This is a genomic window from Streptomyces sp. NPDC055287, assembly GCF_053646035.1.
The window spans coordinates 1-42,779 of the sequence record NZ_JBSHNE010000043.1 but is presented as its reverse complement, the minus strand read 5'-3'; the positions used below and the strand labels follow the sequence as shown (position 1 = coordinate 42,779).

Genomic DNA, 42,779 nt, shown 5'->3' with positions numbered 1-42,779 from the left:
CGCGGCTGCCTCGCGCAGTGCTTCGACGGGATCGGCGTTCTCGGTGATCGACGAAATATCAACTCCAGTCATGAGTCAACCTTAGTTGACCTCCCATTCAATCGTCAACCTAAGTTGACCGCACCGGTGAGTAGGGGCGAACTTGCGACAGGTGGCCAGTTCGCCGCCCCAGCCGGTGAACAGTGTCCCGGCCTCCGGCTCTCCGCAGGTCCCTGACCTGGCCCTTGAGCACGGTCAGCCTGCGGTCCCAGCCGATCCGCTCGGCGTTCACCGTCGCCGGCATCTCATGACATTGCTCCAGCAGTTCACGTATCTGCGGCTTAACCGCGTCCACGATCGAGCCCTTCGGCGGCGCGTCGTCCGCGATCGCCCTGCGGACGGTGTTTTTCGCGATCCCCAGCCTCCTCGCGATCGCCCGAACCGGCATCTGCTCGGCCCGGTGAAGCCGACGGATTTCCGCCCAGTCCTCCACGCTGATCAGCACTCCTCCCGGCCTGACTCAACGAGCCAGACCCCTGGATAGGGTCAACTTTCAAGCGTCGCCACTGGTCCGCTTTTCAGGCGTCGTCGACACATGCTGTTCCAAAGTGCCGATTGTGGAGGCTGGGCCAGTGCAGTTCTTCCGTTTCGGGCGGTAATTGCAGAACAACGGACGGAGGCGTGTTTGCGCCGGTACGTTGCCTGGGAGACGGGGAGTGGCGTACCGGATCCGTATGCACGGGGACGAGTGACGCCACTGTGCGACTGGGGGGTACATGTCAGAAGTATCGATGCTCATCGACGCCCTGCTGCGGGCCAGGCTGCGGCAGTTACCCGAGGTGGAGCGCGAGAGTGCGCGCTGGCGCACGCTCGGCGAGCGCCTGGAGGAGCTGGAGGGCGCACTCGCCGATCTGCGGGTGCACAGCACCATGGACGCCGAACTGACAGCGGCCCTGACACTTCCTCATCTTCCAGAGACCCGGCTGGCTGTGGCGGAAGCAGCGGACTCATTCAGAGTGATCGCTTCCCGCTTCACCCGGACAACAGTCAACATCGGTGTGAGCGGCGCGGCGCGCATGGGCAAGAGCACCCTGCTGCAGTCAGTCTCAGGCCTCGACGACAACCAGATTCCGACCGGTCACGGCATCCCGGTCACCGCGGTCCGCAGCCGCATCTTCCACTCACCTGCAGTACGACGGGCTGAGTTGGAGATGCACAGCCCGGAGAGTTTCCTCACCGAGGTGGTCTCTCCGCTGCATGTGGCGCTCGGTCTCGCCTCTGCGCCGCGTACGATCGCCGAATTCGGCCGCTGGGTCTACCCGGAAGCCTTGCCGGAAACCCGGGATCGTCTGTTGCTGACCCGGCTGCGTGAACTGCATGGTGCGTTGGAGTCTTACGAGCCGCTGCTGACCGGCGGGGTCAAGACGGTGCCGCTGGAACAGGTGCGGCGGTTCGTGGCCTATCCGACCCATGAGGAGATTACCGAGGGGGCTGGGCGGGTGGGGCGTGCCTATGCCGCCGTGCGCGAGGCCCGCATCGAGTGCGCCTTTCCGCACGAGGACGTGGCCGGGATCGGCATCGTGGACCTGCCGGGCCTGGGCGAGGTGGCCGCCGATGCCGACCGGCGGCATGTGGCGGGGCTGCGCAACGAGGTCGACGCGGTGCTGGTGGTCAAGCGTTCCTCCGACACCTCCTCGTTCTTCGACGAGACGGACACCGCCGGGCTCAGCCTTCTGGACGAGGTACGAGGGTTCGTGCGTAGCACCGGAGAATTCACCTACCTCGTGCACAACGTCGATCCGGACAAGCCCCATCTCGCAGAGAACCTCCGCGGCGACCTGCTGCGCAATGTCAACGGCGGTGAGCCGGACCGCTTCTTCACCGTGTTCGAGACCGATGTACGTGACCCGGAGCGGGTCGGCAGGGAGCTGCTCAGTCCTCTACTGAAGCGGATGGCGGAGGGGCTTCCGGTTATGGATTCCGAGGTGCTCGCCGGCACCCGGACCCAAGCCGCGGCTGTGCGTGACCGTACGCGCCTGCAGCTCACCGATCTGCGCCGGGCGCTCGACCAGGTGGCACGGCGGGCTGGAGTGCCGGAGGAAGTCAACGACGCCAAGGCTGCGCAGCTGCGCAGCGGTATCGCCGGGCGACTGCGCAGGCTGGCGGCGGAGCTGGCGGCGGAGGCGCACGGTTCCATGGTGGATTCGGGCTTCGGGGAGGCCGTTGGGAAGGCCTATGAGGGCGTACTCACATGGATCGAGGACGGCTTCGGAAAGGGCGCGGACGCATGGCGGGAGGAGGCGCTGACCTGCATGGTCACCGAAGGTCACTCGGCGGCGTTCGCGGGGCCGGAGTTCAGCAGGATCCGGGTCGAGATCAGCCGCCGGTTCTCGGCGCTGGACGACTTCTTCACGGCGCGGCTCACCTCTGCCTGGGACCGTACGGCCGCGGTATTCGAGGCCGAGTGCGGGGCGCTGTTCCAGCTTGACAAGGGCAGGCAGGCGGACGGTGTCTCCGGCTCCGATGGCACCACCGCCTGCCCTGTCGCGGGTCCCGGCCGCGAGGTTCTCGCCGAGCTGGCCGAACTGTTCGCCCGCTCTTCCCAGCCCTGCCCGGGTCTGGCTTCCGCGGTCAACAGCCTGCTGGATGTACGGCTGGAGTACCGCACTCTGCTCTACCCCCGGGTACGCCCCGATCTTGCCCCGCTGAATCTCCAGGTCAGCCACCCGGAAACCGGTGAGCAGATGCAGCAGGTGGCGGTCGCTTTGACCGAAGAGGGCGCCGAGGACCTGTACGAGCTGTTCGGCGGTCTCGCCGAGCAGGCGGCTTTTCGGATCCAGAAGTCGCTGTCGCAGGAAGCCGCGGTTCCTGCAGCCGTCATTCACGCGCTGGTAGAGCAGTTCGAAGACACCCTGATCCGATCCGGCACCTCGGTCCAGGAATTCCGGCGGTTCGTCCGTTCGTACCGCAACGACCTGTGGCCGGAGGAGTTCCAGGGGATCGACGAGGCCAATAGCCGCTTCGCGCGCGTGGTTCGCGTTGCGCAGGACATCTCCAGCATCGTCGAGGAGGAGCAGCTGTGACGGACGACCGCTCGGTCTTCGAGTACAAGATCGGGCTGCTGGCCCCCAGCCGTGTGGGCAAGAGCACACTGATCGCCAGTCTGCTTACCGAGGGCCAGCAACTGCTGGCCCGGGACTCCTCGGTACACCTGCTCACCGCGGACCGGCCCACCGCTCATCGGCTGGCCGCCGCCTACAACCTGGTCTCCGGAGCGCTCAAGGCCCGTGTGTTCCAGCCCGGCCTGGTTCCCAGTACCAGCGATCCCTCCTGGTTCCGGCTGTTGCTCGAAGCGCGGGGACAAGGCCTGCAGATCCGGTTCAACATCCTCGACTATCCGGGCGCATGGCTGGAAGGGGCCGGCGAAGGCACCGAGGACGAGCAGAAGTGGTCCGAGTGCGAAGCGTTCCTCGCCGACAGTTCCGTGCTTATCCTCCCGATCGACTCAGTGCTGCTCATGGACGCCGGTGACGACCACGCGCATCTGCTCACCTCTCACCTGTCAGTATTCCAGATCAACCAGGCCGTTCTCAGATGGGCGAAGAACCGGCGGGAGCTGGCGGGTGAGCCGGCCATGATCGTGTTCTGCCCGGTCAAGTGCGAGACGTACCTGTCGGACAGCGGCAGTCTCCAGGATCAAGCGGGCGCGCTGCGGGAGAAGGTGGTCGATCAGTTCAGCGAAGTGCTCAAGACGGTCCGTGAGGCGGCCCCGCACGCGGCGATCCGCTACCTCCCGATCGACACCTTCGGCTGTGTGGAGCTGGTCTCGGCACGCTGGCTCCACGCCCAGGCATCTCCCGGCGGCGAGATCCTCGTGCCCAAGTACCGGGTCCGGCCGCCGGGCCAGATTGTCCGGAAGGGACTGGACGACCTCATCACCCTGCTGTGCCGGCAACTGGTCGACACCGCGCGGACGCAGAGCGAGCGGACGACGGCAACACGGCAGACCGTTGCCCTGCACTCCCGAAGCTATGCGGAGGTGAGGGAGGGCTTCTTCCGTGACCTGTGGCTGAGCTTCAACGGCGAACGCGACCGTCGCAAGCGCGCCGCCGACAGCGACGCCCTGCTGTTCACCGAGTCGCAGCGCACCACCCAGTCGCTCTTCGACGTGCTCACCGCCCTGGCCACTCGGGAGAGCGGGCCCCGTCTGCACCATCTGAGCTGACCGCCGAAGGGACTACCGTGCAGATTTGTCTTCGAACCCGGGGCGTGCCCCGCAGGCTGGACTACGGCTTCCTCGGCCCCGCACCCGAAAGCCGCTGGTGGGACCCATACTCGGAGTACACCGCCACCGAGCGACCCTGCCTGCTCGCCATCTCGTCGAACGGTCGCTGGCGAGTGCTGATCAGTGGGGTCCCCTCCACCCGGACCGACTCCGTGGGAACCCTCATTTTCTACACCCTGGTCCTCGAGGGCTCCTCCCCCGGCCCGGGGGGTGCAGTGGAGGCCGGGCAGGACCGAGCCGCGGTGCTGGCGCTCGCGTCCCGCTGGCTGGACGACATCGCCGGTCACCCGGAGGGCCGCGGGGCGCTGTCCGAGCTCCTGGACGGTATCTGTTCCAGCACTGAGGTGGACCGGCTGCTGGCCGCCCGCCCCTCGGAGCTCGCCGCCGAGCGCAAGGAGCTCACCGGCAGGCTCGCGACCGCGCTGGCATCCCTGAATCCCGTCCCGCCCGTGCAGGACACCGACGTCCCCGCCCGTCTGGGGGAGCGCTGGATCGCCGGCCGAACGGCGCCTGGCGCCGACGCTGCCTTCTTGGTTCGGCTGGCCTCGCTGCTGTCCGGCAAGAACGGGGAGGCGCATCTGCTCAATCTGGTCTCCTGCGCGGAGGACATCACCACGTTGCCGCCGGGAGGTGGGCCGCTGGCCGTACTCGTCGAAGGCGGCATGGTCGGCGACTCCGCGATGCGGGCCGAGGCGCTTCCGGAGCTGCGTCCGGAGGTCGTGAACAGCGTCCCAAAAGCCCGGTGGCGGGCAGCGACAGTTCCCACAGCGGTGACCGCCGTCATCCTGCTGCTTCTGGGTCTGTCCCTGCTCGCCAGCGGCTGGATCTGACCAACCCGTTCCTGCTCAAGGGGAAATCATTCGGTTCTAGGTTTCCGTTGCGGTTGTCCGTCGGCCTTGGGGCGCTGCAGCGTCTGCATTTCGACTCAAGAGCCTCGTACCAGGGCGAGTGGCTGGAGCCTGGTGTCCTGTTGGCCTTCCGCGCCGAATTCTTGGCGTCCGAGCCGTGGAGTGGCCGCCCCATCCGGGCCCTTCTGTTCGCCCGACTGGCCGTGAGACGGGCCCGGTTTTTGGTGGAAACAGCCCGTTACGAATTCGCCAAGGTGGTGGACCTGGACTTCGCCGTGTCGTTGAACGGCGAGACGGTGTACGAGGCGTACGGGGTCAAGCCGATGAGGGAAGACAACCGACTCGTTTTCACCGACGAGCCCGGCTGCACCACGAGCTACACCACGATCGAACAGATAGTGCCCGGCTTGAAGCAGGCAGTTCGGAACGAGAACCACTGACCGTGCGTCAGCTAGCCGACCGCTGGGCTTCGCGTCGAGAGCCTCACCGCTTCCGGCCACGGCGTTGGCCCCTCTCGCCGGTTTGCGCGTCGTGTGGGGTCTGGGCTCATCCTGGCCGCTGCCTGGCCGAGAAGTTTTCTCAGTCGCAGTGGCCGGCCACCCGGATCCGCCCGGCCTGGTGGCTTGCTTCGCCGTGCCGGGAGCACTGCGGGTCGCGGCATCCCTGGTAGCGGAGCAGCGCTGGGCGCGCCAGCGCAGCTGTTGCGCATACGGCAGGGAGCTGAGGTTGTGGATGGCCATGTCGGCTGCGGGCAGGGCGAGCTGTCCGCGGGCCGCGGTGGCGGGCACCTGTGTCCAGCGGCCGGCTGAAGGCCCCGCGCGAGGACGAGGTGGGGCAGCGCTCCCACCGTCGGGGCTGGGCGATGCTCCGGACGTCCTCGACGGGCTGGGCGGTAAGGTAGCGGCCGTAGAGGATCTGCACCACGGGCCGGGCCGGTCTGCCAGGCCGCCGAGTCCGGCGGGGGCGGCGGGTCGGCGGCGGGGTGAACGTGCCGGAGTCGAGCAGGCGCCGCGTGCGCAGGGCGAGGCCGCGGCGCAGTTCGGTAGCGGAGGGTGAGTTCATTCCGGAGTCTCGCCGCGCGGGCAGAGCGCGAGGTGCGTGATGCGGCACCAGCGGTGCCGTCGCTGCCGGGTGGGCGATGCCGGCTTCCACGTGCCGGCAGTAGCCGGCGGGGGACGGTGGCCGTGTGGAGTTCTGCCGGCGGAGGCTGATGGAGCGGTGGTCGTGCGGGTGTACCAGTCGATGCGGTTGCCGCAGGCCCGGCAGGGGCCGGGCTAGGCGGTGCGCCAGGAGCCGGGACGGGCTGTCCGCAGCGATCCGCAGCCGGCGCAGTCCGTGAGGCGGCGGAGCGATATATGTGTCCGCAACACCGGGCCGTCTGAGCGCATTGGCGCTGCGGTAGCACACGCTGGAAACGACCTCTTCGGGCGAGGGGACCCCGACATTTGCGTCGCACAGTCGCTTTACAGTCGACTGTGGAGGCTTCCGAGGCGAGGAGTCCGACCCCGTTGGGGATTAGTCCGTGAGGACTTTTCGGGCGGAATCTACGCTCCACAGCCATGCGGTGGCTTGGTAGCCCTTGGCCACGGCGAGGACTTGCGTGAAGGCTCTTTCGTCGAAGGGGCCTTCAACAGGGGTGCCGTCGCGGAGGGCGCGGTCGTCGAGGGGACTGCGGTCGGCGGTTGCATATCCGGGGCGGAAGACGTTGTCGTACAGCCAGTCGGAAATGGCCACGACGAGGTCGGCTTTCTCGTCGTTCTCCAGAGCATCCCGTAGCTGTCGGCTGTCTACCAGGCGACAGAACCTCACCACCGTGGGGCCGGAGAAGCCAAGCGCCGAACGAACGACGGGCCCGATGTCGCACGCCATACGGCATCGGATTCTGTCCGAGTGACCGCTGTTGTCCCTGGCCAGATGCCCGGCCACGCCAGTCATCAGCCGGGGAAGGAGATCGACGCAGTCCATTTCGGCAGGCAGGACCACGTTCATGCCGTCACCTGTGGGCTGGACGTCTGTCCGCTCATCGGAAACGCCGGCCTCGTGCAGCACTTGGCGGACGAGTTGGGCCACCCGGTCCTGTACCTCGTTCTGCAGAGGGCCGGAGCGAGTGCTGTAGCCCTCGACGTCGAGGGCGAAGCCGAGCCTGATCTGACGCCGGCCAGTGAAGTCAGCCGAGGCCGGACGGGGTTCGGGGGGCTTGCCGAGGGGAAGTTGGACGACGAACGCTGCGGGTCTGCCCTTCGGCGAGAACCCCATGTCTTGGAACGGTGTCAGTGCGTAGGCGGCATCGGACCGTACTTTCAGTTCACGCAGGCCGGACGGGACCAGCAGTAGGAGCCAGCCGCTGCGCGAGCCAACGGGGACGCCGTGGGTGTCTCCTGTGTGGCGCCACCGCACTGAGGTGCTGCCGATTCCGAGCGCCTCGATGGTCGGTGTGAGCGCCGGAACGACAAGGTCGTTCATCACCATGTCCCCAGAGCAGCCGGTCCGGGAGATGGCGTCGGGATTGGCGATGAAGGCGAGATGTCTGGTCACTGCGTAACTGCGGGCGGGCTCGGGCAGGCCGACGGCCCTCGGCACCATGTCGGTTACGTACACTCCGCTGTCCTCGAATGTGAACCCGAACTCCATCCACTGTGGCGGTGAGGCGAAGGGACGTAGGACCAGGTCGGTGTTCACTTTGATGACGTAGACGTCATGGTCGCGGAAATCCGCGGGCACCGGCGTGACGGCATGGATCTGCCAGCCCTGAAACTTGACGGCGCCGATGTCGACCTCTTGGGGAGCCGTGTCGAAGGAACGGCTGCTGTCGTCGACGAGGACAAGGTTCACCTCAGCCACGTGGTCCACGCAACCCCCTCCGGCGTCTGGCCACTCCACGGCAGTGACGGTGCTGGGACGGTACAAGGGCGAAGGGGCGAAGTGTGTGCGCAGGAACACCGAGACAGACGAACGCGGCCCAGTGCCGAGGGTGTAGTCCTTCCGACCAAGCCTTCCTCTGCGCTTGCTGAAGCGCGTGCGCTGGCGAGGCGCCGGCAGCGAGACGGCGGTAGAACTCCTGGATCACCGTCCGGGTTGTTCCGTCCGGAACGCGCCACAGGCTCATGACGACGACTCTGGCTCCGGCCTGGCGGAAGGCATGACCAGCCGACCAGGGCACATCGCCCGCCCGGACCTCGCCGAGACCGGTCTCGCATGCGCTGAGTACGACCAGAGCCGTATCTTTCAGGGAGAGTCCGGCGATGTCGGATCCTAGGAGCAGGCCGTCACCCGGTTTCGGCAGGCCCTCACCCCCGGATTCCCAAAGCGCCGCGTTGGCCAACGCCACTCCGCAGCGATGCCACGGCTTTTCCGAGTGCGTGAGGAGCTCGAATCCGCGGAATCGGCCGAGGTGGTTGACCTCGAGGCCCCTACTGGAGACTTCCCGATGGCGGACGGCGAAGGCGTGGGTGGCCAGATGCAGAACCCGCGGCGATCGGACATTGCGCAGCAACAGGTCGGTGGCGTCGAGGCCCGTCGTGACGCCGACTCCGAGGAGTGATGCCACGATCTTCCCCTCCTCGCGGGCGTGAGGAAGCGGCGCGAAGACTGTCCGTTTCCGTTTGCCGTCCGGTGCGCCAAAGTCCGGGTCCGCGACGACCAGGGGATCCCCGGTGCCGACCGTCAGCGAGTCGTCCGTAGTCGGTTCCAGACCGTGGTTGACGAAGGTGAGGGTGGCATCGGTCAGCCATGGGCTGCCGTCGGCATTGGGCAGAGCGGCGAACGGTGCCAGCCACAGTTCGGAATCGGGAGCGATGATGACTCGGCGAGCCCGGGACACGAGGGGGCGCAGAGGCTCGAGTACGGCTGCGGCCAGAGCACGTGATGCCCGACCCCTCACGTTGGAGGGCGGTTCCGGGGGATGGGAAGGGTCGCAGTCTTCGGCCTTGCCGACCGATGCCTGCAGTCCGTACAGGCGATGCAACTGCTCCTGCGGAAACGTACTCGTGCCGTTGCTGAGGTCCCACATCAGCTGCCGGAACGAGACGGCGTCGATGGCGACCGTGTGCTCGATGAGCTGATGCGAGCGGCTGTAGGTCACCTGCATCTGTGCGGTCACGGGTGGCCCGTCGGACCCGTCGTCCTCGGCTTCGAACAGGCGACGCATCTCCGCGACGGGCATGGAGACGCAACCGCCGTGATAGGAGGCCAGACCGGACATTTCCTCCCGCACGTCTGCAACGCAGTCGTCGATCTCTTTGGCGGGCCCGACGTCGACGAGGGTGACCCGCCGGTCGTAGGCCCCGCCTCCGAGGGCGAAGCAGGCGTACCTGTCGGGCAGTTGCCCCGCCGATTCCAGCGGAGCGGTGAAGTCGTGAGGCGCGTAGCGCAAGAACTCGAGAAGGACGCCATCGGCCGGCAGCCGGCTCCAGGTCTCCGACAGACGGGGAAACAGCGGGCCAGCTCGCGGCGGTTCGACTTTGGTGAGTGCAGCCGTGATCGCTTTCCAGGTCATGACCTGCCGCATGGCCGAAGCGGTGATCTTCGGGTTGGACGCCATCAGCGCCAAGGACACAGACAGGCTTACCGCTTCGCCGAGCCAGGACGCGGCAATACGCCGCACCTCCAGCGAGCCCGTGTAATCGCGATACGCGTTGGCGGCCACCACGAGGAAGGAAGATCGGAAGGAGGCGGCGGCTTGTTCGAGCTTGCCGCGGGCAACGCGGACCTTGCCCAGCTTCTCCAGACAGGTGGACCGTCGGAGGTCCTCCACGGGAAACAGGCCGGCAGCTTTGCGAAGCGCGATCTCCGCCTCGATCAGCACATCCCGGCCCATCAGTTCGGCGCCGTGCTGCAGGAGTCGAGAGGCACGGTCGGCCACACCGTCGTCCACAATCCCTCCCCTGGCGGCTGGACGATCTGCAGTACGGCAGAAGTGTCCGATTGTACCGAAGTCCTGTCATAGCGTAGTCGAAGGGATGCAGCCTACGGGCGGTAACGAGAGGGGGCGTTGGCCTTGTCGAGCTCCAGCACATCTAGCCGGCGTGGACCGTGGCCATCTAACAGTCTGATGTACGCACTTCCCGCCAGAACCGGAGATGCTCTGCTCACCCTCGGCTCCCGGCGCCGCTATGCGGACGGGCAGCAATTGCTGGCGGAAGGGGACAGCACCACACATGCGATCCTGCTCGTCGACGCGTCCGTCAAGGTCAGTGCCACGACCGCGGACGGCCGGTCGGCGCTGCTGGCAGTACGCCACAGCGGCGATCTGGTCGGAGAGATGGCGGCACTCGACGGGCGGCCTCGCGTGGCCACGGTGACGGCTGTCGGTGCTGCAAAAGTCCAGGCCATTTCCCAGCAGGAGTTCCGGGATTTCCTGCACCGGCACCCACTGGCATTGGCCGCCGTCAGTCGGCAGGTCGTCGAGCGGCTGCGGGCCGCCACACGGCGGCGGGTCGACTTCGCAGGCGTACCCGTACAGGTGAGGCTGTGCCGGGTACTGGCGGAGTGGTGCGAGGAGAACGGCAGCCGCACTCCCTGCCGTGTCGCGCTCACGCAGTACGAGTTGGCCACGCTGATAGGAGCCGCCGAGGTGAGTGTCAGCCGTGCCCTGCGCACGCTCGCCCAGGACGGTGTGATCCGGACGGGATACCGGTGGGTGGAGATTCCCGACTGCATCGCGATCCGGCAGCTGGGGAGCAGGAGGCCGTAGTCGCCACCGCACCGGGTCGCCGCGATTCCGTCTTTTGATGGAGACGGCGAGCCCAAGGAACCGGCAACCTCATGGCAGCGATCAGAAAACCTGCGAATGCCGCTGCCAGGGAGGGCTGATGGGCGCAGAAGATTTCGGACCACTGGGTAGCTCCTTCGAGTTCATCCATCGAAACCTCGACTCCTTCAAGATCAAGCAGGAGGTCGACAAGCGGGGCATCCATGGGTACATCGACCACTGTGCCCGCCTGGCGGCGGCCACGGGTGTCGCTGCCGGGTCCGGCGGAGGTCTGACCCTGGCACTGGGCATTCCGGCGGACATCGCCAACACCGTGGCCCAGCAGTTCAAGGTCACCCTGGCGGTGATCTACCACCGCACCGGCCGGTACGCGGTCAGCTTCGAGGAGTTCATGAAGATCGTCGCGTTGTCGGTCGGCGTGGAAGCCAGTGCCAAGGGCCTGGAGTACCTGGTCATCAAGGTGGCGCAGGAGGTGCTGAAGCGGCTGAGCGCCCGCGTGGTGGGCCGGCTCATTCCCCTCGTGGGGGCTGTCGTGGGGGGAACGCTGAACTACGCCTTCATCAAGGGGATCGGATCGTCCCTGCTCGTCTTCGCCGACGACATCTTCGACGACCGCACGGAGGGCGGATCGGGGTCGCTGACGGCCGCATAGACCCGGCCAAGGCAACCCGGCTGCACCTCCGACGGGGTCAGCCGCTATCCGGCTCCGTTCGCACCACATCGGCACAACTCGGGATCAAAAGGAAAGAGAGGCAGCCATATGAACGCCGATCGACTCGATGACGCACCCGTGACCGGGGAGCGGCAGCTCCCCCCGAGTCTCTACGACACGATGGCCGAGGCCGTCGACTTTGCCGACGTTCCGGGCAGGACGACGACCATGTCGGTCGAGACAACGGACAATGACCCGTTCACCTTCAGCTGACGGGGCATGCGCTGTGGCACGGGCAGTAAACGAATCCTGCGGCGCTGCGGGCCACGGTCACGCCGGCCCACGCACCCCAGTGGTGATCATCGGTGAGGAATCCGATCCCCACGTACGTGAGGTGGCGGATCGCATCTCCTCGCTCCGCCCGTTGGTCGTCCTCGACGCGGCCGGTGTCCAGCGCATCCCGTTCGTGGTCTCCGCAACTCGGCTCGGCGTGGAGACCACGAACGGTCACGGAGCCGCCCACCTCGAGGACGCCCACCGCGGCTGGATCCGACGGCCCGCGCCGGCCGACTGGGACGTTGGGATGAGATGGGGAAGCAAGCAGGCCGCGGTGCAGGGCGCGTGGCGCACGCTGCTGGTGTCGCTACTGCGCAACCCCGCCTGCGAGTGGCTGACGTCCCTGGACGCGTTGCTCGCCGCCGAGAACAAAATCGTGCAATGCCGGACCGCCACTGGGGCAGGTATCGACGTGCCGCCGCTGATGGTCACCAACGACGCGTCCGAGATGTCGTCTCTGCCGGGACATCTCATCGCCAAACCCCTCGGGCCCCCGCAGTACTGGCTTGAGCAGGGCGATCCGCGGATCGTCTTCGCGGCCCCCGTGGACGCGCAGGACCCGTCGGTCGCAGGACTCCTGGCGGGCGCACCATTCATTTTGCAAGAACGCGTCAGGGCCGTACGGCATCTGCGGGTCGTGACGGTGCGTGATGAAGCCTGGGCCTTCCAGATCCCGGCAGAAAACATCCCCCTGGACTGGCGCAGGAGCGCCGCCGCGCACACCTCGTGGCGGCCGTTGAAGGCACCGGACATCGAACAACGGGCAGTCGATCTGTCAGCGGCAATGTCCGTCAGGTACACCAGCCAAGACTGGATCGAGACAGCGAGCGGCACGTACTTCATTGATCTCAATCCTGGCGGGCAGTGGCTCTTTCTGCCCGATCCCGAGGCGTCGCAGATATCCGCGGCGATCGCCCACTGGCTGCAGGGCTGAAATACCCCGCGCCGGTCGGTCGCTCAGTCGGCTGACCGGCGGCACGGGCGCTTGATCGTGCCCGGCGCCCGAAGCAGTGCCTGCTCGCCAGCAAACCCGCGTTGAGACAGACGGTGTTGACCCTGCTGAAGGAGGAGTGGTCGCCCGAACAGATCGTCGGACACCTGCGTCTGCATCACGGGGACGACCCGCAGATGCAGATCACCCACGAGACGATCTACCGGTCGATCTACACCACCCGCTGGAAGGTGGTTCCCCGCGAGCTGTGCAAGCGCCTTCGAACTGGGCGCCCGATACGGAAGAACAAGCGCCACACGGTGAAAGGCCAGTGGCGTTCACAGATCACCGATGCCCGACCGATCGAGGAGCGGCCCCGGGCGGCGGAGGACCGCAGCGAATCCGGGCACCTGGAAGGCGATCTGGTGATCGGCTCGAACAATAGCCAGGTCGCCACATTGGTCGACCGGCAGTCGCGCGTCCTCACCGTCGTGAAACTCGCCAGCCGTCACACCACCGTGGTCGTTCCTGCTCTCGCCGAGACCTACGCGCGCATGGACTCCCGACTACACGGCACGCTGCCCTGGGATCGCGGTATGGAACTGGCAGCTCACAAGCGACTCACCGCCGATACCGGTGTCGACGTGTTCTTCGCGGCCCCGCGTAGCCCCTGGCAACGTGGCACCAACGAGAACACCAACAAGCTGCTCCGCCAGTACCTGCCCAAGGGGACAAACCTGTCGACGTTCAGCCAGGACGATCTTGACGCTATCGCGGCGAAGCTCAACAACCGTCCGCGCAAGTGCTTGGGATTCCGCACACCAGCCGAGAGCGTTGCCTTGACCTGTTGAATCTAAGGTCGCTTTTTTCAGGATCTCGATCGTCTGCTGCTGTTCGCGGTTCTGCCTGCGCAGCTGCTGCAGTTCCTCACGCTCCGCGCTGGTCAGCTCGCCCGGGGTGCCTTCGCCGCGGTCGGCCTGCTCGCGCCGGACCCAGTTGCGCAGACTCTCCGGGCTGACGCCGAGCTCCCTGGCGACCTCGGTCACGGTCCTGCCGGAGGAGTTGACGAGCGCGATGGCGTCCCGCTTGTACTCCTCCGAGTACCGCTTCGTGTACTTGCTTCCCACCTGGCACTACTTCCTCTGGAACCTCACGTCCCAGTCTCCAGGTGTCCAAGATCAAGGGGAAGCTTCAGAAGTGCCTCGTGACCTGCGATGATGGGAGTTCTTCAGGCTTCCAGCACGCTGGATCAGCAAGGCACTTCCGAGATGCAAGTTTCCCATACGCCGGCGGCGGTCTCCGCTGTGTTCGATGACCGAACTCGCCGGTCTTCTGGAAGTACGTCGACGAGGGCTGAACCCTGAGAGGACACCGCCACCGGGGGCATCAGCGTGCAGTCCACCGGTGGCGGCGACGCCGCCCGTGGAACCGCCCGGGGAACGTCGACGACCAAGTAGTGGGGCTGCGCGAGCCCCAGGAACATCAAGCCGCCGCTGGCGGACCAAGGAGCCACGATTTTGCGGTGCCCAGCCCAGGAGCAGAGGTGAGACATGCGTTGCGTTAGCTGTGGACAAGAGACTGAGTATGAACACGCGCCCCCCATGGGGGGCTCACCGGAGATAGGGTTGGTACACGTCAGCAGCGGTATGCTGGCCTGTTTCCCGGAGCGTGGTCCGGCAAGCCCGATTGTCAAAGCTCCGGTGCCACCGCACCTCCGCCGCCTTCTGGAGCAGGGACCGCGGTTGCCTCCGCCGCCACCACCCGGATTCCTGATCGAGGAGGACGAGCCCGGTTCGGGGGCGTGCAGTCCAACGGCACTGTGACGTCCGTGTCACGCGGGCTGCCCCAGCCGTCGGAGCCCTGTCCGACCCGGACCGTAGCCTGACCGCTGTCCGCACGACACAGGAGGTACGCCCCGTGGATCCCACGACCGCCCGCCACATCAGGTCCGCCACGGCCCTGCCGCCGGACGTGCTCGCTATATTGAACCAGGCTTTCCTCCGCCGGTGGCACCAGGGCGGCCCGGGTGCCCGCCTCGGAGCATTCCGCGATCGACCACGCCGTCTCATCGGCATTGCTCCTGCGCGTCGATGAGCTGAACGAGGTCCGCGAGGGCCTTCTCACACAGAGCAAGTCCGCCTGCGCCATCGCCGCACGGGCCGTGCACAAGCGCGGATAACTGACTGAGGATCAGCATCGCGCGGTCCTTGACCCGTTTACCGCCGCCGGCGTCGCCGAGCTCGTGGAGTGCCCCCTCCTCGGGGTACATCGGGATGATCCGCGACGGCGCACTGACTGTGCATGCTGGATCCTGAGCTGCCGACTGCCCGTAGCCTTCCTCCATGCAGGCAACTTTGATGATCTACGACGGCACGGCCGCGCCCGATGCAGACGTGCCACGTACCGGGGGTGTGCCGCTGGCCCCCGAGGGGTTCACCTGGCCGGTGTGCAGCGATTACTGCGGAGGGCCGATGCAGTTCTTCGCGCATCTGCCGGTCGAGTACGGCGTCCTGTCGGTGTTCGTGTGCCAGAACGATCCGGGCGCCTGCGAGCTGTGGGACGCGACCTCCGGGGCGAATCGGGTCCTTCTTTTCCCGCCCGCGGGACTGGTACCGGTGGCCGTACCCGAGAAGGGCGTGACGCGGCTGCCCGCAGTGTCGGCGATCACGACCCGGGTCGTGACGCTCGAACCCGAGGAGGATGACGGCGACGATCTCCCGCGCGACGCATACGACCTCGCCCGTTCAGGGTGGAAGCGGGAGCCCGGCGAGCGGTTCGGGAAGCAACGCGAGGTGCTCGGATCGCTCGGCGGCAGCCCCTCCTACCTGGACGACGACCGGTTGCCCGGGTGCCCCTCCTGCTCCGGCACGACGGAATTCGCGGCACACTTGGAGGAGGGGATCGACCGGCAGACCGCGATGAACCTCGGCGGCCAGTTGGGCTACGTCTTCGTCTGCCGCCCCTGCTCCGAGGGCGCCTTCCTCACGGGCTGAGCGCGCCTGTGGCTGCAGGCCCCGCCGCCTACGCGGACGGGCCGCCCCCCGCTCTCCTCCTCCGCCACAGTCTCCTCCGGGGTGGCCGTGAGTGTTCGGTTTATTCCTGATCCAGGAAGATTCATCGGTGTCCAGTGAGCACGTGACGGAGGCCGAGACCGCCGAGACGCCTGAGCCGAAGCAGCCGAAGACGGTTGACGGTTGACGGTTGACGGTCAGTTGATCCACGAGTTGGTGGTGCGGGCTGCAGGCCGAGAACCTTCGGCTGACAGATGAGGGGGCATCCTTCAGCGGCTGACGAAGTGGCTGCCGCTGTCCGATCGGTGGTCGGGATCACCGACCACCTCGGCTCCGACAAGCACAACCCGTGTTCAGTGTCAAGGGGGGCGGAGCGCGGGTAAGGGCGGCGGCGTCACCCTTGTGTGCCGCTGCCGTTGTTGTCGAACTTCTCGAGCGGCGTGCGGGCGCCGTCGCGGAACGCGTCGAGGCCCGTCTCGAAGTCGACCGCTGACTGCGCGAACAGCGCCGATTCGTCGGGTGCAACGTAGATCTTGCCTCCGCCGCGTACGGCGTGCACGAGGCAGACGCCGAGCCCGTCGGGCAGCTCGATGACGTTCAGCACCGGGTCGGTCCTGAGCTGAGTCAAGTGCGCTCTGCCCACCACTATGAGCCGGTCGACGCCCTCGGATGCCGCGTCGCTGCCGCCTGCGGCAGGTGGCAATGGTGCCGTGCGGTCCTCGACCGCCTCGACCGCGTAGCCGGAACGCTCGGCAGCGTCGAGGAATGCATGGAGATCGGATGCCTCGCGCAGGAGCGCTCCGAGCTCGCCCTCGCATTCGGCCACGTGGAACGTCGCGGTGGCGAACGGATGCGTGACCGGTGCAGCCCCTGGCAGCGGCGGCAGGGTTGAGGTGCTTACGAGCACCCCCGGTTCGCCCCTGAGTCCCATCGCGAGCCGCTTGCCGTGGAAGAGGCGGTATGTGCGCACCGACCCGGTTGCATCACTCACGACGTCTGCTCCGTTTCCTATAATTGCCCGTAGGGCTCCGCGTATGCACCGCCGGGCAGTAGAACGGCCCGCGGCCCCGCTGCCCGCAACCGCAGGCGTCCTCAACTTTCGAAACGCCGGTTGCTGGCCAGCACCGCGAAGTGAGCCCGGCGCGGCCGCCTACTCGGATCCGACCTCGACGATCCGGACGTCCTCGGCAATCGAGTCCTCCGCCACCCTGGCCCGGTAGAGCGCCAGGTCGTAGGCGTCGTACGAAGGGTTAGCCGATGGGGACGGTGATCTCGGGGAGGGGTATGTCGGAAAGGTTCAGCTGGAGCCCGGTCAGGGTCAGGTAAGTCTGCGAGTCGGTCAAGGCGGAGGTGGTGGACGGCGCCTGGGTCTTCCCGCGCGTGCTCACCAGCAGGTACCAGCCCCCGCGCTTGTAGCTGCGGGAGGCGTCGGGGCGGTCGCCGTTCGGGTTCAGCGTCCAGCCCTGGCGCTCCAGGTCGGCGCAGATCGCGTTCATCTCCGACTGTGCGGAGGTCTTCTCGCGGACGGCCATCCAGCCCGTCCTGTTCGAGTTGGCGTCGGCCGCGACGGTCGGGCGGCCCTGCGCCGGGTCGAGGCCCGCCGCGCTGACCGCTGTCCGGATCACTCCGTCCACGGCGTCCCGTGTGAGGGGCGGTGACGTGGACTCCGGTGTGGGCGCCGCCGTGGACGGGGACGGCGCGGGCGCGGGCGCGCCCAGGTGGATGCGCCCGTCGTCGTCTATCTGGATGTGGTCCGGCAGGACCACGGCGGCCAGACTCACGATCAAGGTCGCGGCCAGCCCGATCCACACCCTCTTCAACAGCGCGTTCAACGCGAAACTCCCCCCGAGTGATCAATCAGAGAGAGTCTCACACATACTGCTCGGCGCCCGACAGCCCTTACCCGTCCTGCTGGGTCAGGAGCAGGACCAGGGCCTTGGAGCGGGTGGTGCCGAGCGCGGTGGCCACCGCTTCGGCGGACATGGCGTCGTCGCGCAGCGCACCGACGGCCTCCCGGCCGACCCGGGCGGCGATCCGCTCCAGCACCCCGGCGGCGCGCAGCGCGGCCAACAGCGCGTCCGCGGCCGTGGCGGTCAGCTGCCCGGCCAGCTCGACCAGGAGCGCGGCCAACGGCTCGGGCAGCGGCACGGCAGCATCGCGGACAACGGACAGGTGCGCGGTCCAGTCCGAGAGACGACAACGGCCTCCACCAGCAAAACAACACCCCCATGCCGCCACACCCCAGCCCAGCGCCTGTGAGAACCGATGACGCACACCCAGTACACATCACACGACGCCCATCAATGCGGCCGAGCACCCCGGCGCCGCATCGCCCGGAGGCCCGGTGTCGACGCTGACCACTAGCTCACGTGCGATGGCGACGTTGGCCAGGCCGCCGGCCGCCGCGAGGACGATCTTCGCCCGTAGACCCTGCCTGACCTGCGCGGTCACAGACGCGGCCAGCCGTCCAAGGCGCGCTCGCACCGGCTCGGCAGGTTCCACCACAACCGCCGTCAGCATCGCCTTGGTTGCGCAGGGCATGGAAATTTCCTGGCTGCGCGGGGCCTGTGTTCTGTGGCTATGCGAGGGTTACTGCGAGCGGGGATCGGGGTTCCCGGCCCAGGAGTTGACGAAGGTCACCACCGGTTCGGGACATGAATCCGGCAGCGATGGCGGAGTAGGTACCCACCAGCATCGGCACCTGGAACAGTTCGGCGCCGGAGGCGGCGATGCGCGCGCGGGCCTGGGCGAGTGTCGCTGGCTCATAGGTGACGTGCGGTCCGTGTGCGCGGGCCAAGTCGGCGCCGCCGATCGCCTGCTCGCCGACGAGTTCGTAGATGCGTCCTGCGTGAGCGGGCGCATCCACCGTTACCCGCACCGCGGCGTCGGCCAGGTCAGCCCGCGCAACGGCTGCCAGACGGCCCTCACCGAGCGGGGCAGTGATCCGGCCGCCCTCCAACGGGGCGAGCCCGGCCAGCAACTCCGCGTAGAGGCCGTTGCGCAGGATCGTCCAGCCCATGGTGCTCTCCCGGAGCCGCCTCTCCGTCCAGCGATGCGGCAGCGCGTAAGGGAGGTGATCGCCATCGGCGGTCAGGCTCGTATAGACGACATGCCCCACACCGGCCTTCTCGGCGGCATCGATGGCGGCGCCGTGCCGGGCTATGACGGTGTCGTCCTCACCCTGGCCCGCGGAGATCAGGACCAGCACATCCACAGCGTCGAAGCCCCTGATGAAGGTGCTGCGATCGTCGAAGTCGATGCGGCGGACAGGCAACACAGCCGGGAACTGCTGAGGATCGCGCGTTCCAAGGACCGTGTCGTCACGGTCAGCCAGCCGCTCGGCAATCAGCGCGCCCAAGGCGCCGGCCGCTCCAGTAATCATGATCATCAGGATCTTCCTTCCGGTAGGTTCTCTTCTGTAACCAGGATCATCCTGCGGGCTTGCGTCACGAAGCGTAAGGAGGCACTTCCATGTCAGTAGGGCACACAGGGGTAACCACCGAACCCGTAGTCACATGCGGCGGCGAGCACGAGGATTGCGGGATCCGCGAGGTGCTCGACCGGATCGGCGACAAATGGTCGGTCCTAGTCGTGGTCGAACTGGCCCAGGGCGTACGTCGTTTCCGACAGCTGCAACGCGCCATACCCGGTATCTCGCAGCGGATGCTGACGCTCACTGTGCGTCGGCTGGAACGCGACGGACTGATCCGTCGGACCGTGCACCCGACAGCGCCTCCGCAAGTCGAGTACGAGCTCACGACGACGGGCCACAGCCTTACACATCTGGTGAAAGCCCTCGCGGATTGGTCAGCCGACCACCGCGATGCCATCGCGCGAGCACGCCAAGAATGGGATGCCGTGCATCCCGACTCCGGAATCCGCTGACCGAATGGGCTCCAACACCTCGCCGACCACGACGGGGACGGCCGGATCAACCCCCTCCACGCACTTCCGCGGAGCAGCACGACCCCCGACACCACACCGGTACGCACGCACTCCGCCCCGCACAGAACGCTCTGTGCGGGGCGGAGTGCGCTCGGGGAGCCGCCCTGCCCCGGTCGGGTTCGGTTGATGGCCTTGCGCAGAGCGTACGTGGCATGGCCGCCTGCTGGGCGGGGCTGGCCAGCTCGGGCGCTCAGCGGCGTCGAGTCCTGGCTGCGCGACCGGATAACCCAATCGTAGAACTGACCGCGATCCTCGCATGATCCCAGTCCTAGGGCGCTTCGTTCGGATCATCTGATCGTTGGCCTGAGTGTGTCGTTGACTGACGTGCAGTGGGCGCGGATTGAGCCGCTTCTCCCCGACCGGGCTCCGAAGCGGGGTGGTCGGTGGCGGGATCACCGGGAGGTGATCGATGCGATCGCCTTCAGGTTCAGAACCGGCTCGCAGTGGGTGCACCTGCCCGAGAAGTACGGCAACTGGCGCGGCGTCTACAATGGTGGCGGATGTGAGCCGCCGACGGCACCTGGGCGCGGGTGTTCACCGCGCTGATGGCCCAGGCTGATGCCGATGAGGACCTGAACTGGGCTATCTCGGTGGACTCGACGATCGTGCGCGCTCACCAGAATGCGGCCGGGGCCCGCAAAAAAGGGGGATCCGGCCGGTGAACCGGCAGACCGCGCCATCGGCCGATCGCGCGGCGGGCTGAGCACAAAGATCCATCTCGCGGCCGACGGACAATGCAGGCCCGTCGCGTTCCACCTCACTGCCGGTCAGGCCGGTGATGCTCCCGCCTTCGCCGACGTGATGTCACGTGTGCGTGTTCCCCGCCGACGTGGACGGACCCGCACCAGGCCGAACGTGGTCCTGGCGGACAAGGCATACTCCTCACGCGCCATCCGTGAGCACCTGCGCAGACGCAGAATCAGAGCGGTGATCCCCGTCCCGTCCGATCAGCGGGGCCACCGGCTACGCCGTGGTAGCAGAGGCGGCAGACCCCCTGTGTTCGACCGTCAGGCATACAAGCAACGCAACACAGTCGAGAGATGCATCAACCGCTTGAAGTAGTGGCGCGGCATCGCGACCCGCTACGAGAAGACCACAACCATCTACCTGGCCGGACTTCACGTCGCGGGGATCTTCCTGTGGTCCGCCTGCTGATCCAAATGAGAATCCTCAGAGGCGACTTCCAGCCCCCCGAGCTCGTCAGCCCGCCGCCGTCGCGATGACCTCGTCCAGGACTTCGCGCGTGTAACGCAGGTCCTCGATGGAGCGGTCGATCCGGCTACGCTCTGCCTCCAGCTGGTCGACCAGCCACGGAGTCGCCGTCTCCGCCGGACCCCCATCGTGGTCTCGCATGCAGGGAAGCACACTCGCGATCTTGTCGCCGCTCAGCCCGGCGGCCAGCAATTGCTGAATAAGGATCACGCGGTCGACGGCTGCTTCCGGGTACTCCCGGTGCCCGCCGGCCGTGCGCTCGGAGGCAAGGATGCACTTCTGCTCGTAGTAGCGCAGGGATCGCACGCTCACGCCCGTACGGTGGGACAGCTCACCGATCTTCATGGGTTTCCAGCCCTTCACTTGGTTCAAGAGTTGAACCTGACACGGGTGTCAGATCCTACGGTTCCCGCATGACGAACACGGCCACTTCTCCGCTCCTCGCCCCCTACTCCTCCGGCAGCTTCACCCTCCCCAACCGTCTCGTGATGGCCCCAATGACCCGGTTCCGCGCGCACGAGGACGGGACCCCGCTCCCGGTGGTCGCGGAATACTACGCGCAGCGCGCGGAAGCCGGACTCCTCGTCACGGAGGGCATCTGGCCACACCGCCGGGGACAGAGCGGCTGGCGCATCCCGGGGCTGGAGACCGAGGCCCACATCGTCGGCTGGCACGCGGTGACCGAGGCCGTACACGCACGCGGCGGGCGGATCTTCGCTCAGCTCATGCACGGCGGACGCCAGGGGCACCCGCGCTCACGGCTGCTTGGCGACGTCCCGGCCGGGCCATCCGCTGTGCCGGTCCCAGGACCCGTGCACGTTAAGGACGGCAAGGCCGAGGCGCCCGTTCCACGCGAGATGACGAAGGACGACATCCGTACCGCGATCGACGATCACGTGGCCGCCGCACGCAACGCCCTACAGACAGGCTTCGACGGCGTGGAGATCCACGGCGCCAACAGCTACCTGACCCACCAGTTCCTCGCCGACAACACCAACCTCCGCACAGACGCGTACGGACGCGACAAGACCCGGTTCGCCGTCGAACTGGTCACCGCAGTCGCCGAGGCCATCGGAGCGCACCGGCTCGGGCTCCGCCTCTCTCCCGGTAACCCACAATTCGGCATGTCCGAGCGCTCCCCGGCCCCCGTATACCGCGCACTGCTCAATGCGGTGGCCCCACTCGGCCTGGCCTACCTCCACCTCACCGACAACGACGACTACCCGGCCCTGGCAGATCTGCGACCGCGCTGGAACGGCACGCTCATCGCCAACGTTGGCGAGAACCACGCGCCCACCACCCAACACCAGGGAGAACAAGTACTCACACAGGGCCACGCCGACTTGATCTCCTTTGGACGCGCGTTCCTCGCTCACCCCGACCTGCCCGCGCGCATCGCTGCGAACGACCCGCTCGACACACCGATCGACACGGAGCACCTCTACACACACGGCGCACAGGGCTACACCGACTACCCGACGCTCGAAGAACAGCGCGCGAGGCAGCTCACCGCCGCAGCGACACAGTGAACCGCTCCAGCCAGGCGCACTGGACAACATTTGCTTCAAGGCCCTCGACTTCGCCCAGTGCACTGGCACCTGGCGGCTCGGTGATCCGAACGAAGCGCCCTCAGCTTGACGTTTATCCAGCTCTGCTGCTTGTGATGGTTGCCGTGAGGTCCGGTTGGCCCTGTTTCCCGACGGTGCGTTCGCGTGCACGGTGCTTGTTCTTCGTGCCGATTGGTCGGCCTGGGCCTGCGGTGCTGGGTTTCGGTGCACCGGCCGGTTGAGGGGCCTTGGCGTGGAGGCGGCGAAATCCTCGGCGGACCCGTGCAGGGGTGAGACGTCCTTGGCGTGCGGGCCGCTCCCAGGGTCTGCGAAGGTCCTCGGCAAGGGGCCGGGCCAGGCGGAGTTGGGTGTGGGCGGCGATGACCAGCCAGGTCCAACGGTCAGCGGCGGCCGGCTCGCGGAGTTTGGGAGCCGTCCAGCCCAGCGTCTGCTTGAACATCCTGAAGGTGTGTTCCAGGTCGAATCTGCGCAGGAACGCCTGCCAGAGCCGGTCCACGTCCCCGGCGGTGGCACCGGTGGCCGACCACCACAGCCAGATCGGCCGGGGGTGGCGGTCGCCGCGAAGGTGGTCGACCCGCAGACGGATGACGGTGCCTTCGATGATCGGCAACTCCGCGGGATGGTCGGCCCAGGCCGAGCGCCGGGTCAGCAGTGGATGCAGGCGGTCCCACGCCGTGGCGACGGCCTGCCCGTAGTGAGTGGTGTCGGTCACCGTGATGATGGACGGGACCGGCTGGGTGGCCGGGCACTCGAAGGTGAACTCTGCCCCGTGCTTGGGTTTACGCCCGCGCTTGCCCGCCGGCTGCGGCGGAGGCGGAAAGTACAAGACTCGGTCCGAACGCATCCGGCCCAGTAACTCCACGGGCAGGTCCGCGAGCAGGAAGCCAGGCGGGTCACGTCGTAGCCGGCATCAAAGACGACGAGGACGGGCGGGTCGCCGATCTGCCACTGGCCTGCCACATACAACCGCTGGAACACCTCTCGGACCTGGCCGGCGGTGACGGCGATCGCGTCGTCCCAGGGCCGCAGCCGGAGCACGTCCAACACCGCCGTCCACGACGTCCGGCCCGGCTCCACAGCGACAACGAAGGAGTAGGTGTCGGGGTACGGACGTGTCTCCCCAGCCGGGTACGAGCGGACATCCTCGGCTGCTTGGTCGCCGCATGGCCGGGGCCGGCCGATAGCCAGCCAGCCTCGGGACAGGGCGGTCAGTCCAGGGTGGGGCGGAGCCCCATCGCGCAGCGACGCCTGTAGGCGCCCTTGACGGGCCGTCGTGTCCCGCACCCTGAGAAGTCGGGTGGCCCCGGCTCCCCGACCTGCGCACAACCCCCTTCAGGATGGGGACGTATCGCTGTACCTCACTGACCACGTTCGGATGTACGCCGACAGTAGGGCCAACCGGGGATCATTTGGGCCGAGCTTCTGCCTCGCCCGTATGTGTGGCAGAACATCCGGTCCGGGCTGGTATTCGCGTCCGGCCGCAGCCAGTTGCTCACATCGACCGCCAGGACCAGCCGCCCCGACGCCGTGCGGGGAAGCGGCAGCCCTGCCAGCGTTCTGCGCAGGCGTGCCACATCCAGATCCCCGCAGTTCAGGCCGCCGTACTAGGCGCCATGCCCACGCCGGTGCTCAGGCTCCAACGACAGCTCGACCAACGTCCTCACCGGGCCATCCGCGCACAGCAGGGCATCACTCAGCTCGAACAGCGCATCGCGCCGCCCGGTCAGACAGGCATAGACCTCCGTCCGGAAGCATGACAGTTCGGCAAACGCATCCCGCGGGACGCCGTGTTGCGGCAGACCCGGTGATGCACTGGGCAAGGCCCTGCCCTACGGCATCTACGACCTGGCGGCGGACACCGGCTGGGTGAACGTCGGTACGGATCACGACACCGCGGCCTTCGCGGTCGAATCGATCCGCCGTTGGTGGCAGGCACGTGGGTGCCTCGACTACCCGCAGGCCAGACGTCTGCTGTGCTTCGGTGCGGGCGCCGAGATGCGCCATCGCCCGCCCCCACCAGCGCGGACGAACGTCACAGTCTGCCCCGCCTCGTCCCTGCGCGCGGTGATCAACTCCGTGGTGTTCCGCTACCCCGGCCAGGACCTCACCACCGTTGGCACCTACACCGAAACGACCTTCCCGCCTGGCTCGAAGCAGAGCAGATCCCAACGCCGCGCGGCAGGGCCTCTCACGTCTCCGACGGCCGCGGCTGCTCCGGCGGAACCGAGCTCTCGGCAGCCGCCATCCACTGGTCCAGGTCGGCCTGGGTGAACTCTGCCCACGGTGGGATTTCGGGGAGCTGGCGGAGGAGGCCGTAGGCCTCGGGGATCTGGGGGCCGCGGAGGACCGGGCAGTGGCAGCCGGCGATGACCTCGGCGTTCAGGTGTTGGAAGTCGGTGACGACCGTCCGGAACTTTTGGGCATCCACCAGGGCGACCCAGGGGGAGACCAGGCTTCCGCCGAAGAACTGGCCGTCGCGGAATTCGTCTGGGGACAGCGCTGCCATTTCGGGCATGGGGGTCGGCACGTTCGTGGCGAAGGTGTCGACGGCCCAAAGGACGTTGGTCTTCGGGTCGAAGAGGGCGCGGGTTGTGGGGTTGTCGTACAGGGGCGGTCGTTTGGCGACCAGGGTGCGGTCGCCCGCGTCGATCGTGTCGCCGTCGGTCATGAAGCGGCACCGGTTGATGGGGGTCTGCCACTCCTCGGCCATGCGGCCGAGGGAGAACCATGTCGTCAGCAGGGTCGCGTTCGGGCATTCGGCGAGGACCGGCAGGAGGTTGCCGGCGTGGTCGCGGTCGTCGTGGGTGAGGAAGATCCACCGTACGTCCAGGGGATCCACGACGGACCAGGCTGCCTCCAGCCACTGGGAGCGCACTGCGGGCGCCCCGGTGTCCACGAGGACCGGTTCGGCTCCCCGGATCACCATCGAGTTCATCGGGAAGTGGCCGACCGGCGGGGCCTCGAGGGCCCACGGGATGACGAACGTCTCCTCGACGATCTTGTACGGCTGCAGAAGGTTGAACGTTTCCATGGTTGTCATCGCTGCTCCCCGGGACGGAGTCGCCTCAGCGTCCATGAATCCAGTGCAGCCCCGTGCCTCGCCGTCGTCAAACGCAGAACTCGTGACGGTCGGCTTCGGTGAGCAACGATGGGTGCGCGGTCGGCGCTGGCAGGCTCCAAGTGCGGGCGACCGCGAGCAGCGGGGATGGCTGCTGCGCCGTCCGAGGGAGTGCGGCCGCAACGGGGATGTCAGCGCCCCGACCACGCCCCTACGCGGGGGTGACCTGCACGAATTTCAGGACGTTATGAAGGCACGCGTCGCGGACGTCGACCCCGGCCTGCGGACCACGCTGCTGAGTCTGGTCGAGCCGGATGAGCGTGGGGATCCGATGTCACCGTTGCGGTGGACGACCAAGTCGACCCGCACCCTGGCGGCCGAGCTGACCCGCCGGGGACACCGGGTCGGTGCCGACACCGTCGCCGGTCTGCTGCGGGAGGAAGGTTTCCGTCTGCAGGCCAACGCCAAGACACTTGAGGGCAGTCAGCATGCGGACCGGGATGCCCAGTTCCGCTATCTCAACGCGCAAGCACGCGATCACCGGGATGCCGACCAACCGGTGATCAGCGTGGACACCAAGAAGAAGGAACTGGTCGGCGACTTCAAGAGCTCCGGCCGTTCCTGGCGGCCGACGGGCGATCCAGTCCTGGTGCGCGTCCACGACTTCGCCGACCCGGAGCTGGGCAAAGCCATCCCCTATGGCATCTACGACCTGGCGGCCAACACCGGCTGGGTCAACGTCGGCACCGACCATGACACCGCCGCGTTCGCGGTGAAGTCGATCCGCCGCTGATGGCACGGCCAGGGCCGCGACGCCTACCCGCAAGCTTCCCAACTGTTGATCACCGCCGATGCGGGCGGCTCCAACGGCTACCGCACCCGGGCCTGGAAACTCCACCTAGCCCGGCTGGCCGCCGAGACCGGCCTGACCATCACGGTCTGTCACCTGCCGCCGGGTACGTCACAGTGTTTCATTTCACCGGTGAATGAAGTCATCCGCCGATACGCCAATAGGGTGAACCCGCACGCCTGCTAAGCGCCGAAATGCGAGCCGCTGCGAACAGGCTTAGCGTTAAAGCCATGACCACAACACAGACACGAGACGCCATCTACTATGTCGTAGACGGCGACACTCTCTCCGAGATAGCCGAGCATTTCGGGACCACAGTCGCGAAGCTCCAGCAACTGAACAACATTTCGGACCCCGACAAGATCGGCGTCGGGCAGCGCCTGGTCATCTCCCACTCAGGAAACGGCTTCGTGCCGTTCCCCGGAAAGCAATGGTTCCACCATCAGCCGAACAACAAGGTCGTCCTCGCGATGGCTCATCGCCTGAAGCAGGAAGGCTGTGGCACCTACCAGCCGCCGGAGCCGGACAAGAAGTGGTCGTCGGCGGACAAGGCCTCGTACAGCAAGTGGCAGAAAAAGAATGGGTTCGAGGGCTCCGACGCGGACGGCTTCCCGGGGGAGCTCACCTGGGACAGGCTTGAGGTTCCCACACCTTCCGCCTGACCACGCGGCGTGAATTCGCCGACAAGAAAGAACGCCTGAGGGCTTATGCCCCAAGAGCCGAAACAAGGCCGGTCGGCTCAGCCGACCGGCCTTGTTGAGTCTCAAAATGAGCGCGGTGTGTGCCTCGCCGGCTTCGTGGGCGCCCGCGCCCGTACCCGCTAAGCATGAGCGTGATCAGAATTCACGTCCACCACCATCCATCCAATGTCGCAGATCGGCTGGAGCTGCCCAGGCCCCCCTGACCCGTCCTGGGATTACTCTCTCCGCGATGAGCAGAGCATTTTTAGATGTCCGGTTTGGTGCCAATGTGAGACTGAGGCTCCGGGGCTGCATTCAGTTGGGTTCGAGAAATTCCCAATCTGGAGCACAATGCATCCACGACCTCTTCGATCGCTATCCACTTATTCACGATCTCCAGGTTGATCGAGTCATTTATGGAAAATCGAGGCAGGCTGGCCGTAAAAGCGATTTGGCCCTCAACGTGCCGTTGATAGGCCTCCGCACAATACCGAGGAATTGAGGGTTCCCGCTTCCGGAAAGCAGGTTTCCAGTCGCCGAGTTGTACGGAGATGCTTCCAGGAAGACTAAGCTTCCGCTACTACCAGGAAAAACCGAAGCATCGATCAGCCTGGCAACGCTGTGGTGGGCCTGCCACTACAACCCAGGGGTGTTGCAAAGTCCGGTGATCTTGTGAGTGCACTGGTCAGGCAATGCCCAGGAGGTCGAGCGGGCGGGTGAAGGGCTCGTAGGAGGTGTGGCGGAGTCCGGCGGCGATGTTGCGGTGCCCGGCGGCGCGGAGGGCGTTGATCGCCAGGCTGCGCAGGGTTGCCATGTTCTCCGGGCCGTGGCCCGCGCGGATCCTGGAGGCGTCCTCGGCGAAGGTGATGTCGCGGACGAAGTGGAGCCGGTTCTCGATGGTCCACTGCAATCTGGCGAGTTGGCCGAGCCGCTCGGGCGAGGCTTCCTGCGAGGCCAGGTCGGTGATCGCGTAGATGGTCCGGCGGCTGACGGTGCCGGTCGCGAGATCGGTGCGGTGGCGCAGGATGCGCACGGCCTGGACCGCGTGCGGGAAGTCCAGGCCGAGGCCGGTGAGTGCCCTGGTCACGCGGGTCTCCCTGCGGCCGTGGCCGATCTCGCGGTCGTAGCGGCGCGCGGTGACGTCCTTCCACGGCAACGACAGCAGCAGCCTGCGATGCAGTTCGGGCTGGTTGGCCTTGACCACCAGCCGGTAGTGGGCCTTCTTCTCTTCCACCAGGAAGCATCACATGGGCACGGAGGTTGTCCCATACCAGGACGACTGGCCCGCCAAGCTGTCGGTGTGCCCGCAAGATGCTCCTGCCGCCTAGAAGTAGATCGCCTGCCAGCACATGAGTCCGGCTCGTCCGTCGCACCTCGTACATCCGGCACGGCGTCAGCGGGGTCGGGGGTTGTCCTGTGCCCGCTGTCCCATCCGCTCCCAGAACTGGCGCAGCTCGGCGACGTTCGTGCGTCGCTGCCAGGGTGCCTGAGGGCGGAGGAAGGACCGTGACAGCAGGGTGGACTGCGCCCGGCAAAAGGCCTCGCTCAGCTCGACCCGGTGACCGTCGAGGCCCTTGGGCGGGTAGGGGCACAGCTCGAACGCGCAGTCGTCACGACAGTTGGAGCCGGCCTGGGAGGCGGCCGTATGGACGACCGTACGACCCGGGTCGAGCGAGCTGCGGTCCCGGGTGAGGCACGGCGGCAGGTCCGGTCGTGCCGTGTGCCGAAGGCGCCGGAGGCGGTCCTTGGGCCAGTCGCCCCGTTCGGCGAGGTTGAGGAGCAGCAGCACGTCCGCGAGGAGCTGCTGGGCGCGCGGGTGGAGGGTACTCCAGCCGGTGGAGGGTGGGATCCACAGTTGGTGCTTGCGTGCCTCGCCTCGCGGTGTGGTCTGCGAGCCGACGTGGGCGGCGACACCGGATTCGTCAATCCAGAGGAACCGTTCCGGCTGCCGGGTCTCCAAGGTCCACACGCAGAGCTGGGCGGCTTCCTCGACGAAGGGGTGCTGCTCGTTGCCGTCCGGGAGGGCGAGCCATTGACGGATCTGTTCCTCGGGGTCGGAGCCCTGTCCGTGCGTGGGGCGCGTCACCGTGACCCCGTCGGGCAGGTTCCACAGGGTCAGCGCGTGCAGGAGGGTGAGGCGGGTGAACCAGAATCGGGTGCGCTTGAGCATGTCCCAGGCCTGCCCGCTGAGGTACTCGCGTGCCTCGGCGCGGGCATGTGGATGGCGGTGGCGGCGGTTCGCCGCGTATTTGAAGCCCTGGGCGAGAGCGACCTCCACGGTCAGGTCGAGCGCGGGTGCGCCCGATCCGTCTGGCGTGCCGACCCGGCGTACCCAGTCTTCCAGGAACTCGTAGGGCGTGTTTTGGTGGCGTTGTGTCGTGACGGAGCCGACAAGCAGGGGGACCAGCCAGGCGCACATGGTGTTGTCCCGCCACTGTTGTTCCTCTCCTTCGCGTTCGGATTCCTCCTGTCTGCGCTCCTCGTGCCGCTGTTGTTCGCGTTCGCGCAACTTCCATGGGGTGTGGGCACCGTCGCGCTCCGTCCGGCGGTGCCCTCGATGCTCCTCCTCGTCCGTTTCCGGTTCCTGGGCTCCCCACAGATCGAGCATCCAGTTCGGGTCGCGCTCCATCCTCTCGTTTCGGTCGAGTTCCGGGCCGCGCAACCGGGCCTGCAACACCGCGAAGGCGCTGTCTCCGCCTGCGCCGATTTCCTGTGCGATGGCCACGCGGATGGGGTACGACGGCTCCAGGCGCGCGATCTCGAAGAGTTCCAGGTAGGCGGGGGCCACCGTGCGCCTCTGTGCGACGCCGCGCATGGCGTCGCCGAAGCGGGAGACCAGCAGCCCTTTCGCGACGCGCAGCGTGTGCGGATCGCGGGCACGCAGGTCCGGCCAGGCCGTGGCCAGCCGCATGGCGATGAGGTGGTGTTGCGGTTCGGTGTCCACGCTGTCGATCTCCAGGGCGGCGGCGTACAGATCGAGCGCCTTGGCATGCAGCGTGCGACCGAACAACTGTCGCGCGTCCGGGGTCTGCCCTTGAAGCTCCGGGGTCTGTCCTTGTGGTTCCGGGCCGCCGGGGGGATCGGCTGTGTCCTCCCCGGTCGCCATCTGCGCCTTGCAGGCCGCACTCATCAGAAGATCGCGCGCGGCGGACACGGGGCACCAGAGCTGTCCGCCGCCGTGTGCCTCCGCCTCCTCGTCGCCGTGCGCCTCCTCCGCGTGGCGGCATGAACCCTCGGGCGTACGGGAGTAGAGCACCATGGCGATCAGCAGTTCCCGGCCCGGCCTCTCGAGCGCCGCGGGGAAGAAGTGTCCCTGCCTGGAGTTGGTGGGGACTTCTGGATGGATCACGGCATTCATGAACCGCGCTCCGAGGTGGGCCTGGATCACGCTGTGCTGGAAGCGGACCTTGTCACCGCTGACCTCCACCAGTCCCATACGCGCGCCCCAGTGTGCGGCGAGGCGAACGTCCAGCCTGCTGTCCTCGACTCTTCGCACCAACTCCGCCAGGATCTCGGGGTAGCGGGGCCGCAAGGGGTTCTGCTCGTCCACCACGTCGGTGAAGTGCACCTCGCAGGAGTCCGAGGCCAGGCCCGCGCACGCGAGCGCGGACAGGTAGTGGACGACCGCCCGCCGCTCATCCTGACCGAGTGGCAGTTCGGGCCGGAAGCGTCCGCTGGTCAGGGCGGCGATCCAGGTGTCGAGCAGGTGGTAGCGCAGTGCGGCCCGATCTCCGCCGCGCGTCTCCACCGCCTCCTCTTCGGAGCGGGCGGTCAAGGAGCGCTCCAGCAGGCCCTCCTCATGGAGTTCACTGGCGATCTGCAAATACGTGGGCGCCTCGGCGATGCCGGCCTTTTCCACGATCCAGTCCAGCCGCTGCCGGTCCTCCCAGGCGCTGCCGGAGGAGATGTACGTGAGCGCGGCCTCGTCACTCAGCGGTTCCAGGTCCGTGAGGGAGGCTTCCATGCCCCGCAGCGAGTCGTGCGGGCGTGAGGTGATGATGAGCGGCAGCCGCTCGTCGGTGGCCCGTCGGATGGCCAGCCGGATGACGCTGTCGCGCTCCTCCGCCATGTCCTCACCGCTCAGCGCCTCCTCCAGGCCGTCCGCGAGGACGACGATCCGTCCCTGCTGGCACAGCCGGCGCCACACCTTCTCCGCCTCGGCGTCGGAACGGATGTAACACTGCACCTCCCGGGAGAACCGTTCGAAGGCCAGGGTGCGGAAATCCAGGTCTTTGTCGGCGTTCCGCAGCCGCAGCGGCACGGGAAGGGCCTTGCGCCGGGCGAGCTGCTCCGTCAACAGCACGATCAGCGCCGTCTTGCCCGTTCCGACGCCGCCGACCACGACATGCGTACGACGGAACCGGCTGTCCCGCTGGTCCTCCATGAGGACCTCGCACAGCTGGTCGCGGCCCACGACCTTGCCGAAGATGCCACCCGCCGTCTCCACCAGCTCGTGCGGCTCTTCCCGGGCCTTCCTCAGATACGCCCTGCGCACCCGGGTGAACCGGAGGGAGAGGTACGCGACGGTGGCCAGGGAGAGAGTGAGGAACGGCATGATCAGCGACTGGAGAACGCCGCAGGCATTGCTGCTCTTGTCACAGTGGTGGTCGAGCCACCGGACGGGCGTCCAGAACGTCTTGTCATTCACCAGCGTGATTAACGCTGCCACTGCCAGGAACAGCAGGACGAGCGCGCCCAGGACCGTCGCCGCGAGCGACAGGTAGTACCACCCGCTCTTGCGAACCCGCCACGGCCGGGCCTTGCCGTGCCCCTGCTGCATCAGCCGACGCGAAGGACTCCTTCCAACGTTCACGTTGTGACTGATTCCGTGCCAAGTGGGCTCCCCACCCTCATTCACCCGACCAGCGCAGTCACGGTCTGTGCCCCGCCGCGCCCGCGGGCACGTGGTGGCCGGGCACGGAGCCCGACGCCCCCGCGCATGCGGGGATAGACCACATGTCCGGCCCAGGACCCGTTCGGCCGTGTAGTCAGGGTCGGAGAGCTTAAGGACACTCTGCGGTCGGCCGCCGAGTGTCCTTAAAGGAGGACGGGCTCTTGCCGTCCGCCACAGCTCTTGGTGATGTCGACCTCGAACTGCTGGTCGGGTCGAGGTTGCCTTTGAGGTTGGGCAGGCGGTCGATGCCCGCTTGCTGGCTCAGGCTGGGGGACTTCGCGTTCCGCTCCCTATTCTTCCCCGCCAGCTGGTCGGCGACGCCACAACGGGCCGAGCACCTGTCCGGAAGCATGTGCCTGATAGTTGACCACGTGGCGGTGGGGGCGGAGCACGGCTGTGCGACAACCGGTAATGGGCTGGTTCGCTGCCACGTCAAAGGTGTGGGGGATCGCATGGGATGGACGGTTGCGTCGGATGCTGTCGTGGCGTGTGAGGACAGGTTCGAGTGGTTTTGCGAGACAGTGTCCAGCGATGTGATGCCTGTCATGCTCAGCACCCGCCAAAGGGCTGACTTCCGCGCGAGAATCACGGACCTGGATCTCGGAGTGGTGCGGTTGTCCGTCTTGGCTTGCTCACCGGTGCTCTCGCGCCGCACCCTGGCCCATGTCCGGCGCGGCGATCCCGAGCACTTGCAGCTGGCGCTTGTCACACAAGGTACTTTCAAGATCTCTCAGCGGGGCAGCGACTCGGTGGTCGAGGGGGGACTCGTGCTCACGGACACCTCACGACCGAGTGAGGGGGCCTGCACAGGCGGGCAGGTCGAAGCGGTCGTGCTGCAGATTCCCCGTCCGGCCCTGGCGCTGCACCCAGACCGGGTGGACCGCCTCCTCGCGCAGGGCTTGGCCGCAGACGCGGGGTCAGGGGCAATCCTCGCTGACTTCCTGAAAACGCTACTGACACACGGGCCGGGCTGTCACCCCCAGGAGCTGCGCGGGATGGGATCCGTCGCCCTCGAATTGGCCACCGCGTGTCTCGCGCAGCAGCTCGGAGATCCTGGCGAGGCGCCTGCCGAGGCCCGTGCGCAGGAAACACTGCAGCGGATCTACCGCTTCATCGAAAACAACCTCGGCGAACCGCACTTGACCCCTCAGGTGATCGCTGACCGGCACAACATGTCCCTGCGGGGTCTTTACGCGCTCTTCCGCGACCAGCACCTGAGCATCGCGGCACGCATCCGCCAAAGCCGGCTGGAGCGCGCCCACGCCGACCTCGCACGCGAGGAACTGAGCGGTCAGCCCGTTCAAGCGATCGCGGCTCGCTGGGGCTTCTCCAGCGCCACTGCGTTCAGCCGGGCATTCCGCGAAGCCTACGGGATCACCCCTACCGAACACCGTGCGTTCTCCCTGGTCACCCCGCAGCACGCAGAGCACAGAAACCCTGCACGTCACGCACACCACCGCGCGCCGCTCGGACCTAGATTCACTGTTGCTGGAGACACCGCCTCAGCGGTGAGCACAGCCACGGGGGCGTGTACCCAATCTGGTGACACCAGAGACAGTGACGGCCTATAACAGCTATGTCTCGGTGCCCCTCGCTTCCCGGTGAGGGAGGCATCTCAAGGTCAATCTCAAGGGGAAATGTGAGCATGCGTAAGAACGTGGCCATGACGGTCGGCGCCATCGCCCTGGCGTTCGGTGGAGTCCTTGGCACCGCCGGTCAGTCCTTCGCCGGAAGCAACGGCCAGCAGGTCGCCGTCTCTACCCACTACTCCGACGAGATCTCGCTGTGCGGTAACAACCAGAACGGCGACTTCGATTGCACCGGGTACCTGCCGAGCCCCAACCAGTGGACTCAGGTAAGCGGCTGGTGGTGGAAGGGGGTCGTGATTGTCTACGGAGTTCGCTACGACACCGCAGATGGTAGTCCGGAATATCGAATGGCCGAGTGTGAAGTGCCTGTGCGTCAGGCGGCCGACTGGACCTGGTGCGACCTCTATAACGAGCTGTGAGTAGGAATCGACTTCGGCCGCGCCTTTCTCGTCCGATGGCGGCGAGGAGAGGGCCGTTGGCGGCCGCGCCTAGCGGTTCGAGCTGACGGACGCCCTGCTCTACGACGGCACCTTCGCAGCCGAACCGCTCGACCGGTACCTGTAACCGAGGCAAGGCCGGGGGCCCCGCACGGTGCGGGGCCCCCGGCTGGGACCCGTCAGCGCCCTATCGCAATTCGGCCCGTCTCGACGCCACCCTTCCCGATTTCGGGAGCAAGCTGGACTGGGCCCAGGTCCACAAGGCCCGTCCCCGTATGCCGCTTGCCTGCCCCGAGTGCGGCTAGGGCCTTCACGCCAAGGTTTCCCGGTACGGCGTGCGGTTCTCCTGCCACGACCCCGGACGGCCGCCGTCGTGCGAGCTGTCGAACGAGTCGTGGGAGCACCACATGCTCAAGCTGGAGATGGCGGCCGCGATCCGAGAAGCCGGGTGGTTCGCCGAGCTGGAGGTGTCGGCCGAGGACGGCTCGTGGCGCGCGCACGTCATGGCCTCGACGGCGGACGGCAGCTGGCGCATGGCCTGGGAGGCACAGCTGTCCCCGATCACCTGGACGACATCCGCGCCCGTACCGAGCGCTAAGGGTCTCCTTCGCCGCATCCGATGTCCAGCGCTGGTCGCCCGCGGCCCTGGCCGGCCTGCTGGTGCAGATGCTCGGCTTCGTTCCGGTCGAAGCGGCGGTAGCGGCGGCCGGCTCGCCACAGCGGGTCCCAATAGGCCTCGGCGGTCCTGGCTCCGTCGGGACGGGGTGCGGGCGTCATGACTGCCAGCCCATCTATGTGTAGGCGCTGCCTTGAGTGATGCCCTCGAGGGCTGCCCGGGTGTACTCGACCAGCTGGTCCGGCAGGGAGTTCAACGGCCACCAGCGCCACTCCGTACAGCGGTCGGGCTCCCGCAGCTCGGGCTCGCCCTCCCAACGGGTCGCGGCGAAGAACATCTGCAAGCGCGGCTGCTTGCTGCCGACGTCGAGAAGGTGAACGGTGTGCACCAGGCGCAGGTCCTGCTCGTCGATCCTCAGGCCGGCCTCCTCGGCCCCTTCACGCGACACGCAAGTATGGACCGCTTCAAACTCACAGTGCCCGGCGAGCAGATGCCACGTGGATGGCGCGAAGGCCGTGCACGGATGGCGTTGGCCGAGAAGGACGGCGCCTTCCCGTTCTAGGTAGAGATGGCCGCCGATGACGTTGGGAACGCTGGTCTTCATGTGAAGGCTCCCCGATGCGTGTGGGGGTGGGCTAGTTGCGGCAATTCGCGCGGGTCTTAACGTCGACAATGGTCGCTCCGGCCCTCCTGCAGGCGAACAGTGCGGCGATGTAGGGGTCAACGAGGAGATAGCGAGATCGAACACACGTATCTCGGACAACGCCTCGCCCTCTCGATACGCGGTGCCGGGGACGATCACCTCGGTACGCCGCTCATGGACGCGGTCTTGGCGTGTCCGAATCGCCGACTGCGATACATGTGTGACGTCTCGGGAGGCAGAGTGATCGCGCACCATGGGGGCCCGGATACGACGGCCTGGCCTACCAATCCCGGCGCCATCTGGCTATCTACGAGTTATGCATCAAATGACGGATTCGGCGAAAGTGGTCGAAAACCGCGCCAGTCAGCCATAGAGTCGCAGGTCACGGAGTCTGCTCCCCGCGCACGCGGGATGGTCCCTCCGAGACGGGCAGCTCGGCTGTGATCCCGCTGTCTCGCCAGAGTCGGCTGGTTGATACCGAGGGCTTCGGCCAGCCCCGCGCCCTCCCCCGCGGCGCCGAGCCGGCTCAGCAGGTCGTCCTCGGGACGGGCCCGGCGCCGCCCCACGCATCGTGGGATGTCGCGATACCGCCACGAAGCGCTGCTCCCCGCGCATGCGGGGTTGGTCCCTTCACGACCGCGCCACCAGGAACAATGTGTCTGCTTGTTCGTTGGCCGCCGTGATCAGCTTCGGCGCGATCCAGCGCAGGTTCGTACCCTACGCGGGGGCGATGTACAAGCGGTCCGTATCCGCGTTGAACGCCACGGCCTGGACGTGACCGGCGCTTGGGCGCGGCCGTGGCGAGGATGGTCTCCCAGTGGGCGTGGAGCTTCCGTCGGCGGCCGGGGCGACCATGCCGCGCTCGGTCATCATGCTGATCGCGCTTCCGAGCCCGAAGGGCTCGCGGGCGCCACGGCATACGACCGTGCCGATGCGCCGTTTCGGCTTCTCATTGTGGGTGTTGCCGTTCTTCTTCGCCGCCTCCCGGGCTGCGACCAGGGCCTGGCGTGCGAGGTCGACCCCGCTCATCTCGCTGCTCACGCGATCACCGCCTCGGCCACCACACCGTTGAGGCAAGGCGGGGCGAGCTCGGGCAGCGCTCGGTCCACGGCGCAGGCCCAGCCGCCTCCGTGCGGGCCACGGCCTGCTCGCGCAGCTGCTCCAGCCGCACCGTCAGCAGGTATTGGGCGGCGCGCTCCCCGGGCGGTGTCGGCTGCCTTTGTCGCGGCGGCGACGGCGTCCGCGCCGGTCGGGTTGGCCCGGAACTATCGGCGGTTCTGCTCGGTCGCGTACGCCCGCTTCGCCTCGGCTTCCGGTTCCTCGGTGCGGCCCACCATCGCCAGAGCGCAGCGGCGGTACTCCGGTGCGGCTTGCCATACGGTCGCAAGCGCGCCGAAAGCGAGCACAGCTGCGGTCGGCGTCGGCTCGGCGGTCAGATCGACCGCGTCAACCATCTGCAGGCACTCCGCACGGAGGGCGGCGATCTCACCCTCCACCGTCGCCCGCACATTCCGGCCACGGCGGCGACGGCGGCCGCTTCGTCCAGGTCCGTCGACCAGGCCGGCCTCCACGATCGGCCTCGGTCTCGCGCCGATAGCCGCACGCCTCCACAGCCCGGCCGCCGGGCTCGTGACCGCAGTCCTCACACGGGCAGGGCCTGACGGACCGCGTCGGCGGCGGTCGCCGCCGCACGTTCGCGCTCTGCCCGCTGCGGAAACCACACGGTCCGTATCCCGGCGGGCTTGCTCCGTGCAGGCCTGCGCGCGGCGCTGAGCGCCGACCTTCACCTCGGAATGCGCGTCGGTTGCTCTACTGTAGGTTCTCGCGGTTCGTGTCCTATTCAGAGGCTGTGAGCTGCGGCTGGCCCCGGGGTCTCACGCCGTGTCCAAGCCAGCCAGTCTCACGGTTGCGTCCGAATCCCCGGACCGGCCACGAGGAGCAGGCGGCTGGCCCGCAGGACGCCATCCACAGGACATCGCCCCTCTCCCTGGAATCTGACGTTCGCGCCCGGGTAAAGCCAGTGGAACGAGAACTCGACCCCGTTCACCTGGACCGAAACAGCCGATGAGATCCTCGACTCCCTCGCCCGCTCCTGCCAACGGATCTCCGGCGCAGGAGACCAGTAGGACCCTGTCAGGTCGCTCCGGCTCTTGAGTTTTGGATGGTGGTGGGCGGTGACGCTACGGGGCCGCCCCGTGCGGCCGTAGTCGCACGAGGCTGCCCGGGCGCTTCAGCTGAGTTGTGCCTCAGCGAAAAGCGGCGATGCTACGGGCGGCCCAGTTGTTGAAGGGGCGCGGAGCGCGACCGAGGACTCGTTCCACATCCGAGCTGATCCGCAGTTCGGCGGGGTTGGGGGCGGAGATGATGTCCAGGGTGTCGTCGGCGAGCTCCGGCGGCACGAACTGGGTCATCGCGGCTTTGGCCTCCTCGCGGGTGAGTTCGTGGAACCTCACCGGCGAGCCGAGCGCGGCGGCGATGGCCTCCGACTGCTGACGGGGCGTGATCACCTCGGGCCCGGTCAGCTCAAAGATTCCGCCGGTGTGCCGGTCGTCCAGCAGGCAGGCCGCCGCGACCTCGGCGATGTCCGCCGGGTCAACGATCGGAACCCCGACATCGCCGAAGGGTGCGGCGACCGTCCCTTGCGTGCGGACGGACTCCGCCCACGCCAAGGCGTTGGAGGCGAAGCCGCCCGGTCGTAGGACGGCCCAGTCCAGGCCGGACTCTCTCAACGCGTCCTCCACCGCGCGCATCGCGATCCGCGACGGGCCGAGCGGCCTGGTCGCCACGCCCTGCGAAGACAGCAGGACGACTCGGCGGACCCCGCTGGCAGCAGCCAGGTCGATAATGTCGGTCGGCCTGGCTTCGGGGGCGTGCAGGTCGCCGGACAGCAGGAGGAACAGCGCCTTCGCCCCGCCCAAAGCGGGGGTGAGACCCTGCGGCTCGGCCAAGTCAGCCGACACGTGCCGGACCCCGTCCGGCATTGCCGCCGCGTGCCGTGACACCGCCGTCACCTGCTCGCCCGCCTTGGCCAGGGCCTGCGTCAAAGGCTGGCCCACATTCCCGGTAGCCCCGGTCACCACGATCATGTTCAGCTCCTAGTCCGTTGTGCACTGCGGCAATTGACGCTAGGAGGCAGGCTTACTTTTCGTAAGAACATACCCAGAGGTAAGCTCCGGACATGAGGGAAGGTGCGCAGCTGACGCAGGCCGAGGCGGGCAATCGGTATGAGGTGTTTCACACCGACTGCCCTGCGCGCGACGTGGTCGACCACGTGACCAGCAGGTGGGGTATCTGGGTGCTGATCTCCTTGCGGAGCACCGACCTTCGGTTTTACGAGCTGCGCGACAGCATCCAGGGCATCAGCGAGAAGATGCTCGCTCAGACACTGCGCGCACTGGTCCAGGACGACCTGGTCTGGCGGAAGGTCGAGCCGACGACGCCACCCCAAGTCACCTACGGGCTGACCGAGTTCGGCCAGGACGTCGGTGCGCCGCTGACGGACTTGTTCGACCGGATCACACAGCGGCTGGCAGCCAGCGGGGCGTCCGCCACGGAGCGGCTGAGCGCAACAGGTCAAGCGAAGCAGCTGACCACCCCAGGCCCTCAACAGCTTCATCATCTCGACGACGAACACTGACCGTGACAGCAGAAGGGTTCACGCGTACCCCCAGCACGGACCAGTGACAGAAAGGCCGCGCCACCAAGACACTGTCCATGGAGGACCTGTCCCACTGAGGTTCCCCCGGCGTGCGGTAGGTGCTGATCAGCTGGTCAGGACGGGTTGACGGGGTTTCAGATTCGTTCGTTCGGCCGTTGCCTGGTCGGCGTAGCGCTTCTCCTCGAACTCAATCGAGCTGAGGTAGCCGAGCCGTTTCTGGATGCGCCGGGAGTTATAGAACCCATCGATGTACTCGAACAGTGCCAGGTTCGCCTCGGCCCGGGTGGCGAAGACGCGGCCGCGGATGCACTCCGTCTTGGTGATCATCCATAGATTCTCCGCGAGGGCGTTATCGTACGAGTCTCCGACCGAGCCCATGGAAGCCTGAACTCCCGCTCGCAGCAGGCGAGTTGTGAGCTTGATCGACGTTTATTGCACCGCACCGCGACTACGTGGGGCCCTATCGCGCCGCCACCGGGTGCTTAGATCTCACAGCCCCAGCCGTACTGCCCGGGCGCGGACCACCGGATCATCCACAAGCTCGGCCGGGAGCTTTGTGTCGGTGTCTAGGCTGGCCCATTCCACCTGCGCAGCTGTCACGTCGGTACTTGACAAGTCCGCCCCGAACAGGATGGCGTCGGTGAGATAGGCCTCCCACAGGAAGGCGGCGGTGAGATCCGCCCCGGACAGGTTGGCGCCGGTGAGATCCGCCCTGGACAGGTCGGCGCCGGCTGTGCCGGTGAGTTGAGACGTCGAACACCTCCCTCAACGGCACGGGAGCCTCGTGCGTTGCGTCCCCTGTAGCCATCACCCGATCAGTGGCCAAGCTGAAAACGCTCACTGAATTACGCCAGAACGACGTACATGTCTCCTCGTTTTCCGAAGTGTCAAGGACGACCTGCGAGCGGATACGGCCAACGCTTTCCGCCTGCCGCCGTTGCGGCTGGCGGCGTCGATGGTCCACCGGCCAAGGAGACGGTGCGTCGTTTACAGCTTGGGCCAGGAGTGGCGTCGGCTACCGGTTTCGTCACACGTCATGCGGTGCGCGGCATGTGAGCTGCGGGCTGTTCACGTTACGCCGGGCGCCGCCGGCCCCAGGGTCGGCGGCGCTCTCAACTACGACGGCCCGTCAGAAGAAGTACGAGCCGTCGACTGTTCCATCCGCGTTGTGGCTGGCGGTGAACTCACCACCAGCCTGGGCCGGTTCGAGATTGGCATGGTCAACGGCTTCCTGCCAGCTGGAGAAGCCGGTGACCGCCCACCACACCGCGTCCGGGGCTGCGGCCTGCTCCTTGCTGCGGGCTCTCTTGAGGTCGCGGGCTTCATTGATTGACATGGCCATGGAGCACCCTTTCCAGAATAACCGGCAGTACCCGGCTCGTAACGTATTGTCCGAAATGCCAGCGTAATATGCTCGTGGCGGTTGTCCAATCGGGTGCCACGGCCGCAGTGGGCCTGGCGCGTCACCGTCGGCAGGCCGTATAGCGCGTGCCGCTCGACCGTGTCTTACTTGGGCAGGCTGTGGGTGCCCCGGGGTGGCTGGCTGGCAATCTGCTGGTGACGGAACAGCCCGCCCCGGGGCATTGCTGTGCTCAGGCGTGATCGCGCTTCTTACGGGACTTGGGCTCCGCGTCGGAAACGAATCGCACCTCGGTCGGGTGGTCGGCGTTCCAGTCTCGGCGCAGACCTTGTGCACCGCCTCCCCCTGGTGGGGGCGCAGCGGGGTGAGCCGGTCGCACGGGACGCACGGAGCGCCGACCTGACCTACGCGAACCTGACCAACGCGAACCTGACCGACGTCGACCTGACCGGCGCGGACCTAACCGGCGCGGACCTGCGCGGCACGGACCCTGCGCGGCGCGCACTGGAACGATGCGTATCTGGTGGATGTGACGTGGTCGGAGCAGACGCAGTGCTCTGATGCCGTTGCCGCGGAGATGCTGGGCGTCGAGGGGTGTCGTCGATAACAACCGCGGGGTCCGAATCATCGGCGGTTCGGACGTTTTTCACTCGGTCGAGGGCCGGGCCGGACGGTGTCGTAGACGCGGCGGGCATGCGGCTTCCGCGGCCTCCCGGGAAGAGTTCATTAACTTCCTGCTCAAGGAGAACCTCGACCGCGAGGACTTCGACGTCGTTGAGCGTGCCCGTGGTGTTCAGGCCCTGGTAGCTGTCTGCTCCGAGGGCAACGAGGCAGGGGCCCGGACCCGTGCAGCGGAGCGACTGGTCATGTCGAAAGCGTGGGTGACCAATCAACTCGCGCTCCTCACCCTGCCTGAGGACATCCAGGAGCAGTTGAGCTCTGGTGTGCTGCCGGAGCGCGATGGCCGCCACTTGAAAGCGCACCCGGAACTCGACTCAGCCCAGCTACTGGAGCACCTCGCAGCAGCACGAGAGCAGGAAGCGCAGGCGAGGCTGGAAGAAACGGCCCTGCTGCAGGCTGCGAAGAATGGATCCGTGTTGACCGCGGTCAACACGGACGCGACACCGCCAGCGCCCTCAGCCGACCCCCCGGTGTTGACCGCGGTCAATACCCCTTCCGCAACGCCTCGCCCGGAAGGCCAACAGAGCGGAAGTTCCGCGGCCTCTACGTCGACTACACCGACACCGGAGCATTGCTGAAGCCGGACGACGTAGCCGAGGCCGAGGCCAGGTGGATGGTCAGCACCGTCTGCACGCGCTCGCCGAATCCCGGCCCGGCCGAGGAGGCGGTCGCCGAGCCGGAGGTCTACCTGGACTTCATTCGTCAGTGGCAGAGCGGAGTGGACTACGACGCAATTGGGGCATACGTCGAGGCCGCTCCGGAGAAGTTCCTCGTCGAAGTGCGAGCGTTCACCCGTGACGACGTGCCACCGCCGACTCTCTACCTTGGGGCGGCTCTCGCCGTGATGGGAACCTGCGATTTCCCCAGGGTTGCGTTCTACCCCACCTATGGGGAGGGAGGCCAAGGCTGGTCATTGCCCAGAACGTCCGGGGGGGTGTCGGCGCTCACAACCTCCCGAGGGTGACGAAGAGGCAGATGAGCAGGAGGAGCATGTTGGCGCCGAAAACCTGCTTGTACTCCCGAAGGCTCCAGTGCGCGACGGCCGCACCGATCACGACCACAACGAGGCCGACGGCAGCCAACGGAGTGAGGACTGGGGCTATGCCGGTCAGTTGGGGAGCGATGAGCCCGAGTGCCGCCACGATCTCCAGTGCCGCGACCACGCGGATCACCGGCAGGGGAAAGGGTGCGACGCCGGTCTGGCCCGTGGCAATCATCTTCTCTTTCGTCTGCGTCGACTTCAGGAACCCTGAGCCCAGGAAGAGGCCGCCAGCAGGCCCTGCGCGATCCACAATGCGACATTCATCGAGTCACTCCGAATCTCTGTGTTAGTTGCTCGGTTGCCACTGGCACCGCTCAGGAGGCGGCTGCTGGAGGAGCCCTTCGGCGAGGTCCACGAAGGCAGCCACCAAGCGGTCCTCATCGAGGCCGCTGGGATGGGTGTCGAACACATCCCGCAGCAGCCAGGAGTGCGAGACGGCCCCGACGAGCACCACGGCGAGCGCGTCCCAGTCCCGTTCCCCGGGGTCGGCCTGCATCCGTAGACACTGCGCCACCGCGGCGTGGATGCGACGCATCTCGCCCTTGCGTACCTCTTCCAGCAGCGCCGGAAAAAAGTTCAGTCACGCTGGAGTGTGACTGCCTGGCTCACCGGTTCGGAAACGCCGCGGACAACGGGTTTCGGCAGGCGCGCTAACCGACGGACATGACGGACGCGGAGTGGGCCGTGGTCCGGCCGCTGCTGTCGGTGTGGGCCGCCCCCGGGTCAGGCGCCGGTGGCGGCCGGGACGGGGTCCGGACCGGGTCCGGAGCCGATGACCTGTGCGAGCAGGTTGA

43 protein-coding genes and 8 pseudogenes are annotated in these 42,779 nt (G+C 67.1%); 22 read left to right on the top strand and 29 right to left on the bottom strand.

Features of this window, described 5'->3' with window-relative positions; genetic code table 11:
* Nucleotides 1–202: 202 nt before the first annotated feature.
* Nucleotides 203–481, bottom strand: a pseudogene (locus ACWIHY_RS34780) (helix-turn-helix domain-containing protein); the annotation flags it as partial.
* 427 nt (nucleotides 482–908) lie between these two features.
* Between ACWIHY_RS34780 and ACWIHY_RS34775 the strand changes: the two are divergent.
* The 4 genes from ACWIHY_RS34775 to ACWIHY_RS34760 are packed head-to-tail and all read left to right on the top strand — an operon-like array spanning nucleotide 909 to nucleotide 5,552.
* On the top strand, nucleotides 909–3,062 hold the full coding sequence (locus ACWIHY_RS34775) for a hypothetical protein (RefSeq protein WP_454380387.1): 2,154 nt from the start codon (nucleotides 909–911) through the stop codon (nucleotides 3,060–3,062).
* Nucleotides 3,059–4,204: a hypothetical protein gene (locus ACWIHY_RS34770; RefSeq protein WP_454380386.1), complete on the top strand. Its 1,146-nt coding sequence runs from the start codon at nucleotides 3,059–3,061 to the stop codon at nucleotides 4,202–4,204. The genes ACWIHY_RS34775 and ACWIHY_RS34770 overlap by 4 nt, the downstream gene beginning before the upstream one ends.
* 44 nt (nucleotides 4,205–4,248) lie before the next feature.
* The gene (locus tag ACWIHY_RS34765; RefSeq protein WP_454380385.1) at nucleotides 4,249–5,094 is read left to right on the top strand and encodes a hypothetical protein; all 846 of its coding nucleotides are present in this window, start codon (nucleotides 4,249–4,251) and stop codon (nucleotides 5,092–5,094) included.
* Nucleotides 5,095–5,147: 53 nt separating this feature from the next.
* Nucleotides 5,148–5,552, top strand: coding sequence for a hypothetical protein (locus tag ACWIHY_RS34760; protein ID WP_454380384.1), 405 nt, complete (start codon nucleotides 5,148–5,150; stop codon nucleotides 5,550–5,552).
* A gap of 618 nt (nucleotides 5,553–6,170) precedes the next feature.
* Here the strand turns inward: ACWIHY_RS34760 and ACWIHY_RS34755 are convergent.
* From ACWIHY_RS34755 to ACWIHY_RS34745, 3 genes and pseudogenes are all read right to left on the bottom strand, one after another.
* A pseudogene (locus ACWIHY_RS34755) lies at nucleotides 6,171–6,368 on the bottom strand (hypothetical protein); the annotation flags it as partial.
* 259 nt (nucleotides 6,369–6,627) lie between these two features.
* The gene (locus ACWIHY_RS34750) at nucleotides 6,628–8,052 is read right to left on the bottom strand and encodes a hypothetical protein (RefSeq protein ID WP_454380383.1); all 1,425 of its coding nucleotides are present in this window, start codon (nucleotides 8,050–8,052) and stop codon (nucleotides 6,628–6,630) included.
* Nucleotides 7,946–9,985: a CHAT domain-containing protein gene (locus ACWIHY_RS34745; RefSeq protein ID WP_454380382.1), complete on the bottom strand. Its 2,040-nt coding sequence runs from the start codon at nucleotides 9,983–9,985 to the stop codon at nucleotides 7,946–7,948. The genes ACWIHY_RS34750 and ACWIHY_RS34745 overlap by 107 nt, the downstream gene beginning before the upstream one ends.
* A gap of 177 nt (nucleotides 9,986–10,162) precedes the next feature.
* Between ACWIHY_RS34745 and ACWIHY_RS34740 the strand changes: the two genes are divergently transcribed.
* The 5 genes and pseudogenes from ACWIHY_RS34740 to ACWIHY_RS34720 all read left to right on the top strand — a co-directional run.
* Nucleotides 10,163–10,804, top strand: coding sequence for a Crp/Fnr family transcriptional regulator (locus tag ACWIHY_RS34740; RefSeq protein WP_454380381.1), 642 nt, complete (start codon nucleotides 10,163–10,165; stop codon nucleotides 10,802–10,804).
* A gap of 118 nt (nucleotides 10,805–10,922) precedes the next feature.
* Nucleotides 10,923–11,474 carry a hypothetical protein gene (locus ACWIHY_RS34735; protein WP_454380380.1) on the top strand — a complete coding sequence of 184 codons (552 nt, stop codon included), beginning with the start codon at nucleotides 10,923–10,925 and terminating at the stop codon, nucleotides 11,472–11,474.
* Between the two features lie 108 nt (nucleotides 11,475–11,582).
* Nucleotides 11,583–11,747, top strand: a complete 165-nt coding sequence (locus tag ACWIHY_RS34730; RefSeq protein WP_454380379.1) for a hypothetical protein — start codon at nucleotides 11,583–11,585, stop codon at nucleotides 11,745–11,747.
* 151 nt (nucleotides 11,748–11,898) lie between these two features.
* A complete protein-coding gene (locus ACWIHY_RS34725; protein ID WP_454380378.1) occupies nucleotides 11,899–12,744 on the top strand; it encodes a hypothetical protein in 846 nt (281 codons plus the stop codon).
* A gap of 68 nt (nucleotides 12,745–12,812) precedes the next feature.
* Nucleotides 12,813–13,592 (top strand): annotated as a pseudogene (locus ACWIHY_RS34720) (IS30 family transposase); the annotation flags it as partial.
* Nucleotides 13,593–13,652: 60 nt separating this feature from the next.
* Here ACWIHY_RS34720 and ACWIHY_RS34715 read toward each other — a convergent pair.
* Together ACWIHY_RS34715 and ACWIHY_RS34710 are read right to left on the bottom strand one after the other, a co-directional pair.
* Nucleotides 13,653–13,868 (bottom strand): annotated as a pseudogene (locus ACWIHY_RS34715) (transposase); the annotation flags it as partial.
* A gap of 938 nt (nucleotides 13,869–14,806) precedes the next feature.
* Entirely contained in the window at nucleotides 14,807–15,085 is a 279-nt protein-coding gene (locus ACWIHY_RS34710) for a hypothetical protein (RefSeq protein WP_454380377.1), read from the bottom strand.
* On the opposite strand from ACWIHY_RS34710, the gene ACWIHY_RS34705 reads away from it, so the two are divergent.
* Nucleotides 15,084–15,734 (top strand): hypothetical protein, encoded by a 651-nt coding sequence (locus ACWIHY_RS34705; RefSeq protein WP_454380376.1) that lies wholly within the window; start codon nucleotides 15,084–15,086, stop codon nucleotides 15,732–15,734. The genes ACWIHY_RS34710 and ACWIHY_RS34705 overlap by 2 nt on opposite strands.
* A 412-nt stretch (nucleotides 15,735–16,146) precedes the next feature.
* Here the strand turns inward: ACWIHY_RS34705 and ACWIHY_RS34700 are convergent, their stop codons facing one another.
* The 5 genes from ACWIHY_RS34700 to ACWIHY_RS34680 all read right to left on the bottom strand — a co-directional run bounded on the left by ACWIHY_RS34700 (nucleotide 16,147) and on the right by ACWIHY_RS34680 (nucleotide 19,140).
* On the bottom strand, nucleotides 16,147–16,743 hold the full coding sequence (locus tag ACWIHY_RS34700) for a hypothetical protein (RefSeq protein WP_454380375.1): 597 nt from the start codon (nucleotides 16,741–16,743) through the stop codon (nucleotides 16,147–16,149).
* Nucleotides 16,744–17,002: 259 nt separating this feature from the next.
* Complete coding sequence (locus ACWIHY_RS34695; protein WP_454380374.1) at nucleotides 17,003–17,584, bottom strand: hypothetical protein; 582 nt, start codon at nucleotides 17,582–17,584, stop codon at nucleotides 17,003–17,005.
* Nucleotides 17,585–17,651: 67 nt separating this feature from the next.
* Nucleotides 17,652–17,900, bottom strand: a complete 249-nt coding sequence (locus ACWIHY_RS34690; RefSeq protein ID WP_454380373.1) for a hypothetical protein — start codon at nucleotides 17,898–17,900, stop codon at nucleotides 17,652–17,654.
* 138 nt (nucleotides 17,901–18,038) lie between these two features.
* Nucleotides 18,039–18,293, bottom strand: coding sequence for a hypothetical protein (locus ACWIHY_RS34685; RefSeq protein ID WP_454380372.1), 255 nt, complete (start codon nucleotides 18,291–18,293; stop codon nucleotides 18,039–18,041).
* 37 nt (nucleotides 18,294–18,330) lie between these two features.
* Nucleotides 18,331–19,140: an NAD(P)H-binding protein gene (locus ACWIHY_RS34680; RefSeq protein ID WP_454380371.1), complete on the bottom strand. Its 810-nt coding sequence runs from the start codon at nucleotides 19,138–19,140 to the stop codon at nucleotides 18,331–18,333.
* An 83-nt stretch (nucleotides 19,141–19,223) separates the two neighbouring features.
* On the opposite strand from ACWIHY_RS34680, the gene ACWIHY_RS34675 reads away from it, so the two are divergent.
* Entirely contained in the window at nucleotides 19,224–19,637 is a 414-nt protein-coding gene (locus tag ACWIHY_RS34675; RefSeq protein ID WP_454380370.1) for a winged helix-turn-helix transcriptional regulator, read from the top strand.
* 354 nt (nucleotides 19,638–19,991) lie between these two features.
* Nucleotides 19,992–20,852, top strand: a pseudogene (locus ACWIHY_RS34670) (IS5 family transposase).
* 45 nt (nucleotides 20,853–20,897) lie between these two features.
* Here ACWIHY_RS34670 and ACWIHY_RS34665 read toward each other — a convergent pair.
* Nucleotides 20,898–21,254 carry a MerR family transcriptional regulator gene (locus ACWIHY_RS34665; RefSeq protein WP_454380391.1) on the bottom strand — a complete coding sequence of 119 codons (357 nt, stop codon included), beginning with the start codon at nucleotides 21,252–21,254 and terminating at the stop codon, nucleotides 20,898–20,900.
* A 68-nt stretch (nucleotides 21,255–21,322) separates the two neighbouring features.
* Here ACWIHY_RS34665 and ACWIHY_RS34660 point away from each other — a divergent pair, with 68 nt between their 5' ends.
* The gene (locus ACWIHY_RS34660) at nucleotides 21,323–22,438 is read left to right on the top strand and encodes an alkene reductase (RefSeq protein WP_454380369.1); all 1,116 of its coding nucleotides are present in this window, start codon (nucleotides 21,323–21,325) and stop codon (nucleotides 22,436–22,438) included.
* Between the two features lie 112 nt (nucleotides 22,439–22,550).
* Here the strand turns inward: ACWIHY_RS34660 and ACWIHY_RS34655 are convergent, their stop codons facing one another.
* The 3 genes and pseudogenes from ACWIHY_RS34655 to ACWIHY_RS34645 form a co-directional block, all read right to left on the bottom strand.
* The gene (locus tag ACWIHY_RS34655; protein WP_454380368.1) at nucleotides 22,551–23,189 is read right to left on the bottom strand and encodes a hypothetical protein; all 639 of its coding nucleotides are present in this window, start codon (nucleotides 23,187–23,189) and stop codon (nucleotides 22,551–22,553) included.
* Nucleotides 23,186–23,515: a hypothetical protein gene (locus ACWIHY_RS34650; RefSeq protein WP_454380390.1), complete on the bottom strand. Its 330-nt coding sequence runs from the start codon at nucleotides 23,513–23,515 to the stop codon at nucleotides 23,186–23,188. The genes ACWIHY_RS34655 and ACWIHY_RS34650 overlap by 4 nt, the downstream gene beginning before the upstream one ends.
* 350 nt (nucleotides 23,516–23,865) lie before the next feature.
* Nucleotides 23,866–24,276: pseudogene (locus tag ACWIHY_RS34645) on the bottom strand (transposase); the annotation flags it as partial.
* A gap of 1 nt (nucleotide 24,277) precedes the next feature.
* On the opposite strand from ACWIHY_RS34645, the pseudogene ACWIHY_RS34640 reads away from it, so the two are divergent.
* Nucleotides 24,278–24,451: pseudogene (locus tag ACWIHY_RS34640) on the top strand (ISAzo13-like element transposase-related protein); the annotation flags it as partial.
* Between the two features lie 214 nt (nucleotides 24,452–24,665).
* Here ACWIHY_RS34640 and ACWIHY_RS34635 read toward each other — a convergent pair.
* Nucleotides 24,666–25,517: an MBL fold metallo-hydrolase gene (locus tag ACWIHY_RS34635; RefSeq protein WP_454380367.1), complete on the bottom strand. Its 852-nt coding sequence runs from the start codon at nucleotides 25,515–25,517 to the stop codon at nucleotides 24,666–24,668.
* A gap of 268 nt (nucleotides 25,518–25,785) precedes the next feature.
* Between ACWIHY_RS34635 and ACWIHY_RS34630 the strand changes: the two are divergent.
* Nucleotides 25,786–26,502, top strand: a pseudogene (locus tag ACWIHY_RS34630) (ISAzo13 family transposase); the annotation flags it as partial.
* A gap of 113 nt (nucleotides 26,503–26,615) precedes the next feature.
* Nucleotides 26,616–27,047: a peptidoglycan-binding protein gene (locus tag ACWIHY_RS34625; protein ID WP_454380366.1), complete on the top strand. Its 432-nt coding sequence runs from the start codon at nucleotides 26,616–26,618 to the stop codon at nucleotides 27,045–27,047.
* 703 nt (nucleotides 27,048–27,750) lie between these two features.
* Here the strand turns inward: ACWIHY_RS34625 and ACWIHY_RS34620 are convergent.
* Nucleotides 27,751–28,299, bottom strand: coding sequence for an ISAs1 family transposase (locus tag ACWIHY_RS34620; protein ID WP_454380365.1), 549 nt, complete (start codon nucleotides 28,297–28,299; stop codon nucleotides 27,751–27,753).
* A 159-nt stretch (nucleotides 28,300–28,458) separates the two neighbouring features.
* Nucleotides 28,459–31,845 carry an NACHT domain-containing protein gene (locus ACWIHY_RS34615; RefSeq protein ID WP_454380364.1) on the bottom strand — a complete coding sequence of 1,129 codons (3,387 nt, stop codon included), beginning with the start codon at nucleotides 31,843–31,845 and terminating at the stop codon, nucleotides 28,459–28,461.
* A gap of 566 nt (nucleotides 31,846–32,411) precedes the next feature.
* Between ACWIHY_RS34615 and ACWIHY_RS34610 the strand changes: the two genes are divergently transcribed.
* Nucleotides 32,412–33,530, top strand: a complete 1,119-nt coding sequence (locus tag ACWIHY_RS34610) for an AraC-like ligand-binding domain-containing protein (protein ID WP_454380363.1) — start codon at nucleotides 32,412–32,414, stop codon at nucleotides 33,528–33,530.
* 74 nt (nucleotides 33,531–33,604) lie between these two features.
* Nucleotides 33,605–33,967 (top strand): hypothetical protein, encoded by a 363-nt coding sequence (locus ACWIHY_RS34605; protein WP_454380362.1) that lies wholly within the window; start codon nucleotides 33,605–33,607, stop codon nucleotides 33,965–33,967.
* Nucleotides 33,968–34,295: 328 nt separating this feature from the next.
* Here ACWIHY_RS34605 and ACWIHY_RS34600 read toward each other — a convergent pair whose 3' ends face one another.
* The 6 genes from ACWIHY_RS34600 to ACWIHY_RS34575 all read right to left on the bottom strand — a co-directional run bounded on the left by ACWIHY_RS34600 (nucleotide 34,296) and on the right by ACWIHY_RS34575 (nucleotide 38,330).
* The gene (locus ACWIHY_RS34600; protein ID WP_454380361.1) at nucleotides 34,296–34,550 is read right to left on the bottom strand and encodes a hypothetical protein; all 255 of its coding nucleotides are present in this window, start codon (nucleotides 34,548–34,550) and stop codon (nucleotides 34,296–34,298) included.
* A 29-nt stretch (nucleotides 34,551–34,579) separates the two neighbouring features.
* On the bottom strand, nucleotides 34,580–34,762 hold the full coding sequence (locus ACWIHY_RS34595; RefSeq protein WP_454380360.1) for a hypothetical protein: 183 nt from the start codon (nucleotides 34,760–34,762) through the stop codon (nucleotides 34,580–34,582).
* A 14-nt stretch (nucleotides 34,763–34,776) separates the two neighbouring features.
* A complete protein-coding gene (locus tag ACWIHY_RS34590) occupies nucleotides 34,777–35,205 on the bottom strand; it encodes an NUDIX hydrolase (RefSeq protein ID WP_454380359.1) in 429 nt (142 codons plus the stop codon).
* Nucleotides 35,206–35,961: 756 nt separating this feature from the next.
* A complete protein-coding gene (locus ACWIHY_RS34585) occupies nucleotides 35,962–36,285 on the bottom strand; it encodes a hypothetical protein (protein ID WP_454380358.1) in 324 nt (107 codons plus the stop codon).
* Between the two features lie 224 nt (nucleotides 36,286–36,509).
* On the bottom strand, nucleotides 36,510–36,698 hold the full coding sequence (locus tag ACWIHY_RS34580; protein ID WP_454380357.1) for a hypothetical protein: 189 nt from the start codon (nucleotides 36,696–36,698) through the stop codon (nucleotides 36,510–36,512).
* A 792-nt stretch (nucleotides 36,699–37,490) separates the two neighbouring features.
* The gene (locus ACWIHY_RS34575) at nucleotides 37,491–38,330 is read right to left on the bottom strand and encodes an SDR family oxidoreductase (protein WP_454380356.1); all 840 of its coding nucleotides are present in this window, start codon (nucleotides 38,328–38,330) and stop codon (nucleotides 37,491–37,493) included.
* Between the two features lie 92 nt (nucleotides 38,331–38,422).
* On the opposite strand from ACWIHY_RS34575, the gene ACWIHY_RS34570 reads away from it, so the two are divergent.
* On the top strand, nucleotides 38,423–38,881 hold the full coding sequence (locus ACWIHY_RS34570) for a winged helix-turn-helix transcriptional regulator (RefSeq protein ID WP_251065451.1): 459 nt from the start codon (nucleotides 38,423–38,425) through the stop codon (nucleotides 38,879–38,881).
* 126 nt (nucleotides 38,882–39,007) lie between these two features.
* Here the strand turns inward: ACWIHY_RS34570 and ACWIHY_RS34565 are convergent, their stop codons facing one another.
* The 3 genes from ACWIHY_RS34565 to ACWIHY_RS34555 all read right to left on the bottom strand — a co-directional run bounded on the left by ACWIHY_RS34565 (nucleotide 39,008) and on the right by ACWIHY_RS34555 (nucleotide 40,238).
* The gene (locus ACWIHY_RS34565; RefSeq protein WP_454380389.1) at nucleotides 39,008–39,304 is read right to left on the bottom strand and encodes an IS3 family transposase; all 297 of its coding nucleotides are present in this window, start codon (nucleotides 39,302–39,304) and stop codon (nucleotides 39,008–39,010) included.
* A gap of 87 nt (nucleotides 39,305–39,391) precedes the next feature.
* Nucleotides 39,392–39,622 carry a pentapeptide repeat-containing protein gene (locus ACWIHY_RS34560; protein WP_454380388.1) on the bottom strand — a complete coding sequence of 77 codons (231 nt, stop codon included), beginning with the start codon at nucleotides 39,620–39,622 and terminating at the stop codon, nucleotides 39,392–39,394.
* Nucleotides 39,623–40,031: 409 nt separating this feature from the next.
* Nucleotides 40,032–40,238, bottom strand: a complete 207-nt coding sequence (locus ACWIHY_RS34555; RefSeq protein WP_454380355.1) for a hypothetical protein — start codon at nucleotides 40,236–40,238, stop codon at nucleotides 40,032–40,034.
* A 252-nt stretch (nucleotides 40,239–40,490) separates the two neighbouring features.
* Here ACWIHY_RS34555 and ACWIHY_RS34550 point away from each other — a divergent pair, with 252 nt between their 5' ends.
* From ACWIHY_RS34550 to ACWIHY_RS34540, 3 genes are read left to right on the top strand one after another with little or no spacing between them, the layout of a single operon-like run.
* Nucleotides 40,491–40,823, top strand: coding sequence for a pentapeptide repeat-containing protein (locus ACWIHY_RS34550; RefSeq protein ID WP_454380354.1), 333 nt, complete (start codon nucleotides 40,491–40,493; stop codon nucleotides 40,821–40,823).
* The gene (locus ACWIHY_RS34545) at nucleotides 40,823–41,521 is read left to right on the top strand and encodes a ParB/RepB/Spo0J family partition protein (RefSeq protein ID WP_454380353.1); all 699 of its coding nucleotides are present in this window, start codon (nucleotides 40,823–40,825) and stop codon (nucleotides 41,519–41,521) included. The genes ACWIHY_RS34550 and ACWIHY_RS34545 overlap by 1 nt, the downstream gene beginning before the upstream one ends.
* Entirely contained in the window at nucleotides 41,515–41,907 is a 393-nt protein-coding gene (locus tag ACWIHY_RS34540) for a hypothetical protein (RefSeq protein ID WP_454380352.1), read from the top strand. The genes ACWIHY_RS34545 and ACWIHY_RS34540 overlap by 7 nt, the downstream gene beginning before the upstream one ends.
* Here the strand turns inward: ACWIHY_RS34540 and ACWIHY_RS34535 are convergent.
* Complete coding sequence (locus ACWIHY_RS34535; RefSeq protein WP_454380351.1) at nucleotides 41,888–42,160, bottom strand: DoxX family protein; 273 nt, start codon at nucleotides 42,158–42,160, stop codon at nucleotides 41,888–41,890. The two genes, ACWIHY_RS34540 and ACWIHY_RS34535, sit on opposite strands and share 20 nt — an antisense overlap.
* Nucleotides 42,161–42,271: 111 nt before the next feature.
* Entirely contained in the window at nucleotides 42,272–42,520 is a 249-nt protein-coding gene (locus tag ACWIHY_RS34530) for a hypothetical protein (protein ID WP_454380350.1), read from the bottom strand.
* Nucleotides 42,521–42,779 lie beyond the last annotated feature (259 nt).

Excerpts from the sequence above, each read along its gene's own strand:
- ACWIHY_RS34775 (WP_454380387.1), top strand. The coding sequence starts at position 909 with ATGGACGCCGAACTGACAGCGGCCCTGACACTTCCTCATCTTCCAGAG.
- ACWIHY_RS34740 (WP_454380381.1), top strand. The coding sequence starts at position 10,163 with ATGTACGCACTTCCCGCCAGAACCGGAGATGCTCTGCTCACCCTCGGC.
- ACWIHY_RS34735 (WP_454380380.1), top strand. The coding sequence starts at position 10,923 with ATGGGCGCAGAAGATTTCGGACCACTGGGTAGCTCCTTCGAGTTCATC.
- ACWIHY_RS34730 (WP_454380379.1), top strand. The coding sequence starts at position 11,583 with ATGAACGCCGATCGACTCGATGACGCACCCGTGACCGGGGAGCGGCAG.
- ACWIHY_RS34705 (WP_454380376.1), top strand. The coding sequence starts at position 15,084 with ATGCAGGCAACTTTGATGATCTACGACGGCACGGCCGCGCCCGATGCA.
- ACWIHY_RS34710 (WP_454380377.1), bottom strand. The coding sequence starts at position 15,085 with ATGGAGGAAGGCTACGGGCAGTCGGCAGCTCAGGATCCAGCATGCACA.
- ACWIHY_RS34685 (WP_454380372.1), bottom strand. The coding sequence starts at position 18,293 with ATGCCCTGCGCAACCAAGGCGATGCTGACGGCGGTTGTGGTGGAACCT.
- ACWIHY_RS34680 (WP_454380371.1), bottom strand. The coding sequence starts at position 19,140 with ATGATCATGATTACTGGAGCGGCCGGCGCCTTGGGCGCGCTGATTGCC.
- ACWIHY_RS34675 (WP_454380370.1), top strand. The coding sequence starts at position 19,224 with ATGTCAGTAGGGCACACAGGGGTAACCACCGAACCCGTAGTCACATGC.
- ACWIHY_RS34665 (WP_454380391.1), bottom strand. The coding sequence starts at position 21,254 with ATGAAGATCGGTGAGCTGTCCCACCGTACGGGCGTGAGCGTGCGATCC.
- ACWIHY_RS34660 (WP_454380369.1), top strand. The coding sequence starts at position 21,323 with ATGACGAACACGGCCACTTCTCCGCTCCTCGCCCCCTACTCCTCCGGC.
- ACWIHY_RS34635 (WP_454380367.1), bottom strand. The coding sequence starts at position 25,517 with ATGACAACCATGGAAACGTTCAACCTTCTGCAGCCGTACAAGATCGTC.
- ACWIHY_RS34625 (WP_454380366.1), top strand. The coding sequence starts at position 26,616 with ATGACCACAACACAGACACGAGACGCCATCTACTATGTCGTAGACGGC.
- ACWIHY_RS34615 (WP_454380364.1), bottom strand. The coding sequence starts at position 31,845 with ATGCAGCAGGGGCACGGCAAGGCCCGGCCGTGGCGGGTTCGCAAGAGC.
- ACWIHY_RS34610 (WP_454380363.1), top strand. The coding sequence starts at position 32,412 with ATGGGATGGACGGTTGCGTCGGATGCTGTCGTGGCGTGTGAGGACAGG.
- ACWIHY_RS34605 (WP_454380362.1), top strand. The coding sequence starts at position 33,605 with ATGCGTAAGAACGTGGCCATGACGGTCGGCGCCATCGCCCTGGCGTTC.
- ACWIHY_RS34595 (WP_454380360.1), bottom strand. The coding sequence starts at position 34,762 with ATGACGCCCGCACCCCGTCCCGACGGAGCCAGGACCGCCGAGGCCTAT.
- ACWIHY_RS34590 (WP_454380359.1), bottom strand. The coding sequence starts at position 35,205 with ATGAAGACCAGCGTTCCCAACGTCATCGGCGGCCATCTCTACCTAGAA.
- ACWIHY_RS34580 (WP_454380357.1), bottom strand. The coding sequence starts at position 36,698 with ATGGTTGACGCGGTCGATCTGACCGCCGAGCCGACGCCGACCGCAGCT.
- ACWIHY_RS34575 (WP_454380356.1), bottom strand. The coding sequence starts at position 38,330 with ATGATCGTGGTGACCGGGGCTACCGGGAATGTGGGCCAGCCTTTGACG.
- ACWIHY_RS34570 (WP_251065451.1), top strand. The coding sequence starts at position 38,423 with ATGAGGGAAGGTGCGCAGCTGACGCAGGCCGAGGCGGGCAATCGGTAT.
- ACWIHY_RS34555 (WP_454380355.1), bottom strand. The coding sequence starts at position 40,238 with ATGTCAATCAATGAAGCCCGCGACCTCAAGAGAGCCCGCAGCAAGGAG.
- ACWIHY_RS34545 (WP_454380353.1), top strand. The coding sequence starts at position 40,823 with ATGCCGTTGCCGCGGAGATGCTGGGCGTCGAGGGGTGTCGTCGATAAC.
- ACWIHY_RS34535 (WP_454380351.1), bottom strand. The coding sequence starts at position 42,160 with ATGATTGCCACGGGCCAGACCGGCGTCGCACCCTTTCCCCTGCCGGTG.
- ACWIHY_RS34530 (WP_454380350.1), bottom strand. The coding sequence starts at position 42,520 with ATGCGTCGCATCCACGCCGCGGTGGCGCAGTGTCTACGGATGCAGGCC.